Below are 57,671 nucleotides of genomic sequence, written 5' to 3' on the forward strand. Positions count from 1 at the left end.
ACCCGATCGGCGACCTGCTGCTCAAAGACATCGCCGTACGCCTCAAGGAGCAATTGCGCGACATCGACACCGTCGCGCGCCTGGGCGGCGATGAGTTCATCATCCTGCTACCCGGCCTGCAACACGCCAGCGATGCCGAGCAACTGGCCAACAAGCTGCTGGCCTGCTTCACCCCACCGTTCCAGGCCGGCGAACACGAATTCTTCATCAGCGCCAGCATCGGCACCAGCCTGTACCCCCAGGACGGCACCGACGTCGCTACGCTGGTCAAGAACGCCGACGCCGCGATGTACCGTTCCAAGGCCAAGGGCCGTAACCGGGTCGAAAGCTACACCCGCGACCTGACAGCCCAGGCTAATGAGCGCGTGGCCCTGGAGCACGAACTGCGGCGTGCGATCGAACGTGATGAGTTGAGCCTGTATTACCAACCAAAACTGAGCCTGGTGACGCAAGAATTGATCGGCGCCGAAGCCTTGATCCGCTGGCACCACCCCACCTTTGGCGATGTCCCGCCCGAACACTTTATCGCCCTGGCCGAAGAGAACGGCACGATCCTGCAGATTGGCGACTGGGTCCTGGAGCAGGCCTGCCTGCAAGTGCACGCCTGGCAGACCCGCTTTGATGACTTCGGCCCGCTATCGGTCAACCTCGCCGGCGCGCAATTGCGCCACCCTGGTTTACTGGATCGCATCGAACAGCTATTGCGCGACTACAGTCTCGAACCGGGCTGCCTGCAACTGGAGATCACTGAGAACTTCATCATGAGCCAGGCCGAAGAAGCGCTGGCAGTCCTGCACCAACTCAAGCGCCTGGGCGTACAACTGGCGATCGACGATTTCGGCACCGGCTATTCGTCCCTCAGCTATCTCAAGCGCCTGCCGCTGGATTTCCTGAAGATCGACCAATCCTTCGTCCGCGGCCTACCCGACGACCCCCACGACGCCGCCATCGTGCGCGCCATCATCGCCCTGGGCCACAGCATGCAATTCACCATCATCGCAGAAGGCGTGGAGACCCCCGCGCAGCAAGCCTTCCTGGCCGCTGAAGGCTGCGAACAGATGCAGGGCTACATCGTCAGCCTGCCGCTACCGCCCGAGCTTTTTGCCGCTACCTTCCTTCGCAGGAGCATTGAGGATTTTTCGGATAGCACAGTGGAGAAACCATCGTTATAATCCGCGACCTGTTACAGGGCCTATAGCTCAGTTGGTCAGAGCAGAGGACTCATAATCCTTTGGTCCACGGTTCAAGTCCGTGTGGGCCCACCATATAAACCAAGGGCTGCAGCAATGCTGCAGTTTCGAGAGGGTGTTTTGGAATGCCTCCGAGGTACAGTTTCGGTACAGTCCGTGCCGATGTCTTCGGAGAACAGCATGGCAACTCTCGCAAAAACCCCATCAGGAACCTGGAAAGCGGTCATCCGAAAAGTCGGATGGCCGACAGCGTCCAAAACGTTTCGCACCAAACGCGATGCAGAGGATTGGTCACGTCGAACCGAAGACGAGATGGTCAGAGGTGTCTACATCCAGCGCAGCGGATCAGAGCGGATGACCCTAGAAGCGGCGCTGAAGCGTTATCTGTCTGAGGTCACTCCTACCAAAAAGCCTTCTACTCAGAATGGCGAAGCAAGCAAGGCAAAAAAGCTCACTACCGAGCTGGGCAAATACTCCCTTGCAGCCCTCTCCAGCGAAATCATCGCAGCCTACCGTGACAAGCGACTGTCTCAGCCCGCAGCCCGCAAGCGCACATTGACCAGCAACAACACCGTTCGGCTTGAGTTGGCGCTCTTGGGACATCTTTACTCAACGGCAATCAAAGAATGGGGGCTCGGCCTCACATTCAATCCAGTTGCGAGCATTCGGAAGCCCAAGCCTGGAAAGGGTCGAGAGCGGCGTTTTGTAGGGGACGAAGGGGACCGGCTTCTAGGTGCTGCTGATGCGCATAGCAACCCTATGCTCGGATGGATGGCGCGAATCGCCGTGGAAACGACCATGCGCTCATCTGAGATTGCCACGCTTACGCTCTCCCAAGTGGATCTCAAAAAACGGGTCGTCCACCTTCCGGATACCAAAAATAATACCCATCGAACCGTGCCACTCAATAAGCGTGCGACAGATGCAATGCATGCGGCGGTAGACAATCCTCTCAGGCCAAAGGACTGCCAACTTATCTTCTTCGGTGAACCTGGCAGAGATGGTAAGCGTAGGCCTTATGCGTTCAACAAAGTCTGGGCAACGCTGAGGAAGCCGCTCGGGATGACGGATTTTCGCTTTCATGATTTGAGGCACGAGGCCGTCAGCCGACTTGTCGAATCTGGCCTATCCGACCAAGAAGTTTCAGCAATCAGCGGCCACAAATCCATGCAAATGCTTAAGCGCTACACTCACTTACGCGCGGAGGATCTGGTCGAGCGGCTGGATAGCATAGCCAAAGACTAGATTTAAATAGGGTAGAAAAGATTCTGCATGCGAAAACTTTTCTATCCTTTCCTCCCCTGCACTGATACGGAAATCTCTATCCACAGCGCGATGTTTTTTTGAGCGCCCCCCCCATTTGCCAACTTTCTGCGATTAATTCCCCAAGGCAGTTTTCAAAGTCAGAAAATGGGGCAGTCCCTTTCCACTATTTAGTCATCAACCTAAAGCGTGGATACCTAGATGACTGCTAGTAACGCCCGTTTTGAGCAACAGCTCATTGACCGATACGGCCCCTTATTAACAAAGAAGCAGCTGGCAGAGCTGCTACACAGAAGTGAAAAGGGACTGGACTACACCATTGCGCATCCGGGCGAAAGCGAGTTCGCTGCCTCTCTACATGCCATGAAGCTTCGGCTTGGCCGCCTGATCTACTTCCGAGCGGCTGATGTTGCAAATTTGCTGGCTGGAGGTGAGTGATGCCAATCGACATTAGGTCAGCGTTCCTCACCCAACCTCCGGCATTGGACTATGTGTTCGGCAGCTTCGTAGCTGGGACCGTCGGCGCCCTCGTGGCACCAGGTGGAACAGGCAAAAGCTTCTGGGCTCTGCAGGCAGCAATCGCGGTGGCCTGTCATGTACCCCAAGGAAACCTTCTTGGAATCGATCTTCCCTCGAATGGTCCAGTGGTATATCTCGCCCTGGAAGATATGGAGCAGGTACTTGCTCACCGGATCCACGCCATCGGTCAATGCATACGGAAGCAATCGAAACATTCGGAAGATGCCGCTGAGGCCATAGATTCCATAGCAGGGAACCTGACGATCGAACCGATGATGGGCAAACGGCTGGATGTCATGACCAATGAAGGCCTGGAAGCGGTCTTGAAGCTCCAAGAGGCCCCCCGATTAATCGTCCTCGACACCGTAAGTCGCATTCATTGCCTAGATGAGAACAGCAACAGTGACATGTCTCTTTTGATCTCGCGACTGGAAGAACTAGCCATAAAAAGCGGCGCAGCAGTACTCTTCATTCATCATGTGAGTAAAGCCAGCAGACGGGATGGTCAACTCGATCAGTACTCATCTCGCGGAGCTTCAGCATTGATTGATAATGGTCGATGGTGTGGATATCTAACGCAAATGACGGAGGACGAAGCCAAGCGCCTGACTGAAGACTCCCACCTTTCACCCCCCCTGACTGGACTGCAGAGCCAGTATGTTCGCCTAGGCGAAAACAAGCTTAATTATGGGTCTGCCGTACTTGAGCAGCATTGGTATAAACGTTCGGACGGCGGCGTGCTGATACCGGCCCAGATCAGGCGAACGACAATTATGAGGCCTCGAAAAGGACGGGAGGCGGCAAATGCGCTCTGATATTCGTGGCAAGGACGCCATATACACAATTTTAGACCCGGCACTGGCTGCTGCTTCGCTATTCCGGGCTTATAAATACGGTGAGCGACCGGTCGGGCTCGCAGTAGAACACAGGCACGACAACACACATTTCTTGTTCACCTGCTATGAGTGGCTGGATGTTCGAGATCAATCAATCCTTCTGGCAATCGTGGGCTTAGCCGGACTTGGCCGCGATCTACTAGGAGCAGAAAGTGACTCTTTAATAACCCGGCGGCTTTGGTCAGAACTGCATCCCTTACGGGATGCACTAGGGGGTAGTGCTTTATTGCTCACTACTACGTGCTACCAACTGTTGACGGCAGCCAATCTCCCCACTCGTGCCGGCGATTACGGTCGCCTTAAAGACTCGCTTTATAGGCTTTCTCAGGTTGGCTGCAGAGCTAGAAGGGATGGATATGATTGGTCTATGCGCTTACTCAGCGTCGATACGGCACCGAATGGAGAAGTCCTCATTGCGCTCAATTCTCGATTCGTACAAGCGTTATTTGACGGACAGTATGTGAAAGTATGCCTAAAGGAGCGCAGGATGTTGGACGGTGATCCCGCTAAGCTTCTGCATGCGTGGTTATCGGCCACTGTCCATGAAAACAGTGAGTGCTACTGGACGGGCTTAGATACTGTGTCTCAAAGAATCTGGGGCCCTATGAGCGACAATTCAGCAACAAAGAGATGGCGTCGCGCACAGAGTCGCAAAGCACTAGTCGAAATTAGCGAAATTGGCTGGCGCGTCAAATTTCGCGGCGAGGGCATACGATCCCATTTTCGAATTTATCGACCTCGAATCAAATCCGACTGACGCGTTTTCACCAACAATATATCGCGCTTTCACCAACAGTCTATCGCGCTTTCACCAACGTAAAAAAATAGGTACGTCGCTGGAGAGCCTTTAAAATCAAGGCCTCCAGACCAACCAATATTTTGCTTACTAGGAGATCTCTAAGAGATCCCTATACGCCGGCCCCTCGTTAGACGAGGCCCGGCCTTGCGAGCTCATTAATCACTACATAAAGCACCGGTTCCGAAGCCCCGTCGCCCTGCTGTTTTTTCTAATCAGAGGCTTTTGATTCTTCTGTTGATGCGGTATTGACTTGAAAGCCTGGGGCGCCATGACGCTGCGACTTGGAAACAAGGAGGCCTGGACGTCGACGACGTCGACATTACGCTCAACGCAGGTAGGTGTCGGTGATCTCTGGACGGAAATGCCCTAACTCCTGGGAGACAATAGCTTTTGCGCGCTGTACCTCACCTAGTGCAGCTTGAACCTCGCGGTTTCTATCCTGAGCATATGAATGTCTTAAACCATGCGCTCCGTTGCTAAAGCCCAGTGCAGAGTTACTCGCGCGCGAGAAAGATTGAGACCACGATTGCCCACCCGCTATATCGTAGAAGCTTTTGTAATGAATTCGACGATCTATGACAATGACAGGCGCATCTAGGCCGGCGAGCTTCGAGTTGTACAACCAAGTTCTTTGGCAAGCTTACTTCGCGAATAAGCCCCCCTTTTCCTACCACGGTATACCTGACACCTTCTCGAAACTTTCCTGGGTCCGCAGGGCGATCGTCCATAGCCCTTTCGGATGCCGGGAGTAGTGTCAGTAGTTCGTGAGCTCTCAGGCCCGCTGTAGCAGCTAACTCGGTGCTAAGGGCATTACGCGCGGTCTGATGAGAAAGAATTCTTTGCACTTGTTCTGCAGTATAATTTCGACTACTTAGGTTCTGTGGCTTCTCTGCCTGAATTACACTCAAACGCTGCTTATCACTTAGCCTTCCAAGTTGGCGTAATACAGCCTGAAGAGCCTGCCGGTCTCTGTCTAAAGTTTTTTGACCTACTTCTCTGGAGCGCTCATACAGATAAGCTTTAGCTGCCTTCGGAGTAAGCTCGTGTAATGCTCCTCGTCCTGCCCCACGAAGCCATTGTGCGGCCAATTTAAGGCTAGCCTCGTAACTGTGCGAAGTGCCAAGCCCCGAGACAAGCCCGGAGTTGTACATTGCCTTACTAAGGATCTTTGCTTGAGTGGAGGGCTTGGCAAATGTTCTCTTTTCTCTAGAGCGAGGACTTTTGATTTTTTTGCTCACTAATCACCCGCAACATTCTGACGATAGAGCTCAAAGACGTTTCCACTCCTTGGGCCCGCAGTTCTATAAGAATTTGCTCAGCACCAAAGCCCCTGACATATCGATAATTCTCGATTAGACCAATATATTTACTCAAGTGTCGACGATAGGTTCGTCGCTGTAAGCTCGCGTCTACGTCGTTTCTGTAGCGTTTGAAATCGGAGTCTGAAAGGGAAAGTGACTGCTGCCTCTGAGTACTTAGTGATCTATGGATTGATCTGGAAATTGCTGAAAGACAGACCTTTACCCTACGCTGCTCAAGCAGCCAACGTTGAATCATCACCAATGTATAGCGCTGTATCCGCAGAGATAAAATTTCTTCGTGATGCCCGTTGAGCTTACTATTCATAAATCTTTAGATCTCGCTGTAAGTTACAGCAACCACTTTAAAGACTTAAATTTCAGCTGCAACCCAAATGGGGCGCTTGAAATTCAAGTATGTGGTTCCGACATCCAGCGGATGCCTAGCCCCTTTTTTTTGCAGTGTCGGACTTATCAGATGCAGATACCGAAGTACCGCAACGATGCGCTTTCGCACTCTCACTGTTTGCTTCGCTGTCTAATCGACAGAGTCGAAGGGTTGACCCCTTGCCAGGTTTTCGCGCCTGATACAACTCAATTTATTGTCAGAGTTAGACAGTGATGAATCTGATGCACGGCCGAAGCAAAACACCGCATCAAGCCTAATACAACGCCTTGAGGTGATGGCTAATCAACTCAGGATGACCAAGCGAGCAGATTGAATTAGCAAACTGATGCTTGGGAAGCGAGGTAACGGGCAGCAATAGCTGCCGCATAACCCCGCACCTCTCACACAGACTGAATTAGCAGTCTAGAAAGAACGCACGAAATAGCGTGACATCCCGTGAGGAGAACTCGCATAGCTAGTTCGGGTGCAATTTGATCTTGCTATCGACGCTAGTTAAGGTCAATAGCAAATACTGAATGTCACATCGATTTTGCTTTTGATCGCGGGACGCGGCTCTGTTCATGGTGTTGAGCGTAGCGAAGCACCCTGACAGAGCCGCGTGCTTCGCACGCAGCAGCGCATAGAGCGCTGCACGTTCAGCCTAAGCTGAACGAACTGAGATTTTGATGACACCGTATTTCACGAACCATTCTGATTAATCGCTGACTAGCAGCGGGACTGAATTCGGATGGCCTGTTTTGACTTTGAGGTTTTCGAATTTTACTTCAGAGTGAAACTCCTTAAGGACAGGTGAGGAGTTATCGTGAAGGTGCTTAATACTGAGATGAGTCCATCCAGGCTGGCGACGTTAGTAATTTTGGTTGTGGGATTCACGGTGCTGGAAAATTATGTGTATACAGCCGCTGGCCTCATATGGGCAGCACTTGTTTTCGTGACTGGAACCGTAGCGATTTTTATTACCGTACCTAAAAAGATTTTCTCAAGTATCGAGGCTTGACGCATGGGCGAGTTTGGTAATTTTGGGTGGTTATTTCAGAGCGGTCTTGACGCAATGATTTCATCGTTAATTTCGATGGGAACAAAGAATGCTGAGCTTGCTGAAATAGTTCGCCAGCTCGCCAGGGCTGTGCCTTATATTTCATTATCTTGGATTATTTGGAATCTGGTGCGAGGCAGGCCCACCAGTATGCCTTTCGGGATTTTTATCACATCGCTGTTCGTATTTATCGCTTTGCAGCCTGAAACCGTGACCTTCCCTGGTCGTGCCAGCATGGAAATGACAAAAGGACAATCATTTACACTTAAAGTAGTTCTCCCTACATATGAAAAGCTCGTACAGGTGTATCGAACTAAAGATAACGACCAATCAGCACTAATGATTGCCGATCTCACCGAGCGGGAAATTACCCCTTTCATGGGAAGTGATTTGGCTAAGCTCATAAAGGATTACAAAGTATATTGCGAGCCAAGTCCTAACGATGACAGTAGCGTTCCAGAAACTACTTGGCAAGCTATAGGGCTTCGAGGTGGTGGTGCGCTCGGAGTACCGGACTCTCAAGTTTCTATACTTAGTAGTGCCACTGCCGATAAGGTGTCAGGCCTGACTTTTTCGTGGTTTCCACAAATTCGACAAGCTCTAACTTTAATTGATACTTATAAGGCAAGCGAACGGAGGTCCGCAGGAAAAGCTGCGCTAGAAAAGTTAAGTAGTGATAAGTGGCCAACTGGAAAAAGATACTTGCTACCTAATGAATCAGGATGGAAGTCTAGACTATCAGGCGGCGTTGACGAGCCGGCAGGCTACCTGAACCCGTGGGAAATTGCCGATGGTTCGCTTTCTGATCCGGCGTTGTTAGCAGAGCCATCAGGTGTAAATAACAGATATTTAGTTCCGGAAAACTGCTATGAGGCTTATCAGGCTGCGCAAGCAGGTGCTGAAGAGGGATATAGGGCAGTGGGAGACCGTATTCGACCTTCTAATTTAGCACCTGATACAGAGCCATCTGTTATCGCAGGGGTTAGAGCTTGGTCAGATGTTGTCAATAAAAGCCTAGGATCTCTTTATTCCGGTTCTGATGGCTCGTCTTTTGGTTCAAAGGTTCGCGAAAATGCATCTGAGGCGATTGGGGCACTCAATGAAGCAAACGGTGCACTTGCAACATTAGATCTAGCGGCAAAGCTTCCATGGTTTGTCTATTTAACAGCAATGGGACAAGCTGCTCTTATTCATATATTCCCGCTGGTAGCGCTTTTGGCATGTGTCTTTGGTATTGAAATATTGCTCTATTGGATACGGCTGCTTGCATTTACATATCTATCATTGTTTTTTGCTGAAGGTATTCTTTATTTAGTTGCTAGCCAATTAGCCAGCATTAGTTTTATACAAGCTGCAACCGCTATTAATAGCTCTGGTACGCCAATGGAAATTAATGGTATGCGCGGAGTTTTAGCCGGTGGCGCCGGATTCGTTATTCTGGTCGCGACATGGGCTGCTGCAGCGCTTTTGAGAGTTCAATCGCTACCAAAAACAGACAGTGCTGCCAGCTTCACCCAATTAGGAAGTATCGCTGCATCTGTCGCGGGCTCAGTAGTCGGCGGACTTTCTAAGATGTCGGCAATCAAGAGCGCCGGTCTAAAGCAAGAGCTACTCCGCGCAAAGATCCAACAAGCACAAAAAACCTTGGGCTCGCCTGGGTCACCAGGTGGCTCCCCTAGCAGGGCTGATATGCCGCCGCCTTCACGGCAAAGCCGCGAGTCTGCCGGTCAACGTCTTTCTCGGCCAAGCTCTGCCGATCGATCAGAAGGTCAGCAGAAAAATCGGACCACTCGTGGCGAGCGTGCCGAAAAGCGTCGGTCACCGCTCAACCCTCCGGACAATCAGTAGTGCGAAGCACACGCAGCGTCGTTGTGGACGTGGTTCTGGCACGCGAGTCCTCATGCTTCGATGCAGACTCGCCCCTGCTTGAGTGCACCCAAATGAGCCTTACATTCGATTATTACCTAACGGCCACGTACTGCGAAAACTGGGACAACCCGGTCGACCTCAGGTACCTGTTTGATGGCCTCGCCCCTTGGCCGGGATTGGTATGGGTCATGCGTGGGGATCAGTATTTTCTGTCGCCCCAACTGAGCGGAATAGGCGCTTATGAGTGGGATGAAACGACCCCCATCGAGATTCGGCTTTTTGAGACGCCATCACTGGACGCTTTGACCTGGTATCTGGTGACTGCGGAGCTAAATCGACGAAACGGCTTTGATGACCGAATGGCGGAAATCCATGAGGTACAGCTGCAACACTTGATCAATGAGCTGCCAGTTGCGACGGTGCCTTACGTAGGGAGAGCTTGAAAAATGGCCTATCACAGGGTTGTCGTTGCGTGGGTGATCTCCGCGATCGCGTTACTTCCGATGACTGTTGCGTTGCTCCCTCAGGCGTCCTATAGCACTGCCCACAAAGCTTATCTGGCACTTCTGATCATCGCGACCATATCAGCAATATACGCAACGCACCGTACCCATCAGTGCACGCTTAGAAAGCGTTTCTGCTGGGTGTTGTGGGGGATCGTGGTCGCATTTCTCTGGACTTGGTATTGATGAAAAAGGAGCACCCTTTGAAGCAACGGTGGAAGGTACTTTGTGTGGCCGCTTGTTGTGGCTTGGGGTTGACCCCTTGGGAAAAAATCCCAGAACTGATTTCGTCAGAGGTGAGTGGGTACTACATCAGCGACGGCGGATTGAGTACCGGTTATAAAGTGCTCAAGATCGACGGATCAGGAGACGGGAAAATGTACTCGTACGATGCGATGCACCACGGGATCCTGAACGCCTACCCCTTCAAGTATTCATCCACTTTTCTGACTATCACTCTCGACTTTGCGGGTGGGGGCCAGGCAGTCCTTTCTGAAGGATGGTTGGGACTGGAAGGCCGTCTCCATTGCTCGAGAGGAAGCTGTGGTGGGCTAGGAACGGTTAGCCGCGTGGGTGAAAGCGAGACGGATCTTCCTGAAGCATTTCAGCGCGCCCTATCAAAAATCAATTATTGATATATCAGTATTTATTTATTGATATTTTTTAGCTGATTGATATCATCGAGTCCGCAGCGCTTCAGGGTAGTAGAAGGGTAAAATCCAATAAACTCTGCTGCTGGTGATAGGGGGGAAGACCTACGGGCTGCCCCCCTGCTCCATTTCTGATGCGTGGTCTATGTCCTTAATTTTCGAAGCAGATCTACGGCGATACCTTGCTGCCGGCCTAGTGCATGACATCTCGGTCTTGCACACCCGCGACGGATGGTCGCTGCGTATTCAATTAGGGTCTGAGTTTGTGTCACTGCGCCGCCAGCGCGGCGGCGAGCGGACTTTTAAGAGTCTCGACAAGCTGGCGGTCTTTCTGACTGAGCTGGGGCTTGAGCAATTAATTGTCCAGCTGAGGAATCCAAGCGATCAGCCTTTGAAGGCTTCTGTCACGCAGTGAGACCGTAGAGGATGACCGCTAAGGTCAATTTTCAGGAGATAGTCAGATGTGGAAAAAATGTGGTTGTCTCATCGGGCTGTGTGTCGCCCTGAGTGGTTGTGGCAATCCGTTTGAGGGTAGCTATCGAGCCATGCAAGGCGTGATAGGACCACTGGTAGCCATCGATATTAAAGGCAGTAAGGCCACAGTAGTGAAGGTCGATCCTTTTCAGAAAAAGATCCTGAGTGAACAAACCTGGGAGGCAAAAAACAAAGGCGAAAAACTGCTTTTGACTGATCTTAAAGGCAAGACATTTGCTTTCAATCGATCAGTTGATGAGAAAGGGCTGGATTGCCTGAATTGTGGTTTCGGCACAGGAATGCCTGACTCTTGGCAGCAATTTGATCCAGACAAGTAAATGTGACTCACGTAGCGGTTCCAAGATGCCGAGAATAGGCTAAAACGCCTGAAGCTCTGCGCATGCGTGTCGGTTGCTCTAGACCTGCTTGGCGATAGTGCTGGTGACTTTTCAGATGCTTCTATTGAAGCCAAGCCCGCTAGGACGAGGCTTACAGGGCAATTATAGTCAGCAAGATAATTTAGGATATTTGGGAATGGCTAAACGTCCACTTATGGCCGACTTCTGCCAGTCAGGGCGCACCAAGTGTGCTGATCAAGCCCTATGCAAAAGACTTTTCAAGTCGAGTGCAATTACCCAACGAGATTTCTTCCTATAGCATCATTACGAGTTAGCCCAGTCATCGGCTGCGGAAGACTTTATTTTAGCGACAGAGGGATGCCCTTCCTCCAAAGGTTGATGACAGTGTTTGCACAGGATGGCTTGCAACTGCACTTTCTCCGCGCAATGCGGACAAGTCTTCAAGGTTCGCTCGTCTTGTCGAGACTCGCGTGACATCACTGCGGAGCAAAGCAGGGCCAGGGGCCCGAAAATGCATCCGAGAATGAACCAACCAAACCCGCTACGTCCCTTCCCAATAGCTATGACCGCACACACAACACCTATGATCAGCCAACAGAAAACCAGAAATCCCATGCTTGTTCTTCCTTTAAATTTTGTGCCTCAGTGGCATTGCAGCACGTGACAGGCTGCGTGACTTTTCAACGTTTCATGGATGGCATTTTGCCGCCTTTACTCGCCAGATTCCATAGCTAACATCGTCATGCCGAATAGATCTGGCTAATACCTTATCTTGAATGTCGGCGAATCCTCCGGCCTTAGCTGCCGGCGATCATAGATCCGGGTTGTGCTGATATTGGCATGCCCCAGCCATGCCTGGACCTTAGCAATATCGGCTTCGTGCTCCAGCGCATTGGTCGCAGCCGTGGCACGCAGGCCATGCACTCCCAACCCAGCGACATTGATACCTGCCGCCTTAGCATAGCTTCCGACCATTGCGTAGATTCCGTTGGCGGTTATGCCTGTGCCAGTAGAACGTCCGCGTAGCGGCACAAACAGCGGTGCCTGAGTGTCGTCCTGGTGATGCCCGGAACGCTCCAGGTAAGCGTAAATACGATCGGCTGCGGTCGGGTGCAACGGCAAATAGCGCAGCTTGCCGCCTTTACCATGGATCTGCAGATGCTTGATACCCCTGCGCTCCTGGATATCGCTGACTCTCAACTGCGCGGCTTCCTCGCGGCGTAGGCCGTGATACAGCAGCACGGCCAGTAGTGCTCGATCACGGAGCCCCTTCAACGTGGTCACATCTGGTGAGTCGAGCAGCGCCTTGGCCTGGTGATCGCCCAGTGCCGGAGTTTTCCCTTCATTGGTTTCAATCCTGGGCCTTTTCACACCGTGCACCGGGTTGCCGCCGGCAACCGCATTACTCTCTAACAGATGATCGAACAGGCTGGCCAGCGCCGCGAGTTTACGCCGGATCGTGGCGCCGGCTAGGCCGCGCCCTTCGAGCTGGGTACGCCACGCGAGCACATGGGCCCGCGTCACGGCTCGAAACTCCTCCGCTGCAGACATTCCGACAAAGCTGCAGAAGTCCTCTAGGTCGCCCTGATAAGCACGCCGAGTGCGCGGGTTGTCGATATTGGCGAACCATTCGACCGCCGCCGGAACCTCAGCCAGGATCTGAAATTCAGCGGCGGTCAGGCGGCTCCAACTCCTCACGGCTGGCAGCATGTTATGGCGTCCCATGATATTTACGATGCTTGGCTCGACAATCACCGATGAGGTTGCTGAGCAGAGAAGACCGTGAAGTGTTCGAACCCATATTTTTTTTGTTAAACCCAGGCAAAGGCCCGGTGTTTCCGATTAGCGCTTCGAGCTCTAAAGAAACCAGCACAAGGGTGGGAAACGAAGCTTGCACGTAGGATGCAAACTTTGTGGAATCGGCCTCTATCTCTTTGAGCGACTTTTCCACTTCCATCATCGATTGCTCAGTCCAGCCTGAGGGAGACTCGGGGTCCGGCTGGTACCCAGGGAAAGGCTTTGACTTGTAATGTACGAGCTGATTTCGCGCTTTTATCAAGGTGCTCAGGTTGTTTAGTGCCGGGCCAGTCTTAACAAGCCCTCGGCCACAGACCAACTGGGGGATCACACTCCACTTGGAATTGAGATCAAGCTTATCCAGATCATCCGTTGCCGTCGCATCTCCCAGATTGATCGCTGCCAACTCAAAGATCCCAGCCTCCAACGCCATTGCTGTGAAGACAATGCTGTTGATACCAAGCTTGGTCATCAGCTCATCCTGTTCAACTCTTTCCACGGAGTAACCATCGCAAGGCTCTGGTATACGGTTCTTCATTTCGCGCAGATAGGCGCCGTAAGCCTCCTCTGCCATCTCTGCAAACACACGTGTCAGGGTGCCGGCGCGAGCCCAGGTTTTCTGCACATGAAAGGTTTTTTCAAAGACTGCGGTGAAATCGTCCATCCGAAAGCGAATCCATTAAGTGGTGATAACGTATTTTATCACCACTTTCCATACACTAATCGTGTGATCCACTTAGCATCATCAATGATGCCGAGATCCGCGTTCTCAAGGTAAATTCCATTCCATGGCCATGGACGCAATCACCACTGCAAATTCAATACTGGAAAACCGGCCCACAACGGCAATATGATCCGCCAGCATTAAGGGACGTGGATCAATAAGAAGGGACCAGACGTGGTGGGGATGCTGCAGGTGGCCCTCAAGCTTTCACCGGTCACAGCTCTACACTGATTCCTGTGACCCCCACTGTTTCGGAAACCGGCCAACGGCCGTAAGACTATGCCAGGTGCGCAAGAACTCTCGCCGTGAGCGCACGGGTATCAAGCGCACCGTGGCCCCACCCAATCGTACGAATAGTGTCACCCGCGATGCAACCCACGACAGCCTCCCGAATGACGTGCTGGCTTATTTGGATCAAGGGCGGCATTCACAGGGTCGGCTCCTTATCGAACCAGCGGCAGTAGGTACGCAAGACCACTAAAGATGGGTCTGGTGAGCAACCTATGGGGTGTGCCGACAAAAAAGGCCCCCACATCTGGCTTGACTGTAGGGACCTTTTGGACATAAGCGGTGTTATTTGTAACGTCGATTATTTTTTCATTTTAACGCGCGACGGTGCAAGCAAGCCAAGCGGCGCCGCTGCGGGCTCAATCTCCGAGTCAGGCAACCCCAGCACATACACCGGCCCTATTTCTTCCTTGCCATTGTAAATGCGAGTACCACTGACCACTGCGACGATCATCCAGCCATCAGCCAAATACCTATTTACATCATCCTCGACAAAGGCTTCGTAGATCTGTGTGATTTTACCGTTCGACATCACGACTTCCTTGGACTGCGATGGCCGTGCCCCCATGGCGCGGCCGGGGTTCAGAACTAATTCGGCACAAAAAAGGGCTGACCCTATCAAGGCCAACCCCTTAGCTTGCTTGACACGCCGCAGAAACCTACGCGGCTTCTTTACGATTTACACGAATTTCAATTTGCAGGTCGGCACTGGCCAACAGATTGACGAGAGCATCGAGAGAATATTTATCAATTTTCCCTTTCAGCAAATCATTCAGCCGTGGCTGAGTGATATGCAGCCTCCGGGCTGCTTCAGTTTGCGATACATCCCAGGACTTTACTACTCGGGTGATCGCCCGCATCAATTTGGAACGAATGCGTAGGTTTTCGGCTTCTTCTGGCGTGTCAACCAACGCATCCCAGACACTGGTAGCGCGTTCGTTTGCCATAGGTTTTCCCTCACTAGGATTAGGTACTACTTTGAGTGTTTGTCTTGCATTATGTTTCATTAATTATGATTGAGTAGGGTCACAATTAGCAGCCTACCCCTTCACCTAAACGGTGAAGAGGTGCCTGCCACGCTCCGCCCTGCGATTATCCCAGCGAATTGAATCTGTCCTTGTATCTTTGCTCGGCCAGATCAATATCGCGCTTTTCCGTCTTTTGAGTGGTTTTTCGGAACGCATGCAATACGTAGATCGCATCCGGCCGATTCGCCACATAAAACACGCGAAAAGCCCCATCCTCGCATTTAATCCGAATCTCTTGGACACCCGGACCAACTGATTTCATCGGTTTCCAGTCGTCAGGCTCATCGCCTTCTTGCAGACCTTCCAACTGGTAGCCTGCTTGCTGCATTGCTGATTTTGGGAAGTTCCGAAGATCTTCCAAACTACTACCTAGCCAAACAATTTCCTTCGGTTCTGCTCGTTTCATGGAACCTCCACGGTCGCCTTTGATGAGTTGGGACGTATCTACTAGACATGGTGCTGCTCCTCAGATGTGGTATGTACTGGGTGCGCCGCTTCCGAAAATATGGATTCACGCGACTGGTTCACTCCAGCACGAACACTCTATATCGAGTTCGATATAGAGTCAACAGTGGGCTCACATTGGATGTGACTATTTCTGGAGGGGATTTTTTGCGGACAGATATCGGAAGTGGATGATGCTCAAAGCGCGGAGCTCTTCCCCGGTACGCACCAAGTTAGGTCACCAGTCCCATACCCACCTGCGTCGATAATCGTCTTATTCTCTGCGCTCTTCGATCGACTTTATCGCGTGCAAGGCAGCAATAGCGGATTGCGAATCGTCCATTAACAGCCGGAGTCCTGTTAGGTCACCTACAGAGCCGTACCTACCTATGACACTGATGGCAAAGTTCAGTGTCTCGGAGTGATTCGTAAAGAATGCTCCATCGAAGTAGCCAGGCTGGATGCTAGGACTCTGGAGCGCCGCACGACATATCTCTAGTGCTTGATCGGGGAATGCACGAACCAATTCAACCGAGCGCCCCCCGCAAACGGAAATAGACCTGGAGATGGTGTAGAGAACCCCTACTGCTACGTCAGGGCTTGACTGAAGTACTTCGAGTGCTGATGCCGCCTGATTTTCCTCAAGCACAGAGCTAGCGTCCCGCCGCTGAAGCCAATGGTAAAGAACGCCACATGCGAGAAGCACATCCTCACGAGGCTCCCCTCCGAATCGAAGTGCTTCGACGGGTAGGTCATTCTTAAGGGCGCCAAGCGCCACGAAAGCAGCGACGAACGTTTCAATAGCTTGTTGAGGTAGCTTCGACTGCTGCGATGGTAGCTGAGTCCAGCGCATGATGTAGGGGATAGCAAGGCGATCTCCCTGCCGTGCAAGCTCATCAATAAGGGAGCTAAGAAAGAAATCGTCACCTTCAGCTCCTTCACATGCGAGACGCAGCAATGATAGCTGTTCTTGGGATGGCAATTCCTCAAGTACCTGTATGTAGGCGCTGCTGAAGGGATGGTCGAATTGAGCGTTGTAGAACCCCCACGCTGCGCCGGGAGCCTCTGCGGACTCCGAAGACAGAATTTCGCATACTTGTAGACGAACACTCTCTACGTGCTGATCTTCCTCTTCTTGCAAAGCGTCCAGCCCGCTGAGTGCCTCAATGGCTGTTTGGACTAACCATGGATGCAGATCAGGCAGGAGATCTTGGAGTGCATCGACGTAACCTTTCCGGATAGGGTCCGGGACTTCACGAAGGGCATGAGCGTAATCGAGAAGATCGAGGCGGACATGATAGGGAAGAAATTTCCAACGCTCTTGTTGGAGATGCGGCAATACGTACTGGGCGAAGCTATTCCGAATCTCATATGCTTGGCGTGATAGCGCTAGAGCGAAGTAAAGTTGCCCAGGTAACTCGACCTCGCGCCATGCAAGTTCCAGTGGTGAAGCCAAAGCTGAAGTGCCAGCTCTGCGTAAAGAGAGAAAGCCGCTATGGAGGGCCGAGGCTACGCGGGTGAGGCCTACTCTCTCTGAGCCGAACAGGTACGTGACCGCGAACAGGCCACTGCGAATGTTGACCTGCTTCTCCACTGCTTCCGGATGCAGCCTCCGGAATTCGGCGGCGAGAGTGGCATCCATACTCTTCACCGCGCCGAGTACCTCCTTGATCCAGCGTCCTTCTGCCATCCCCGCCGTGAGTACTGAAAGAAGTGAAAAGTCTCGATCTGACCAAGCTGTGAGGCTGCTAGGGTCGACCGCCACATTCCACCAACGGTCCGCAGTGACCTCAAACCTCAGCCGCGTTGCCTCCTCGGTGAGTCGCGCCGGGAGAGCAGTTATCGCATCTGTGATGAGAAAACGCGCCGCATTGCCACATTCACCAATTAAACATGCTTCCAATAATTTACTGTCAGATACCCTACTGAGGATTGTCGCTAGCAGCGTCTCGTCTTCGATAGCACCAATGATAAATGGACGTAGGGCACCGTATTTCGGTACTGCAAGGGCGGCTAGGATCGCGCAATCGTCGTGGCCTATCTTGCGGACTAGAGCCTCGGTTGCAAAGACATTGAGGTACATCTCGTGGCAAAGGCTCACACGATCACCCCGCAAGTTTAGGACGCCTGAGCCTTGAGCCTGCCGCAGCGTCGAGGCCGGTAGGACGAGCTCAGCTAGGAGCCGATCCACCTCCCTGATCGACAAGCTGAATGTCATACGGTCCAACAGTCGCCCGGCTATTGCGGAAAGCAGGCGTATGCCATCGGTGGCGGAGTCACCTAGCTTACATCGCACGAAATAGTCAAAAAGCGCGAACCTGCTCGAAGATTGCGAAATCTCACGCCCAATTTGGCCAACGAGGTCCGCCTCGATACCAGTGGTGGCCGCCTCAAGGAGGGGAATTAGGGATGCATCTGAGGACAGGTTGATATTCGCAATTTTCGCCTTCAGCTCATTCCCAGGCCGTCCGACGCTAACATGCCGAAGCTGCAGCAGGTCGGGCCGCTCAATATCAATCTGTGATGTGATTACAATCAGCGCGTCGTATCTGACCGACGCAGCGCGAAGAGCCCTTGTGAGTTGAACCCTGCTAGCTTCCTGACACTCGTTGTAGCCATCGACAAAAACTGCAATCGATCGGGACATATGCCGAGCAGCAGCAATCAGGGCCGCAGCGGATCGTAGGTCAAGTAGTGCGGCTTCGCGATCTAGCGATCTAACCAACTGGCCGTCGAAGGACTTGCAATCAATTAAGACAGGGATAATACCTCTAGCAACAACGCGGTTGGCAAGGCAGAGGGAAAGCAATGTCTTTCCACAACCTGAAGGACCGCGAATCAGTAGGTCCGAGCGATCGCGCAAGAGCGCGACCTCGATGTCACCGAACTCGTAAGCCTGTCCCTCATGATCGTAGATGTCCGACACGTATCGTGCGGCTATCGGCCCATAGGTGGCCTCAAATGCGCTCGTATAACGATGCAGGGATTGTTCCGCGTCGAGCAGACGCGTGTCGAACGCGCTCTCTATATTGGTTATCCGCTGAAGGCCGTGCACTTCAGCAAAATGATGCCAACGGTCAGTACTCCACCGGAGCGTGGAGCACTGGCCGATCAGTGCTGAGAGCTCGTCAAGATTACTGAGGCTAACTTTGGGGTCGCTTGTAGGAAGATCAGAGCCGGTAGGCAGTAGGGGGGTGAATATCACGCAAGCATTGGGGTATCCAGACAACGAGGCATCGCTTGATCGCATGACATCACGTAATAGGTTCTTAGCCTGAAGAACCTGAAGATAAGCGTTTCGATAGGGCTTCCACCGCCCTGTCCGCGTCAATGCAGCCCAGTCACCGTTATAATTTCCACGCAGTGGGTATGAAGCCCCTTTCGCCTCGATGACTAAGGTGAGCTGATCGGTACCTATAAGGAAGTCGAGTTGACGACCACCTATATGCAGGTTTGCAAACACCGTTGCAGGAACGGCACGCTCCTCCAGTATTGCTAGGAGAGTCCGAAGCACTACTCGTTCAGATTCTTCCTCTATGGGGGCGCCGATGTAGAGGGCGATAGTGCTTAAAAGCATGCGTGCCTCTGGTCAATATTTGTTTCGGCCCCAGAGCTGCGAAAATTGGTTAGCGTTAATATTTCAACAAACATCGCCATACAACGGGGCCTCCCTACATATAGCATCCAAAATCGACTAGGACCTTTCAGCACACCATCGGCACTCATGGCCAAACGATACTATGCGTACTCCTCCTTGTCCCTAATCCTTCGAGGCTCAATGTCGGCCTTGGTTGTGGCTTCAACCGGTCGCGATAGGCTGAAATCGGCCAAAAGTGGTTGCTCACTATCTGAGGAAACCGCGGCGACTCAGTGTGCCCGCCTCTACCCCGCGGCCTCCCGCCAACATTCCAACAGGCTCTTCAAGCGTGCTCCGGGCTGCAATATTTAAAAAGCGTCCGCCTGTCACAGATCGGGTGGCAAGGATTGCCCTCGCCTCCTTGATGACCTGTTCCATAATCTGCCACTTGTTCGTTCTGACCTTCCGACGCCCTTTCATTTCGACCTCATCCGCCCGAATCACCAAAGTAATCATTTCTCGCTACGAGCCCTAGATCCTCCGATAAATCAGCGCCGTCGTCCGCACTGAATACATTCTGAATTCGCCGCTCTTGACGAAGATATGCCAGTGCTTGAAAAAAGCAGCCCTCACAGAGATGTACTTCGTAACGCTCACCGTCGTGGGAAGAGCCGAAGCCCCATTTCGCCTGAAGAGAGCCAAACTGGAACCCACCCATATCTACGCGAGTGGATGCGTCGCACACATCGCATCTGACATCAATGACTGTCTCGACTTCGACTCGTCCGATAGTTTTCATTGCCGACACCTCAATTCGCCCCATGCCCAGCTTTCATAGTCACGACGACATCGCCAAAAAGCGCCAGATACCGACGTGACTAAATAAAATCTAGCCTAGGGCGGGTCCTACGATTTTGTCACGAACGGCCATTGAGTCAGCCTATCTCGAGCTTCATCAAGAGTCTGCGAGTCGCATCGCGGTTGATGACGCCGCGCTCCATGCCTCACAGCGTATAGAAATACTAACGCGCATCCTTTGAACCTGGTTTATTGCTGCAATTGAGCCGTTTTTTGTGCAAAAAAACGTAGTTTTAGCTAGGCCATTTATTAGTGGTGCGGTTGAGGTGTGCTAAAGGGAAAAAGCCGGACCCTTGGGGGAAGTGAGCGGTGGTTGGTGGGCATCACGGCGTGGATGAGTGCTTTTTTGGACAGCTGTCCTAGGGTGCGCAATGGGGTACTGGATGGGTGTCTTCGGGGCATTCAAGGGAATCCATAAGGCATTAGCGGTGCTTTGGTGGTGCTAAGCGGGAATTAGAAGGGGCCTCGTCACCCCCGCTTTGGTCCAAAACAGCGAAAAAGCGCTTTAAGCGCTAAGGTCCGCACAAAAAAAGGCTCCATTGCCCTTCGGGTCCGTCGTTTGATACAGGCCCCTAGTTTAATCAGCAGAGGAACCAGCACCTGGGAACCAGGCTTAGGCATCCGCAGCAGCGGAGGAGTCCTATAAGTACATTGGCGGTACAGTCCCCAGTCGTAACCACTTTTACAAAACTGGCAAAAACTCAGCGTTAACAGAAGGTTAGCCCTGTTGTACCTTTGCCTACCCTCGCCTAGACTTACATGGCCTCGGAGTGTCATTCGGTGACTCATAATCCTTTGGTCCACGGTTCAAGTCCGTGTGGGCCCACCAAACAAGAAAGCCGCGCATTGCGCGGCTTTTGCGTATCTGGAAGATTGTAATATGGCTCCCCTCACCGCCCATACTGGAGCCACCCTTGGCCGTCCTCGATGAAATCGATCGTCAATTGATCGCCGCCCTGCAGATCAACGCACGCGAAAGCGTGGCCATGCTTGCCCGGCAGTTAGGCATCGCGCGCACTACGGTGACGTCGCGCCTTGCGCGCCTGCAAAAAACCCAGGTGATCACCGGCTATGGTGTGCGCCTGGGCCAACGCATGGCAGATGGCGGCTTGCAGGCCTATGTGGGGATCACCGTGCAACCGCGTTCGGGCAAAGAAGTGCTGCGCAGGCTGAGCGCCATGGCTCAGGTTCAACAACTGTGCGCGGTCAGCGGCGAGTTCGATTACGTGGCCTGGTTGCGCACCGACTCGCCGGAACAGCTCGATCAACTGCTGGACCAGATTGGCAGCGTCGATGGCGTGGAGAAAACCACCACATCGATCATCCTCAGTAACAAATTGGACCGCGGACAACCAATCTGACCACTAAATTCGTCACTATGACTAAAAACAATTCATTCCGACGACACTTTGCGTCTTATTAACGAACGCAACGCTCCCTAAACTGGCTGCCATCTTTTCCTATACTCAGCGGGTCACTTCCCGCCGAGTCGTCAGCAAGGGCCCGCCATGAGCATTCCGTCCAGCACCATCAGCAAGACCAATCGCCACCCAGCAGACGGTAAAAAACCCATCACCATCTTTGGCCCGGATTTCCCGTTCGCCTTCGATGACTGGATCGAACATCCGGCTGGACTCGGCAGTATCCCCGCCGCCAACCATGGCGCTGAAGTGGCCATCGTCGGCGCCGGTATCGCCGGGCTGGTCGCCGCCTACGAATTGATGAAGCTGGGCCTCAAACCTGTGGTGTATGAAGCATCGAAGATGGGCGGCCGTTTGCGTTCCCAGGCCTTCGAAGGCGCCGAAGGCATCATCGCCGAGTTGGGCGGGATGCGTTTTCCGGTGTCATCTACCGCGTTCTATCACTACGTCGACAAGCTGGGCCTGGAAACCAAACCCTTCCCCAACCCGCTGACGCCAGCCTCCGGCAGTACGGTGATTGATCTGGAAGGCCAGACCCACTACGCACAAAAGCTGTCCGATCTGCCTGCGCTGTTCCAGGAAGTGGCTGACGCCTGGGCCGACGCCCTGGAGGCCGGCTCGCAGTTCGGCGATATCCAGCAAGCCATCCGCGACCGTGATGTACCGCGCCTCAAAGCGCTGTGGAACAAGCTGGTGCCCTTGTGGGACGACCGCACCTTCTACGACTTCGTGGCGACCTCCAAGGCTTTCGCAAAGTTATCGTTCCACCACCGCGAGGTGTTTGGCCAGGTAGGTTTCGGCACCGGCGGCTGGGACTCGGATTTCCCCAACTCGATGCTGGAAATCTTCCGCGTGGTCATGACCAACTGCGACGATCACCAACATCTCATCGTCGGCGGCGTTGCCCAGGTGCCGATGGGCATCTGGCGTCATGTGCCGGAGCGTTGCGCCCATTGGCCGGCCGGTACCAGCCTCAGTTCCTTGCACCGCGGCGCACCACGGGCCGGGGTAAAGCGTATTGCCCATGCAGCCGATGGCCGCTTTGCCGTGACCGACAACTACGGCGATACCCGCGAATACGCGGCCGTGCTCACCACCTGCCAAAGCTGGCTGCTGACCACCCAGATCGAGTGCGATGAAACTCTGTTCTCGCAAAAGATGTGGATGGCCCTGGACCGTACGCGCTACATGCAATCGTCAAAGACCTTCGTGATGGTCGACCGCCCGTTTTGGAAAGACAAAGACCCGGAGACCGGCCGCGACCTGATGAGCATGACCCTCACCGATCGCCTCACTCGCGGCACTTACCTTTTCGACAACGGCGACGACAAACCAGGGGTGATCTGCCTGTCGTACTCGTGGATGAGCGACGCGCTGAAAATGCTCCCGCAGCCCATCGACAAGCGGGTGAAACTGGCGCTGGACGCCTTGAACAAGATCTACCCGAAAGTCGACATCAAGGCGCGCATCATCGGCGACCCGATTACCGTGTCCTGGGAGGCCGACCCGCATTTCCTCGGTGCCTTCAAAGGCGCGTTGCCGGGTCACTACCGCTACAACCAGCGCATGTATGCGCACTTCATGCAGAAGGACATGCCCGCCGAACAGCGTGGGATATTTATCGCCGGTGACGACGTTTCCTGGACCCCAGCGTGGGTGGAGGGTGCGGTACAAACCTCGCTGAACGCGGTATGGGGCGTCATGACCCACTTTGGCGGCAGCACTCACCCCGAGAACCCGGGGCCGGGTGATGTGTTCGATGAGATCGGGCCGATTGCCCTGGCTGACTAAGGAGTTGAACATGCGCGTCGCCCTGTACCAATGCCCACCGCTGCCGTTGGATGTCGCAGGTAATCTCAAGCGTCTGCACCAACTGGCGCATGAAGCGTCGGACGCCGATGTACTGGTGCTGCCGGAGATGTTCCTCACCGGTTACAACATCGGTGCTGAAGCCGTGGGTGCCTTGGCCGAAGCGCAGGATGGGGAGTCTGCGCAAGCCATTGCCGAAATCGCACAAAACGCCGGGCGGGCCATTCTGTACGGCTACCCGGAGCGGGCCGATGATGGGCAGATCTACAACGCCGTGCAGTTGATCGACGCCCACGGCCAGCGCCGGTGCAACTACCGTAAGACCCATCTGTTCGGCGATCTGGACCACTCGATGTTCAGTGCCGGCGACGATGATTTCCCGATGGTGGAACTCAACGGATGGAAGCTGGGGTTCCTGATCTGCTATGACCTCGAGTTCCCGGAGAACACTCGACGCCTGGCCCTGGCCGGTGCCGAGCTGATCCTGGTGCCCACCGCCAATATGGTGCCGTTCGACTTTGTCGCCGACGTCACCGTGCGGGCACGGGCCTTCGAGAACCAGTGCTACGTGGCCTACGCCAATTACTGCGGGCACGAAGGCGAGATTCAGTACTGCGGGCAAAGCAGCATTGCCGCACCGGATGGCCGGCGAATCGCCCAGGCGGGCCTGGATGAAGCCTTGATCGTCGGGACAGTGGATCGGCAATCGATCCTCGACGCCCGCGCCGCCAACCATTACCTGCAAGACCGGCGTCCCGAGCTTTACGGCCCGCTGCACAAGCCCTGATTGAACGGGTTTGTTAGCATAGGCACTTGCCCCGTTCTGGAAGTGCCCATGCCCGCCCCGGCCCACCTTTATCCCGTTCATCTGACCCTGGCCAATGGCCTGCGGGTTTCCCTGCGCCATGCACCGCGCTTAAAGCGTTGCGCCGCGGCGCTGCGGGTGGCTGCCGGTAGCCACGACGTGCCGTTGGCCTGGCCGGGGCTGGCACATTTTCTTGAGCATTTGTTGTTTCTGGGAACCGAGCGCTTTCCTGCAGGCGAAGGGCTGATGGCCTACGTGCAGTGTCACGGTGGACAGGTCAACGCCAGCACTCGCGAACGCACCACAGACTTCTTCTTCGAACTACCGGTGTCGACCTTTGCCAATGGATTGGAGCGACTGGCTGACATGCTGGCGCGTCCGCGCCTGGATCTGGAAGATCAACTGCGCGAGCGCGAAGTGCTGCACGCCGAGTACGTCGCCTGGTCCCAGGATGCCAAGGCACAGCAGCAGGTGGCGCTGCTCGAAGGTTTGGCAGCGGATCATCCGCTACGCGGCTTTCACGCGGGCAACCGTGACAGCCTGCCGGTGGAGCACGAGGAATTTCAAAAAGCACTCAGGGAATTCCACGGACATTTCTATCAAAGCGGGCAGATGAACTTGAGCCTCGCCGGCCCACAGACGCTGGATGAGCTGGAAGCCCTGGCGCAACGCTTCAGCGCGCAACTGATCACTGGCCCCCTGCATCCGCAGGCCTCACCACCGGCCTTGATGCAAGGCCAGGCTCGGCGTTATCAACACATCGACAGCGGCCATCTGCACCACGTCATCACCTGTGACGCGCCCCGTGAAGCCCTGGATTTCCTCTGCACCTGGCTCAATACCTCCGCGCCGGGCGGGCTGCTCGCCGAGTTGAAAAACCGCCACTTGACCAGCGCACTGCAGGCGTCAGTGCTGTATCACTTCGCCGGACAAGCCGTGCTGGACATCGACTTTACGCTCGATAGCGAAGACGAACCGACCACACACATTGAGGCGCTGCTGTACGACTGGCTGAGCTTTTTCGCACACAGCGATTGGACGCCACTGCGCGAAGAGTTCGCCCTGCTGAACGCTCGCCAACAACAGACCCAGGGCGCCCTGGCATTGGCCCGCAACGATAGCGAAGACCTCAGTGAACAGGGCGTCGCTGCGCTCAAGGCCCTGCTTGACTCACTGCATTTGCCGCCCGCCGAACACCGTTGGCAGTTGCCCCCGAACAACCCGTTCCTGCGCCCACCGGTCAAAGAAGAACGCGCCGGCCTGATTCGCGGCCAAACCAGCGCTCACCGAGGCTTGCGCACGTTTGCCCAAGATCGTTCACGGGGGCGAAGGGACGTATCGGCGCTGACCTTCAGCCAGGCCTTGGCGGATGACAGCGATGAGGGCGCGCTGTACCTGCAGTGGCGCTTCGACGCGCCAGCGCCTGCGGGGCTGGAAAACACCTTGCAGCCATTGCGTGAGAACGCGCGCCAGGCGGGCGTCGAATTATCTTTCGAAACCACCGGCCATGATTGGCTGGTGAAGATGACCGGGCTGCACGACCCCATGCCGGCCGTCCTGGAGGCGTTGGCGCAGAGCCTGCATCTGCCGCAAGATGCCGCCCCGCCAGCAACACCCATGATCGCAATCCGAGAACTGCTCAAGGCGCTCCCCACGTGCTGCGCCACCGGCACTGCCGACTCCAGCGAACAACCCGCATCCTGGGCCACTGCACGCTGGCACGGCCTGGGGCTGAATATGCCCGCCGCGTGTGAAACGTTGATAAAGGCCGCCGCCGCTCGTCTGCCTGGGCAACCTGCACACCTCGAACCGGCTCTTCAACACCTCGGCGGTCAACGTGTGTGGCATACGGTTAAAACTGACTCAACCGAAGCCGCCGTGCTGCTGTTTTGCCCGATACCCAGCCAATCCCTGGCCGATGAAGCCTCATGGCGACTGCTTGGGCACCTGCTCCAAGGGCCGTTCTACCAACGCCTGAGGGTCGAGTTGCAGTTGGGCTACGCCGTATTCAGCGGTGTCCGACAGATCAACGGGCAAACCGGCCTGCTGTTGGGTGTGCAGTCACCCAGCGTTTCGTTGGAAGGTATCGTCGATCACGTGCACACCTTCCTGGAACACCTACCGTTGTTGATCGACGGCAGCGATGACTTGGGCAATCACACCTTGGCACAGCAGTTCTGCGCCGAAACGCTACCGATCACCCAAAGTGCCGAACTGCTTTGGCACGCGTGCCTGGCGGGCCATCCGTCGGATTATCTGTGCCAGCTTCAAGCGTTGATCCAGACCCGAACGCAGGAGGACCTGCAACGAGCAGCCCAACAGCTAAAGGACGCGACTGGCGGCTGGCGCTGCATCGCCAACGGCCCACGTGTCGACGAGACCTGGCAACCCGCGAGCTGATCATTGCCAACCCTGCAACAGGCTTTTTCCACCAAGACAGCGCTAACTTGCAAAGAATTGCGTAACATTCCTACGCACACATCTGAACATCTCCGACTGGAGGTGGACTATATGTATTACTTGGTAGTAAACGTCCCATCCCTTCGTAGGAGTAAGAATATGACCTGGTCCAAACCTGCTTACACTGATCTGCGCATCGGCTTCGAAGTCACCATGTACTTCGCCAGCCGCTAAGCCGCTGGGTAATACAACGCCTCGGTTCGCCCGGGGCGTTTTTGTTTTGAGCTTTGCTTGATGGAGCGGCCATGTTTGTCCAGATTCTAGGTTCCGCCGCTGGCGGCGGCTTCCCGCAGTGGAACTGCAACTGCGTGAATTGCGCAGGTTTTCGTGACGGCAGCCTGCGGGCGCAGGCGCGGACCCAGTCATCCATCGCCATTTCCGACGATGGCGTGAACTGGGTACTGTGCAATGCCTCGCCGGATATCCGCGCGCAACTCCAGGGTTTTGCGCCGATGCAGCCTGGCCGCGCACTGCGCGACACCGGCATCAGTGCGATCATCCTGATGGACAGCCAGATCGACCACACCACCGGTTTATTGAGCCTGCGCGAAGGCTGCCCACACCAGGTGTGGTGCACCGATATGGTCCATGAAGACCTGAGCACCGGCTTCCCGCTATTCACCATGCTCACCCACTGGAACGGCGGCCTGGCCTGGAACCGTATCGAGCTGGATGCCAGCTTCACCATCCCGGCCTGCCCCAACCTGCGCTTCACCCCACTGCCACTGCGCAGTGCCGCCCCGCCCTACTCGCCGCACCGCTTCGACCCGCACCCAGGCGATAACATCGGCCTGATCGTCGAAGACCTGCGCACCGGCGGCAAACTGTTCTACGCCCCGGGCCTGGGCAAGGTCGACGCACCGCTGCTGGAGATCATGGCCGGCAGCGATTGCCTGCTGGTGGACGGCACGATGTGGGACGACGACGAAATGCAGCGCCGTGGCGTCGGTACCCGTACCGGCCGCGAGATGGGCCACCTGGCGCAGAACGGCCCCGGCGGCATGCTCGAAGTACTGGAGCAGTTGCCCGAGCAGCGCAAGGTGCTTATCCACATCAACAACACCAACCCGATCCTCGATGAAGACTCCCCCGAGCGCGCGGAACTGGTGCGGCGCAATGTTGAAGTCGCTTACGACGGCATGAGCATCGAACTGTAGGAGCGGGCTTGCCCGCGAAAAACCCAAGGGCACCGTGCTCATTCAGAACGCCCACGTCATCGTTAACGACCTTCGCGAGCAAGCTCGCTCCTACAGGAGACCTCTTATGACTGATAGACCCATGAACACCGACGAATTTGAAAAAGCCCTGCGGGCCAAAGGCGCCTTCTACCATATTCATCACCCGTACCATGTGGCGATGTATGAAGGCCGTGCCACCCGCGAGCAGATCCAGGGCTGGGTCGCCAACCGTTTCTATTACCAAGTGAATATCCCGCTGAAAGACGCCGCAATCCTGGCCAACTGCCCGGACCGCGAGATCCGTCGCGAGTGGATCCAGCGCCTGCTCGACCACGATGGCGCACCCGGTGAAGACGGCGGTATCGAAGCCTGGTTGCGTTTGGGCCAAGCGGTCGGCCTCGACCCCGACCAGCTGCGCTCCCAGGAACTGGTGCTGCCCGGCGTGCGCTTTGCGGTAGACGCCTACGTGAACTTTGCGCGCCGCGCCAGCTGGCAGGAAGCCGCCAGCAGCTCGCTCACCGAGCTGTTTGCGCCGCAGATCCACCAGTCGCGCCTGGACAGCTGGCCGCAGCACTACCCGTGGATAGATCCCACCGGTTACGAGTATTTCCGCACCCGCCTGGGCCAGGCTCGGCGCGATGTGGAGCATGGGCTGGCAATCACCTTGCAGCACTACACCACCCGTGAAGGCCAGGAGCGCATGCTGGAAATTCTCCAGTTCAAACTCGACATCCTGTGGAGCATGCTGGATGCCATGAGCATGGCCTACGAACTGAAACGCCCGCCGTATCACAGCGTGACCGAGCAGCGGGTCTGGCACAAAGGGATCACCCTATGAGTTTTGATCGCAGCAGAAAACCGACCTGGCGCCAGGGCTACCGCTACCAGTACGAACCCGCGCAAAAAGGCCACGTATTGCTCTACCCCGAAGGCATGATCAAGCTCAACGACAGCGCCGCGCTGATTGGTGGCTTGATTGACGGTGAGCGCGACGTGGCGGCGATCATTGCCGCGCTCGAAGAACAGTTCCCCGGCGTGCCTGAGTTGGGTGACGACATCGAGCAATTCATGGAGGTCGCCCGTGCTGAGCACTGGATCACCCTTGCCTGAAAAACCAGCCATCGGCCTGCCGCTATGGTTACTCGCCGAGCTGACCTACCGCTGCCCGTTGCAATGCCCGTATTGCTCCAACCCGCTGGACTTTGCCGAGCAGGGCAAGGAGCTGAGCACCGAACAGTGGATCAAGGTGTTTCGCGAGGCCCGTGAGATGGGCGCCGCGCAATTGGGGTTTTCCGGCGGTGAGCCACTGGTACGCCAGGACCTTGCCGAACTGATCGCCGAGGCGCGCAAGCTGGGGTTCTACACCAACCTGATCACCTCGGGCATCGGCCTCACCGAGCAGAAAATCAGCGACTTCAAGAAAGCCGGCCTGGACCACATCCAGATCAGCTTTCAGGCCAGCGACGAACAGGTGAACAACCTGCTGGCCGGCTCGAAAAAAGCCTTCGCGCAAAAGCTGGAAATGGCCCGCGCAGTGAAGGCGCACGGCTACCCGATGGTGCTGAACTTCGTCACCCACCGGCACAATATCGATAAGATCGACCGCATCATCGAGCTGTGCATCGCGCTGGAGGCGGACTTTGTCGAGCTCGCCACCTGCCAGTTCTATGGCTGGGCGCAACTCAATCGCGTGGGTTTATTGCCGACGAAGGAACAGCTGGTGCGCGCCGAACGCATCACCAACGAATACCGCGCCAAGCTCGAAGCCGAAGGCCACCCGTGCAAGCTGATATTCGTCACGCCGGATTACTACGAGGAGCGCCCGAAGGCCTGTATGAACGGCTGGGGCAGTATCTTTCTGACCGTGACGCCAGACGGCACCGCCCTGCCCTGCCACGGCGCCCGACAGATGCCGGTGCAGTTTCCCAATGTGCGCGACCACAGCATGCAGCACATCTGGTACGACTCTTTCGGCTTCAACCGCTTTCGCGGCTACGACTGGATGCCCGAGCCATGCCGTTCATGCGATGAAAAGGAAAAGGACTTCGGCGGCTGCCGTTGCCAGGCCTTCATGCTCACGGGGGATGCGAGCAATGCCGACCCGGTGTGCAGCAAGTCCGAGCAGCACGGCATCATCCTCAAGGCGCGGGAAGAGGCCGAACATGCTACCCAGACCATCGAGCAACTGGCCTTTCGCAATGAGCGCAATTCACGGCTCATCGCAAAAGGCTGAGGCCATCAGCGTTTGGCGATGATGTACACGGCGTGAATGATGCCCGGGAAGTAACCGCACAAGGTCAGCAGAATATTCAGCCAGAACGCGCCGGCGAAACCCACTTGCAGGAACACACCCAGTGGCGGCAGCAGAATGGCGATGATGATACGAATGATGTCCATGGGTCAGCTCCAGAAAATCGGCTCGTGTGAGCCGTGTAGCTAATCGACCTTGGGCGTTCGTGAGGGTTCAGTGGGATCTGGCACCAGGCCATCCTTTAATGGCCAGACAAAAAAACGCCCCCAGCCGAAAAAATCAGGCTGGAGGCGCCGCGTATACCGCGAGACGGTTCAGGAATGTGGGTTAAACGGCGATGCCCTTGCGGCACTGCAACTGGGCGGTGCGCACCCGGGAAAAAGCGCGAGCCAGGCGCAGGAGCATTTCGTCGATGTTGCTTTTGCTCACCGTAAGCGCCGGGGTGAAGCGCAGGCAGTCAGGTTGCGGGGCGTTGAGGATCAGGCCTTCGTGCAGAGCGGCTTTTACCACTGCATCTGCAGAATCATCCGACAACGTCAGGCCCCACATCAGGCCGTGGCCGCGCAATGGGCCCTGATCGTAGCGGTAGCCCAGCCGGGCAAGGCCTTCGCTCAGGTAAAGGCCGGATTCACGTACGTGTTCCAGGAAGCCATGCTCCAGCACCGTATCGAGCACCGCCAGCCCGGCCGACGCCATCAGCGCGTTGCCATGATGGGTGCCTTCCAACTCACCCACTTCGAAGCAACAGGCGTTGCCGCGCGCCAGCAGGGCTGCCAACGGCACGCCTCCGCCCAGGCCTTTGCCGAGGGTGATGATGTCGGCCCGCACGCCGTACTGCTGTTCGGCAAGCAAGGTGCCGCAACGACCGAGGCCGGTTTGTACCTCATCGAGGATCAGCAGGATCCCCAGTTCGCGGCACAGCCGTTCAACCCCCTTGAGGTAATGTTCCGTCGCGGGGATCACGCCGGCTTCGCTCTGGACCGGCTCCAGCAGGATGGCGACTGTCTGTGCATCGACCGCCGCATGCAGGGCCGGCAGATCGTTGAACGGCACATGGCTGAAGCCGGGCAATTGCGGTTCAAAGCGGTTTTCCAGATTGCCGGCCGACGCCGCCAGTGCGGCGAAACTGCGCCCATGGCAACCATTGCTCGCGCTGATAATGCGGTGGGCCCCGCCGCGATGCAGTTGGCCCCACTTGCGCGCCAGCTTGATCGCCGCTTCGCAGGCCTCGGCGCCACTGTTGAGCAGGTAGGCCTGGTCGCTGCCGGTACGATGGCACAGGCGGTCGACAAGATTGAGTTGAGCGCGGTTATGCAGACCCATGCCCGGATTGATCAGGGCCTGGGTCTGCTCGGCGAGGGCTTTGATCAAGACCTGCGGGCTGTGGCCGAGGCTGTTGGCGGCGTTGCCCTGGCTGAAATCCAGGTAGGCACGGTCGTCGCTGTCCCACAGCCAGGAGCCCTGGCCACGTATGAAGACCTGAGCTGGCCTCGCCACCGTGGGCATCAGCGCCTCGCTGGACAGCGTATCGGGTGAAGCCTCCAGAACCAGGTCGTCCAGGCTGGGCACGGGACGACGTATATTGAAGAGATTCACAGCTTCCCCCCGATGGCAACCGGGCCTTGGTCGGTTTCTCCTGCAATCATTGTCTGCGGGTGTGTTGCCTTGCCTATGTAAACGTCATCAACATAAACACTGTTCATTGCCCGATCCGGCCCTGTAAGCCCTGCGAATAGGCGCTAGACTAGGCGCCTCGGGGGCCATCGGCCATTTCGATTTTCCAGCTTTTTCGATAAGTAAGTCTTATGGATTTCAAGCAACTGCGTTATTTCGTCGCGGTGTATGAAGAAGGCCATGTGGGCCGTGCCGCTGAACGCCTGTCGATCTCTCAGCCGGCGCTCTCACAACAGATCCGCCAGTTGGAGCGCAACCTCGATGTGAGCCTGTTCGAACGCAGCAGCAAACGCCTGCTGCCCACCCTGGCCGCCCATACGCTGTACAACCATGCCTTGCCGCTGATCGATGGCATGCAGCAAGCCATCGAAGCCTTGCGTAACTTCAAGGGTCAGGCCATGCGCACCCTGGCCATCGGCGTGCTGCAAACCGTGCACACCAGCCTGGTCCCGCAAATGCTCGAGCGCGTGCGCAAGGCCCAGCCGCACCTGGTGGTGCAGATCTACGAATTGACCGGGCTTGAGATTGAACGGCGATTGCTTAACGGCTCGCTGGACATCGGCATCAGCTACCTGCCGCCACGCCAGCCGGGGCTGCACGGCGTGTTGCTGTATGAGGATGAGCTGAAGGTGGTCATCCCGGAAGATCATCCGCTGCGCGAATTCAAGAAAGTCTCGCTGAAGCAGGCGGCCGAGTTGCCGATGTTGCTGTTGGGGGAGGAGTTTCAAGTCAGGCAGATCTGGCAAGGCCAGCTCGCAAACCTTGGGCGACGGCCTCAGGTTCAGGCGGAGCTCAATACCATGGTGGGGATTCTCGACAGCTTGCCTAACACCCAATTGGCAACGGTGCTGCCGGGGCGCTCTCAGGACGAGCACAACAGCCAAATGCTGCTGTGGAAACCCTTGAGCGAACCGAGGGTGCCGCTGAAAGTCGGGCTGGTCTGCCGCGATGTACAACGCCAACAGGCGACGGTGGCACTGTTACGCACGTTGCTGGAAGACGTGATGAATGCGCCGCCGGCCCTGGCTTGAAATTCGGCGCCTGACTTTTTCGCAGGCAAAAGAAAACCCCGCCGAAGCGGGGCTTTGCAGACTGTTTCCCTGACATCCATTTCACTCCGCCATCCTGGCAGAATCCTACGTGTCCGTGTTGTTGCTTTGCGCTTCCTGCGCGACGTCCATGTGAAGTAGATTATCTGTGGATCCAATTTGGCGATAGAGGACGATTAGCAGTACGTCATGTAAGAGAATGCTTACACGCCCTCCAAGCCCTTAGAACAGTGCCTCATCCAGCAAAAACAGGGATTCGCTACCGGCTTTTACCGACGCACTCAGCGAGTGAATACGTGGCAACAGACGCGCAAAGTAGAAGCGCGCGGTGCCCAGCTTGCTGGCGTAGAAGTCTTCCTCCGTCTCCTTGCCCCACGCGGCCTTGGCCATACGCGCCCACATATAGGCGTAGGCCATGTAACCAAATGCATGCAAATACTCCACCGAGGCTGCGCCGATCTCGTTCGGGTTGGTCTTGGCGCGATCCAGCACCCAGGCGGTCAACTCGTCCAGGTTATCCACCGCCGCGCTCAGCGGTTGGCTGAACTCAGCCAGTTCGGGCCCCGCCGAGGCGATGAACTGGCGAATCTCGTCGGCGAACAAGGTGTAGAACGCACCGCCGCTGCCGACGATCTTGCGCCCCATCAAGTCCAGTGCCTGAATGCCGTTGGTGCCTTCGTAGATCTGGGTGATGCGTACATCACGCACCAGTTGCTCCTGGCCCCACTCACGAATGTAACCGTGGCCGCCAAACACTTGCTGGCCGAGCACGGTGGTTTCCAGGCCCAGGTCGCTGAGGAACGCCTTGGCCACCGGCGTCAACAAAGCCACCAGGTTATCGGCCCGCTCGCGGGCAGCGGCATCTTCACTGAACTTGGCGATGTCCAGCTGCGTCGCCACGTAGGTGGAGAACGCGCGACCGCCTTCGTTCGCGGCTTTCATGGTCAACAGCATACGGCGCACATCGGGGTGGACGATGATCGGGTCGGCCACCTTGTCTTTGGCCTGGGCACCGGTCGGCGAGCGGCTTTGCAGGCGGTCGCGGGCATATTCAATCGCGTTCTGGTAGGAGCGCTCGCCGGACGCCAGGCCCTGGATACCCACGCCAAGACGCTCGTAGTTCATCATGGTGAACATCGCCGCCAACCCACGGTTAGGCTCGCCCACCAGATAGCCCACGGCTTCGTCGAAGTTCATCACGCAGGTGGCGGACGCCTGGATACCCATCTTGTGTTCGATGGAGCCGCAGCTCACCGGGTTACGCGCGCCCAGGCTGCCGTCGGCGTTGACCATGAACTTCGGCACCAGGAACAGCGAAATCCCCTTGGGACCGGCCGGTGCGTCCGGCAGTTTAGCCAGCACCAGGTGAATGATGTTCTCGGTGAGGTCGTGTTCACCGCCAGTGATAAAGATCTTGGTCCCGCTGATCGTGTAGGAACCGTCTGCCTGCGGCTCGGCCTTGGTGCGGATAATCCCCAGGTCGGTACCGGCGTGTGCTTCCGTCAGGCACATGGAGCCGGCCCACTCACCGGAATACATCTTCGGCAGGTAGGTGGCCTTGAGCTCTTCACTGGCGTGAGTGTTGATCGACACACAGGCGCCGGAGGTCAGCATCGGGTACAGGCCAAACGCAAGACTCGACGAGTTGATCATCTCTTCAACCTGGGCCGATACAGCCTTGGGCATGCCCATGCCGCCAAACACGGGGTCACCGCCTACGCCGACCCAGCCACCTTCAGCGTAGGTTTTGTAGGCCTGTGGATAACCATCCGGAGTAAATACCGCCGTATTATCCCAGCGGCAGCCCTGCTCATCGCCACCGCGGCTGAGCGGGGCGATGGATTTGGCGGTGACCTTGCCGGCTTCTTCGAGGATGGCCTCTACGGTTTCGGCGTCAACGCTGTCTGCCAATGCCGGCAATTGGGCCCAAGTGGTGGCGACCTCAAAGACTTCGTTGAGGACGAAGCGCATATCACGCAGCGGCGCTTTGTAATCAGCCATGGCAAACCTCGTGAGAACGTGAAAAGTGATTCGATAGGATCGGTTTTACAGGCTCCGAGTGTACCCGAACAACTTTTCAGACACATAGGGTCCACTTGTGACTGGCTGGTATTTTTAAGTCATCACAGCGCAAACGACTCCGCAGGCAGACTCATCAGGCATTCGCTGCCCGCTTCCACGGCGGCGCGATGGGTTGCGGTACGTGGCAGCAGGCGCTTGAAGTAGAAGTCGCAGGTGGCCAGCTTGGCCTTGGCGAAGTCTGTGTCATCGTGCGCCAGCGCTGCAATGGCCATCCGCAGCCACAAATAGGCGAGGATGATGTAACCGCTGTACATCAAGTAATCCACAGCCGCCGCGCCCACTTCATCAGGGTTTTTCATGGCCGCCATACCGACCTGGGTGGTCAGCTCGCCCCATTCCTGATTCAGTTGATTGAGCTGCACCACATAACCCTTGAGCTGCGCATGGTCGGCATTCGCCGCGCAAAACTTATGCACAATCCTGGTAAAGCCGCGCAGCAACTTGCCCTGGCTGCCCAACACCTTGCGCCCCAGCAGGTCGAGGGCCTGGATGCCGTTGGTGCCTTCGTAGATCGGCGCAATCCGCGCATCGCGCGCCAGTTGTTCCATTCCCCACTCACGAATGTAGCCATGGCCGCCGAATATCTGCATGCCGTGGTTGGTCACCTCCAGCCCGGTGTCGGTCATAAAGGCTTTGCAGATTGGGGTAAGGAAGGCCAACAGGTCTTCGGCCTCCTGGCGCTGGTCGGCGTCGCTGCTCAGGTGCGCAGTGTCGAGCAACTGTGCAGTGAAATAGGTCAGTGCGCGGTTGCCTTCGTTGAAGGCTTTCATGGTCAGCAGCATACGGCGCACATCGGGGTGCACGATGATCGGGTCGGCGGCTTTCTCCGGGGCCTTGGCGCCGGTCAGCGCGCGCATCTGCAGGCGATCGTTGGCGTACTTGATCGCGCCCTGGAAGCTCGCTTCGCCATTGCACAGGCCCTGCATGCCGGTCCCCAGGCGGGCGTGGTTCATCATGGTGAACATGCAGTTGAGGCCTTTGTTCGCCTCGCCAATCAAAAAGCCCTTGGCGCCGTCGAAGTTGAGCACACAGGTAGCCGAGGCCTTGATGCCCATCTTGTGCTCGATGGAGCCACAGTGCACTGCGTTGCGCTCTGCCGAATCCGTATGGAACTTGGGCACGATAAACAGCGAGATACCTTTGGTGCCCGCCGGCGCATCCGGCAGCTTGGCCAGCACCAGGTGGATGATATTGGCGCTCATGTCGTGCTCACCGGCCGAGATGAAGATCTTGCTGCCGGTGATCGCATAGCTGCCATCCGCCTGGGGCACGGCGCGGGTCTTGATCAGGCCAAGGTCGGTGCCGCAATGGGCTTCGGTCAGGCACATGGTGCCGGTCCATTCGCCTGCGGTGAGTTTGCTCAGGAACGTGGCCTTCTGCTCTTCGGTGCCGTGGGCGTGGATCGCCGACATGGCGCCGTGGGTCAGGCCCGGATACATGCCCCACGAGGTGTTGCTGGAGCCGATCATCTCGCTGAGCACCAGGCCTAACGATTGCGGCAGGCCCTGGCCACCGTAGGCCGGGTCTGCCGCCACACCGTGCCAGCCGCCCTCGACGTACTGGGCGAAGGCTTCCTTGAAGCCCTTGGGGGTGGTCACCACGCCATTGTCGAAATGGCAGCCCTCTTCATCACCACTGCGGTTGAGTGGCGAAAGCACGTTCTCGCAGAATTTCGCGCCTTCTTCCAGGATTGCACTGACCATGTCCGGGCTGGCGTCCGTGGCGCCCAGGGCAGCGTAGTGGCCGTGGAAATCAAACACGTTGTCGATCAGAAAGCGCATGTCGCGCAGGGGAGCTTTGTACTCAGGCATGGCGATGTCTCCGGCAGCAGATCCTTTCAACCTACTGCCGGCCGGCGCCCCGGACAATCATTGTAGAACCGCTGAATACACCGCCATCACTCAACCGGCAGCGCTCTGCATGCGCACCGCGCCACGGCGGGTCTGCCCGGCCGCAACCACACAGTTACGCCCCGCGCCCTTGGCGGCGTACAGCGCCTGGTCGGCGGACTTGAGCACTTCTTCCGCCGTACGCTGGTCGATCTGGCGCTCAGCCACGCCGATGCTGACCGTCACCGACACACTCGACGCGCCGCTGCCCGCCCGGCGTTGACGGCCTTGTTGATCGTCCTGGGGCCGGTCCGAGTTGCGCAGCTTGATGTCGTAGTTGGCGACGATCTCGCGGATTTCCTCCAGGTGCGGCATGCACTCATCCAGGGTCTTGCCGGCAAACACCACGGCGAATTCTTCACCGCCGTAGCGGTAGGCACGCCCACCACCATTGACCTTGGACAGCTTGCTCGCCACCAGGCGCAGCACCTGGTCGCCCACATCGTGACCATGGGTGTCATTGAAGCGCTTGAAGTGATCGACGTCGGTCATCGCCAGCACATAGTTGCGCCCCAGCCGCTGCATGCGTTCATTCAAGGCACGGCGCCCCGGCAGGCCCGTCAGCTCATCGCGGAACGCCATTTGATAAGCCTCGTGGGCCACACCGGCGGCGATCATCAGCATGACCTGGCTGCACATGATATTCAGCGTGAACGGCAGGATGAAGGTCTGCGGCAACATCCAAAACATCCCCAGCAAACCCACCAGTTGCGCTGCATGCAGCGGGCGCGGCTGGTACCAGTATTGCGCCGCCAGGGTGAGGAAGCCGATCAGGAACATCGGGTATGACAGCTGGATCAGGCTCATCCAAGTCCCATGCAGGGCGGGCCAGCGGATCTCCGCCAGCCAGTTCAGCAGTGCCTGGGGATAACTTTGCTCCAGAGCCAGCGCCACGCTGCCAATTGCCAGCAGCACCGCACAACGGGCGACGAAGTCGCGGAACAGATGGGTCTTCTCCTGCCACAGCGCGTAGATGCTGAACAGCAGCGGCAATAACAGGCAACACAGGTGAAACACCACGGCCGCGTCTTCGCGCACGCGGCCATTGTCGCGGTAGTAGTCAGTCTGGGTATCGAGCAGGAAATAGGCGATGTACACCGTGATCATCAGGAACAATTCACGCTGACGGCGATACACCGCGCAGTACGAACCGCCCAGCAACAGCACCAGGGTCGGCAACACATTGAACAGTGAAGTGAAGAAGACGCTGAGGTCCTTGACGTACGCAGCCGAGAGCCCGGCCAACAGCAGCAGTAACGAAGGGAGAAAGTGACTGAAACGTAAAGCAGACACGCGTGACAAGGGTAAAACTCCGACCCGCAAAAAGTAGTGGCACTGTGCCTTGATGCGGACAGTTAAGCACAACCCGCCCGTTGTGTATCACATTGCCATCACTGTAACGGCAGCCGGAAGCAATCCCTGAGCGCTGTACTGTGTTTTTTATCCCCCAATGAAAAAACCGCCGCTCCCAAGGGAAGCGACGGTTTCAGATGAACCCGGTAAGGCTTAGTAAGCCAGGCCGAAGTCTTCTTCTTTCATGTCCATCAGGTTATTGGCGCCCGACAGCATGGTGGCCACGTGGGTACGGGTACGCGGCAGGATGCGCTGGAAGTAGAAGCGCGCGGTTTGCAGCTTGGCGGTGTAGAACGCTTCTTCGCTGGTACCGGCAGCCAGTTTTTCGGCCGCCAGGCGTGCCATGTCGGCCCAGAAGTAAGCCAGGCACGCGTAACCGGAGTACATCAGGTAGTCCACCGAGGCAGCACCCACTTCTTCACGGTCCTTCATCGCGGCCATACCGACCTTCATGGTCAACTCGCCCCACTCTTTGTTCAGTGCAGCCAGCGGCGTCACGAATTCCTTGACCGCTTCGTTGCCTTCGTTGGCCTGGCAGAACTTGTGCACGATCTTGGTGAAGCCCTTGAGCGCTTCGCCCTGGGTCATCAGCACTTTGCGGCCGAGCAGGTCCAGCGCCTGGATACCGGTGGTGCCTTCGTACAACATGGAGATGCGGCTGTCGCGAACGTTCTGCTCCATGCCCCACTCGGCGATAAAGCCGTGGCCGCCATAGATCTGCACGCCGTGGTTGGCCGATTCAAAACCGACTTCGGTCATGAACGCCTTGGCAATCGGGGTCATGAATGCCAGCAGGCCGTCGGCCTGTTTCTTGGCCTCGTCGTCGGTGCCGTACTTGACGATGTCCACTTGCTTGGCGGTGAAGTACACCATCGCACGGTTACCTTCGGCGAAGGCTTTCATGGTCAGCAGCATGCGGCGCACGTCGGGGTGCACGATGATCGGGTCAGCGGCCTTTTCCGGCGCTTTCGGGCCAGTCAGGGAGCGCATTTGCAGGCGATCGCGGGCGTATTTCAGGCCGCCCTGGAAGCCGATCTCGGCGTGGGCCAGGCCTTGCAGCGCAGTGCCCAGACGAGCGGTGTTCATAAAGGTGAACATGCAGTTCAGGCCTTTGTTCGCCGGGCCGATCAGGAAACCGGTGGCCGCGTCGAAGTTCATCACGCACGTGGCGTTACCGTGGATACCCATCTTGTGTTCCAGGGAACCACAGCTCACTGCGTTGCGCGCACCGATCGAACCATCGGCTTCAGGCAGGAATTTCGGCACGATAAACAGCGAGATGCCTTTGGTACCGGCCGGTGCGTCCGGCAGGCGGGCCAGCACGATGTGGACGATGTTGTCGGCCATGTCGTGTTCACCGGCCGAGATGAAGATCTTGGTGCCGGAGACTTTGTAGGAACCGTCGGCCTGAGGCTCGGCCTTGGTGCGCAGCATGCCCAGGTCGGTACCGCAGTGTGGCTCGGTCAGGCACATGGTGCCGGTCCATTCGCCCGACACCAGCTTGGTCAGGTAAGCCTCTTGCTGCTCGGGGGTGCCGTGCTCGGAGATGGTGTTCATCGCACCATGGGACAGGCCCGGGTACATGCCCCACGACCAGTTGGCTTCGCCGACCATTTCGCTCACGGCCAGGCCCAGGGATTCCGGCAGGCCTTGGCCGCCGTGCTCCACGTCGTGGGCCAGGCTTGGCCAGCCGCCTTCGACGAATTGTTTGTAGGCTTCTTTGAAACCAGCAGGGGTTTTAACGCCAGACTCACTCCAGGTGCACCCTTCGATGTCACCCACGCGGTTCAACGGTGCCAGCACTTGCTCACAAAACTTGGCGCCTTCTTCGAGAATGGCGTCAACCATGTCCGGGGTAGCGTCCTGGCAAGCCGGCAGGCTCTGATAGTGCGCTTCATAGCCGAGCAGTTCGTCACGAACGAAGCGAATATCACGCAAGGGGGCCTTGTAGTCAGGCATAGCGATAAACCTCTGCTGATGTATCTGGAATGAACAACCGCGTGGATGTGTTGTGGCGGTCAAACAGGTGTTTGAAACATACGTTTACGACCTGGGGATGTCAAGCGTCGTCCAGACACCGTTTGTCATGACGCGGGTCAATGCCAGGCACGGCGAGACCTGCGGCGGGATGCCACAAGGTGTTCAGAAGAAAATGGAGGATTGCGCAAGAGTGACCAGCCCCAGAAAGAAGCCGGTCGTACGCAAGAGGGGTTAAGCGAAAGTGTCGATCAAGGTGCCAAGCATTTCGTCCGAAGCCTTGGCGACCTTGGCGCCCAACTCCACTTGAAACTTGCCTTGGGCCATTTCGACCATATTGCTCGCCGAATTCGTCGGCTGGGCGCGGTCATTGGCTTGCAGCCGGTCGCTCTGTGCGTCCGACGGCTGAGTGGTCGCGGTGCTGGCAATTCTGCCGGCGGCCTGGTCGACACGGCTCTGCCCGGCCTGAATAGTGCTCAGCCCCGAGTAAAACGCGCTGCTGCCAGAGATTTCCATGGCTTTAACCTGCCTTTAGAGAATCGTGAAGTTGAATTGAAGCAGACATCCTGGCAAAAAGCCCGTCAAAAACACTAATGGCATAATGCCTTGTCGATAGCCAGAATCAGTCAAGCAGGTCCAGTTGCAGGTGCTCAGCCACCGCTTCGGCGCTGGCGTGCTTGAGCTTGGGCACTCGGCCCAGGCACGGCGCGGGCAAGCGTTCGGCCAGGGTCGCGAGGTTTTCTTCCAGACGAGAGGTCTTGGGGTCGATGATATTCGCCACCCAACCGACCAAGGGCAAACCGTCCCGTGCGATGGCTTCGGCAGTGAGCAAGGCATGGCTGATGCAACCCAGGCGCACGCCCACCACCAGGATCACCGGCAGTTGCAGCGCTATGGCCAGGTCCGACAGGTTGTCCTGGTCGGCCAGCGGTACGCGCCAGCCGCCTGCGCCTTCGATAAGGGTGAAATCCGCTTGTCGCGCCAGGATCTGCTGCATGGGTTTCAACAACGACTGCACAGTCAGCGCGACGCCGGCCTCTCGCGCAGCCAGGTGCGGGGCGATGGCGGGTTCGAACGCCACCGGGTTGACCTCGGCATAACTCAACGGCAATGAACACTCGGCAAGCAACGCCAGGGCATCGGCGTTGCGCAAGCCCTTGGGCGTAACTGCGCAACCGGAAGCCACGGGTTTTCCAGCCGCGGTGCTTTTGCCGGCAAGCCGCGCGGCGTGCAACAGGCCTGCGGCGATGGTGGTCTTGCCGACATCCGTGTCGGTGCCGGTGATGAAATAAGCGGCGCTCATAGGGGCTTCTCCAGGACGGCGTACACCACTTGATAAGTGGCCGGCAGTCCCTCGGCCTGACGGAACTGCTCGTAGGCGTCTACCAGTGCAGCAATCCGCGCACGGCCCGTCAACCCTCCCGGGCGGCCCGGATTGAGATTGTGCGCCCCCAGCGCCTTGAGCTCATGGGTCAGGCTGCGCACATCCGGGTAATGCAGCACATGGGGACGCCGCTCCAGGCTGAGCACGCGCAAACCACTGGCCGCGCACAATTGCTGGTACGCCTCGAAGGTGCGAAATCGGTTGACGTGCACCAGGCCATCCGCCGCCCGCCAACTTTCGCGCAGCTCATCCAGCGTCCCGACGCACAAACTGGCGAACGCCAGCACGCCACCCGGTTGCAGCACGCGATAGGCCTCGCTGAGCACCGCCTCGAAGTTCGCACACCATTGCACCGCCAGGCTGGAGAAGATCAGCCCGCAGCTGCCATCCTTCAAAGGCAGACGCTCGGCATCGCCCGCGATGAAATACTCAGCACCGCCCAAAGGCCGTGCGTGATCGAGCATGCCTTCGGCAATATCCAGCGCCACACCTTGGCTCGCTGGCAACAACTCACCCAGCACGCGGCTGAAATAACCCGTACCGCAGCCCATATCCAGCCAACGCCGTGGCGCACACGCTGAGGGCAGACGGGCCAGCAGTTCATGCCCCACCGCCCGCTGCAACTCGGCGACGCTGTCATAACTGGCCGCCGCACGGGAAAACGACGCCGCCACCTGGCGCTTGTCCGGCAAGGCGCCCGGCAGTGGGGGAAGGGATAAATCAGTCATCAACGCACTCATGCAAAAAAGCCTGGATGGCCCCCGCCACACCGTGAGGGTCTTCCAGAAGAAAAGCGTGACCAGCCTGTTCAATCAGGCCGACCTCTACATCAGGCAGCAACGTCAGCAGGTCGCTGGCGGCTTCGGCAGGTACCAATCCGTCCATGCCAGCGAACAGATGCAACTGCGGGCCGCGATAGGCCAGCAAGGCGTCGCGGGTATCCAGTTGGGCCAACAATTCCAGGCTGTGCATCAACACGCTGGACGCTGAATTCGGCGCGCCACTGACCAGCAGGCGCGACAGCCCACGCGGGTCTTCGGCGCCTTTGGCGCACAACAGGCCGAAGCGCTTGAGGGTGACTTGGGAATCGGCATGACAACCGGCCAGGAACGCATCGAAGGTCTCGGCGGGCATCGCATTCGGCCAGCCTTCGTGGGCGACAAAACACGGGTTGCTCGCCAGGGTCAGCAAACCGCAGCAACGCTCGCCGCGCCGCGCCGCCAGTTCGGCAGCGAGCATGCCGCCCAAGGACCAGCCGCCGAGCCAGGCGTTGTCAGGCAGGGTGGCGTCGAGTTCGTCGAGCCATTCATCGAGGTCGCTGGAATCGAGCGCCGGCAACGGCTCGATCTGCACCTGCAGGTGTTCGTCCAGGCCACGCAAGGCGGCGGCCAATGGCTCCAGCGGCGATACGCCGAGGCCCCAGCCGGGCAGCAAGATCAGTCGATCACGCATGGTCGGGCTCCGTGGCACCAGACAAGCGGAAACACTCTTCCAATGCGTTTAACAATAGCTGTACCTGCGCTTCGCTGTGGGCGGCCGTCAGTGTCACGCGCAAACGCGCGCTGCCGGCAGGTACGGTGGGCGGGCGGATCGCGGTGACCATCAGGCCGCGCTCACGCAGCAGCTGCGACAGGCGCATGGCTTTGGCACTGTCGCCGATCAGAATCGGCTGGATCGGTGTAAAGCTGTCCATCAAGTCCAGGCCAAGCTGCTCGGCGCCCTGGCGGAACTGACGAATCAAGCGGTCGAGGTGCTCGCGCCGCCAATGCTCGGTGCGTAGCAGCTCCAGGCTTTTCAGGGTGGCGCAGGCCAGCGCCGGCGGTTGGCTGGTGGTGTAGATATACGGCCGGGCAAACTGGATCAGGCTTTCGATCAAATCCTCACTGCCCGCGACAAACGCCCCGGCCGTGCCGAACGCTTTGCCCAGGGTGCCCACGAGTACCGGCACGTCGTCCTGACTCAAGCCGAAATGCTCGACGATCCCGCCGCCATTAGCGCCGAGCGGGCCAAAGCCGTGGGCGTCATCCACCATCAACCAGGCGCCTTTGGCCTTGGCTGCACGGGCCAATGCCGGCAGGTCGGCCAAGTCGCCGTCCATGCTGAACACACCATCGGTGACCACCAGCGTGTTGCCGATGGCTTTCTCCAGGCGCTTGGCCAGGCTGGTCGCATCGTTGTGCAGGTAGCGATTGAAGCGCGCACCGGAGAGCAAACCGGCATCAAGCAGCGAGGCATGGTTGAGACGATCTTCCAGCACCGTATCGCCCTGCCCCACCAACGCCGTGACCGCACCGAGGTTGGCCATATAGCCGGTGGTAAACAACAGCGCCCGCGGGCGGCCGGTGAGGTCGGCCAGCGCCTCTTCCAGTTCATGGTGCGGCGTGGCGTGGCCAACCACCAAGTGCGAGGCACCGCCGCCCACGCCCCAGCGGGACGCCCCGGCGCGCCAGGCCTCGATCACTTGCGGGTGATTGGCCAGGCCCAGGTAATCGTTATTACAGAATGCCAGGAGGGGTTGACCGTCAACCACCACCTCCGGACCTTGAGGACTCTGGAGCAGCGGGCGTTGACGGTAAAGGTGTTCGGCACGGCGGGCAGCGAGGCGCGCGGAAAGATCAAAAGACATGCAGGCCTCGGGGTGGCAGGTGCAACTCGGTCAAAACAGGTGGGAATCAAACAACGGCGTTATAGAACTGCTCGCTGCTCTTCTGCTCCACCAACGCCTGTTCAATCGCCGCCTGGTGCACTTCATCCGCATGCTCTTCACGGGCTTCCGGCAGGATGCCCAGGCGCGAGAACAGTTGCATGTCCTTGTCGGCCTGCGGGTTGGCGGTGGTCAGCAGTTTGTCGCCGTAGAAGATCGAGTTGGCACCGGCAAAGAACGCCAGGGCCTGCATCTGCTCGTTCATCGCTTCACGGCCGGCGGACAGGCGCACATGGGATTGCGGCATCAGGATGCGCGCCACGGCCAGCATGCGGATGAAGTCGAACGGGTCGATGTCCTCGGCGTTTTCCAGCGGCGTTCCGGCAACTTTCACCAGCATGTTGATCGGCACCGACTCCGGATGCTCCGGCAGGTTGGCCAACTGGATCAGCAGGTTGGCGCGGTCGTCGAGGGACTCGCCCATGCCGAGGATACCGCCCGAGCAGATCTTCATTCCCGACTCACGCACGTAGGCCAGGGTTTGCAGGCGCTCGCTGTAGGTGCGGGTGGTGATGATGCTGCCGTAGAACTCCGGCGACGTGTCGAGGTTGTGGTTGTAGTAATCGAGGCCCGCCTGGGCCAGGGCTTCGGTCTGGTCCTGGTCGAGACGGCCGAGGGTCATGCAGGTTTCCAGGCCCATGGCCTTTACGCCTTTGACCATCTGCAGCACGTAGGGCATGTCTTTGGCCGACGGGTGCTTCCAGGCGGCACCCATGCAGAAACGGGTCGAACCGATGGCCTTGGCGCGGGCAGCCTCTTCAAGGACCTTCTGCACCTCCATCAGCTTTTCTTTTTCCAGGCCAGTGTTGTAGTGGCCCGACTGCGGACAATATTTGCAATCTTCCGGGCAGGCGCCGGTCTTGATCGACAGCAGCGTCGACACCTGTACACGGTTGGCATCGAAGTGCGCGCGGTGCACGGTCTGCGCCTGGAACAGCAGGTCATTGAACGGTTGCACGAACAACGCTTTGACTTCGGCTAAAGACCAATCGTGACGCAAGGTGGCGGTGGTGCTGGCGCTCATGGGCGATTCCTTGATTATGCTTTGGCAAGCGCTGCGGGAAGGGCAATACCCACAGGCACGACACGGATGCTCGGCATATTTAAGGAAGACTCATGCACTGTCAACCAATACGAAAACGCGAAGTTTACATCTGGTTAAAAAACACACAGAAATGCTTAATCTGCGACGAGGCGACTGAAACAGCCGACTGTGTCTGCAACGCCTGCGAAACCGAGCTGCCCTGGCTGATGGAGCATTGTGAAGTCTGCGCCTTGCCTTTGGCGATGGACGGCCTGGTCTGCGGCCAATGCCTGAGACAACCGCCCGCCTTTAAACAGGTGATCGCCCCCTGGACCTACAGCTTTCCCGTGGACACCCTGATCAGTCGCTTCAAGCACCAGGCACGCTGGCCCCTCGGGCATATGCTAGGGCGCTTGTTGGGGCACTACTTGCAACATCGCTTCGACAACCACCCACTCACCCGCCCGGACATTCTGTTGCCGGTGCCCATGGCCCGCAGGCGCCTGCGTGAACGGGGCTATAACCAGGCGCTGATGCTGGCGCGCTGGCTCAGTGCCGACCTGAACCTTCCCCACGATGAACATCTGTTGCTACGCCCTTATGAAACCGTCGCGCAGCAAGCCCTCGACGCCAAGACGCGCAAACGCAACCTGCTCAACGCCTTCGCCCTGGCCCCTGGCGCCGACGTGCGCGGCCGCCACCTCGCGCTGGTGGACGACGTGCTCACCACCGGTGCCACTGCCCACAGCCTGGCGCGGTTATTGATCAACGCCGGAGCGCGACAGGTGGACGTGTACTGCCTGGCCCGCACGCCAAAGCCTGGTACTTGACTCTCATGCCTCGCGGCCGCAACGTCCGCTCATCCCAACACAGCGTGCGCCCATGTCTCTACCGACTCTGCTTAGCCAACATATTGTCCGCCGTCCCCAGCGTATCGCCCTGCTGGGGCATATCGCCGAACAGGGCTCCATCACACGCGCAGCCAAAAGTGCGGGTTTGAGCTACAAGGCCGCCTGGGACGCCATTGATGAGCTGAACAACCTGGCGCAAAAACCCTTGGTCGAACGCAGTGTCGGCGGCAAGGGCGGCGGCGGGGCCCGACTCACGGCCGAAGGTGAACGGGTGTTGCGCCTCTATCAACGCCTGCAAGTGTTACAGGCCGAAGTACTCGGCTCGGACGAAGCCGCCAGCGACTTCAACCTGCTCGGCCGCTTGATGCTGCGCACCAGCGCCCGTAACCAGTTGCATGGCCAGGTCATTGCGATTGAACAGCATGGCCGTAACGACCTGATTCACTTGCAGCTCGCCGGTGGGCTGACCCTGGCGGCGCAAATCACCCACGACAGTACGCAACGGCTGGAGCTGGAGGTCGGCGTGGAAGTCGTTGCGTTGATCAAGGCCGGCTGGCTGGAATTGCTGGCGCTCGATAAGCCTGCAACACCTGGACACAATTGCGTGAGTGGAACCGTCGACGCGATTCTCGACGCCGAGGACGGCCCCAGCGAAGTGCGCATCGCCCTGCCCAATGGCCAGGTTTTATGCGCCTTGGCGCAGCCCGCCGAGCTCAAGACACTGGACGCCGCCGCAGGCCGGACACTCCAAGTGCAATTTGCCCCCAGCAATGTGCTGCTCGGCACGCCGGTCTGAACCGAGCGGTTCTTCAAGCTGCAACAATTTCGTCACGCCCGCTCCTTATGGTGTCTGCAAAAACCGCAGGGAGCCTGAGATGAGCCTATTAGAAGAAAACCAAGCCACCGACCTCGAACAGATGGTCGGCCTCACCCGCCGCCGCTTCATCGGTGCCGGTGCCCTGTGCGGTGCCGCGATGTTCCTCGGTGGCAACCTGCTGAGCCGCAGCGCCCTGGCCGTCAACGCCGCCTCCGCCAGCCCGCTGCTGGGCTTTACCAGCATCGCCGCAGCCACCAGCGACGCCATCACCCTGCCGCCGGGCTACAGCGCTTCGGTGCTGATCAGCTGGGGCCAGCCGCTGCACAAGAACGCCCCGGCCTTTGACCCATCCGGCAATGGCACCGCCAAAGCCCAGGAACAACAGTTCGGCGACAACAACGACGGCATGAGCCTGTTCGCCTTCCCCGGCGACGACAACCGCGCGCTGATGGCGATCAACAACGAATACACCAACTACCGCTACCTCTACGCCCACGGCGGCGCACCGCAATCGGCCGAAGACGTACACAAGGCCCAGGCCAGCGAAGGCGTGTCGGTGATCGAAGTGCGGCGCAAGGGCGATACCTGGCAGTTCGTCCAGGACTCGCGCTACAACCGCCGCATCCACGGCAACTCGCCGATCCGCCTGAGCGGCCCCGCCGCCGGCCACGAATGGTTGAAAACCAGCGCCGACACGTCCGGCAAAAAAGTCCTCGGCACCTTCCAGAACTGCGCCAACGGCAAGACCCCATGGGGCACTTACCTGACCTGCGAAGAGAACTTCACCGACTGCTTCGGCAGCAGTAACCCGCAGCAAGTCTTCGACGCCGGGCAGAAACGCTACGGTGTGGTGGCCGCCAGCAAAGAGATCAACTGGCACCTGCATGACCCGCGCTTCGACATGGCCAAGAACCCCAACGAACTCAACCGCCACGGCTGGGTAGTGGAAATCGACCCGTTCGACCCGCAATCCACCCCGGCCAAACGCACCGCCCTGGGCCGTTTCAAGCACGAGAACGCCGCCCTCGCGGAAACTCGTGACGGCCGCGCCGTGGTGTACATGGGCGACGACGAACGCGGCGAGTTCATCTACAAGTTCGTCAGCCGCGACAAGATCAACCACAAGAACCCCAAGGCCAACAAAGACCTGCTCGACCACGGCACCTTGTACGTGGCCATCTTCGATGCGGGCGATGGCAACGCCGATCATCCGAAAGGCAAAGGTCAATGGGTCGAGCTGACCCATGGCAAAAACGGCATTGACGCCAATACAGGCTTCGCCAGCCAGGCCGAAGTGCTGATCCACGCACGGCTGGCCGCCAGTGTGGTGAAAGCCACACGCATGGACCGCCCGGAATGGATCGTGGTCAGCCCTACCGACGGCCAGGTCTATTGCACCCTGACCAACAACGCCAAGCGCGGCGAAGACGGCCAGCCGGTGGGTGGGCCCAACCCACGCGAGAAAAACGTCTACGGCCAGATCCTGCGCTGGAAGGCCAACGCCGATGACCATGGCGCAGCGGACTTCAGCTGGGACTTGTTTGTGGTGGCCGGCAACCCGGGCGTGCATGCCGGCACGCCAAAAGGCGGCTCGTCGAACATCAACCCGCAGAACATGTTCAACAGCCCCGACGGCCTGGGATTCGACAAGGCTGGGCGCCTGTGGATTCTTACCGATGGCGACTACAGCAACGCCGGCGACTTCGCTGGCATGGGCAATAACCAGATGCTCTGCGCCGACCCGAGCACCGGGGAAATCCGCCGTTTCATGGTCGGGCCGGTAGCGTGTGAGGTGACGGGCATCAGCTTCTCGCCGGATCAGAAAACGCTGTTTGTGGGGATTCAGCACCCAGGCGAAACCGGTGGCTCTACGTGGCCGGAGCACCTGCCGAATGGCAAGCCGCGTTCGTCGGTGATGGCGATTTGGCGCGATGATGGCGGGATTGTCGGCGCCTGATAGACCGCTATCGGGGGCAAGCCCCCTCCCACACTGGACCGCATTCCTAAAGGATAAACGCGGTCACCTGCGGGAGGGTGCTTGCCCCCGATGACAATGGCACAGGCGCCCCCTATCTCCAGCCTGGTGCGTTACCATACCCGGCCGGACGCGGCGCCCTGCTGCGCGCAGGAGTTCGCATGGCCCATCCGTTTGAAACCCTCACACCCGATCTGGTACTCGACGCTGTCGAAAGCATCGGTTTCCTCAGCGATGCTCGCGTTCTGGCGCTCAACAGCTACGAAAACCGCGTATATCAGGTGGGCATCGAAGACTCCGAACCGTTGATCGCCAAGTTCTACCGCCCCCAGCGCTGGACCAACGAAGCGATCCTCGAAGAACACCGTTTCACCTTCGAGTTGGCCGAGTGCGACGTGCCGGTGGTCGCGCCGATGATTCATAACGGCGAAAGCCTGTTCGAACACGCGGGTTTCCGCTTCACCCTGTTCCCACGCCGTGGCGGCCGAGCACCGGAGCCGGGCAACCTTGACCAGCTTTATCGCCTTGGGCAGCTACTCGGCCGCTTGCACGCCGTGGGTTCCACCCGCCCGTTCGAACACCGCGAAGCCTTGGGTGTGAAGAACTTCGGTCATGACTCTCTCAATACGTTGCTCGAAGGCAATTTCATTCCCAAGAGCCTGCTGCCGGCCTACGAGTCCGTGGCCCGCGACCTGCTCAAGCGCGTGGAAGAGGTGTACAAAGCCACGCCCCACAAGAACATCCGCATGCACGGCGATTGCCACCCCGGCAACATGATGTGCCGCGATGAAATGTTCCACATCGTCGACCTCGACGACTGCCGCATGGGCCCGGCGGTGCAGGACTTGTGGATGATGCTTGCCGGTGATCGCCAGGAATGCCTGGGCCAGCTGTCGGAACTGATGGACGGCTACCAGGAGTTCCACGACTTCGACCCGCGCGAACTGGCGCTGATCGAACCGCTGCGCGCGTTGCGCCTGATGCACTACAGCGCCTGGCTGGCACGGCGCTGGGATGACCCGGCGTTCCCCCACAGCTTCCCGTGGTTCGGCAGCGAGCGGTATTGGGGCGACCAAGTGCTGGCGCTGCGTGAACAACTCTCAGCGCTCAACGAAGAACCCCTGAAACTCTTCTGATTGCTTTGTGTGGGAAGGGGGCTTGCCCCCGATAGCAGTGTGTCAGCTGCAAATAAGCTAGCTGATACACCGCCATCGGGGGCAAGCCCCCTCCCACACAAAGCAGACCGCATTACCAATGCCAATCCCATTGGTTGACAAATATCCTTACAATCGCGCTTTGTTAGCTGCCTAAGCAAGGATTACGCATGCAAGCCGCCAACCCCCGCAAGGGGTACATCCTGGGCCTGAGTGCCTATGTCATCTGGGGTCTGTTCCCGCTCTACTTCAAAGCCATCGCCAGTGTGCCCGCCGCTGAAATCATCGTGCACCGGGTGCTCTGGTCGGCGCTGTTCGGTGGTTTGCTGTTGACGGTGTGGAAGCACCCGGGCTGGTTCCGCGAACTGCGCGACAACCCCAAGCGCCTGGCAATCCTGGCACTCAGCGGTTCGTTGATTGCCGGTAACTGGCTGACCTATGTGTGGTCGGTGAACAGCGGGCGCATGCTCGAAGCGAGCCTGGGTTACTACATCAACCCGCTGGTGAATGTGCTGCTGGGCATGCTGCTGCTTGGCGAGCGCCTGCGTCGCCTGCAATGGGTGGCCGTGGGGCTGGCCGCAGTGGGTGTGGCGCAACAGGTGTGGCAGGTGGGCAGCTTGCCGTGGGTGTCTTTGGTGCTGGCGCTGACCTTCGGTTTCTACGGCCTGATCCGCAAGCAGGCGCCGGTCAAGGCGCTGCCGGGGCTGGTGGTGGAGACCTGGATGCTGGTGCCGATTGCGGTGGCCTGGTTGTTGTTCAACCCGTCGGCCCACAGTGCGCAACTGGCGTTCTGGAGCACATCCGAAGCCTGGTGGCTGGTGGCGGCCGGCCCCGTAACGTTGATCCCGCTGGTGTGCTTCAACGCCGCCGCACGGCATTTGCCTTACACCGCCTTGGGCTTTTTGCAGTATGTGGCACCGACGCTGGTGTTGCTGGAAGCGGTGCTGCTGTTCGGCGAGCACCTGGCGTCGAGCACGCTGATCGCGTTTGCCTTTATCTGGGCCGGGCTGGTGGTCTACAGCGTCGATGCCTGGTTGACCGTGCGCAAACGCTGATCAAATAACGCACAAACCTCTGCAAGCCCCAGCCGGCTTGGCTTGCAGAGATCCACCCCAAGGTTATCCACAACCTGATCCCCGCCATTTGTGCACAATCCCTTGAAACTGCTCGTTTTTTGCTCAGCCCGCGCAGAAGCCCGGTCGGCGTGGCCTGGCGCCGGGTCTCTACAGGTTATCCACAGGCCCATGCAAGATTTCCATGCATAACCTTGTGGGTTATTCCTCGCTACGCAACTCCACCATCAGGTCATCGGCCAAGGTTTCCAGCGACTCCTGCAACTTATCCAGGGACAACGTCGACGGCACCTGCAACAACGCCTCCGCGCTGAACAGCGGGTCACCGCTCATCGGGGCCGGCCGTACATCGGTGCTCAGGCGTTCCAGGTTCACACCCTGCTTGCTCAACAGCGCGGTAATCTCACGCACGATGCCCGAGCGATCATTGCCGACCAAGGTCATCACGATGGGTTTGGACGCCGATGCCTGCCCGGTACTGCCCTCTCCTACCAGCACGCGAATGCCGTGGGTGGATAAGTCTTCCAGCGCCCCTACCAGCGCCTGACGGCTTTCCGCAGGAACGCTGACCCGCAGGATCCCGGCAAACTGCCCGGCCATATGCGCCATTCGGCTTTCCAGCCAATTGCCGCCGTGGGCCGCAATGTTCTGCGCGATGCGTTCTACCAGGCCGGGTTTGTCGGCGGCAATAATAGTGAGTACAAGATGGTCCATGGCGAAGCCCTCTGAATTCAATCTACAAGGTGGACTCGGAAGCCCGCGAAAACAAATCGTGTACCATTTTTATATTTATCTGGAACAATCTAATAGTTTTTTGAGAACATCCGATTCTCCGCTGTGACCGTACGACCAAAGTGGGTCGCTAAACGACGTATTTAGTCTAATTTTCACAACCGCAAGTCATCATGTAGTATGCCCTCCCGAGCACTACATAATGAAAATCTGAATCAGCGCATAAGCTCCGCAGAGTGAGGCAAGCAATGACTGAACACGTTCAAGTCGGTGGCCTGCAGGTCGCCAAAGTCCTGTTCGACTTCGTGAACAACGAAGCCATTCCCGGTACCGGCATCACTGCCGATCAGTTCTGGGCCGGTGCCGACAAGGTCATCCACGACCTGGCGCCGAAGAACAAAGCCCTACTCGCCAAACGCGACGATTTCCAGGCGCGGATCGATACCTGGCACCAGACTCACGCCAGCCAGGCCCACGACCCGGTGGCCTACAAAGCCTTCCTGCAAGACATCGGATACCTGCTGCCAGAAGCCGCAGACTTCCAGGCCTCGACCCAAAACGTCGATGACGAGATCGCCCGCATGGCCGGCCCGCAACTGGTGGTGCCGGTGATGAACGCCCGCTTCGCCCTCAACGCTTCCAATGCGCGTTGGGGCTCGCTGTACGACGCCCTGTATGGTACCGATGCCATCAGCGAAGCCGACGGCGCCGAAAAGGGCAAGGGCTACAACAAAGTGCGTGGCGACAAGGTGATTGCCTTCGCCCGTGCCTTCCTCGACGAAGCCGCGCCACTGAGCGCCGGCAGCCACGTCGATTCCACCGGCTACAAGGTTGTCGACGGCATGTTGATCGTCAGCCTCAAGGGTGGCAGCAACAGCGGCCTGCGTGACGATGCGCAGTTGATTGGTTTCCAGGGCCCTGCGGCCGAGCCGATCGCGATCCTGCTGAAACACAACGGCCTGCACTTCGAAATCCAGATCGACGCCAGCACCCCGGTCGGCCAGACCGATGCCGCCGGCGTCAAAGACGTACTGATGGAAGCCGCACTCACCACCATCATGGACTGCGAAGACTCCGTCGCCGCCGTCGATGCCGATGACAAGGTGGTGATTTACCGCAACTGGCTCGGCCTGATGAAGGGCGACCTGGCCGAAGAAGTGGCCAAGGGCGGCAAGACCTTCACCCGCACCATGAATGCCGACCGCGTCTACACCGGCGTCGACGGCAAGGACGTGACGCTGCACGGCCGTTCCCTGCTGTTCGTGCGCAACGTTGGCCACTTGATGACCATCGACGCGATCCTCGACAAAGACGGCAACGAAGTACCCGAAGGCATCCTCGACGGCCTGCTCACCAGCCTGGCAGCGGTCCACAGCCTCAACGGCAACAACACGCGCAAGAACAGCCGCACCGGTTCGGTCTACATTGTGAAGCCGAAGATGCACGGCCCGGAAGAAGCCGCGTTCACCAACGAGCTGTTCGGCCGCATCGAAGACGTGCTGAACCTGCCGCGCAACACCCTCAAGGTCGGGATCATGGACGAGGAGCGCCGCACCACGGTCAACCTCAAGGCCTGCATCAAGGCGGCCAGCGAGCGCGTGGTGTTTATCAACACCGGCTTCCTCGACCGCACCGGCGACGAAATCCACACCTCCATGGAAGCCGGCGCGATGGTGCGCAAGGCGGCGATGAAGGCGGAAAAATGGATCGGTGCCTACGAGAACTGGAACGTCGATATCGGCTTGAGTACCGGCCTGCAAGGCCGTGCGCAGATAGGTAAAGGCATGTGGGCGATGCCCGACCTGATGGCGGCGATGCTCGAACAGAAAATCGCCCACCCACTGGCCGGCGCCAACACCGCCTGGGTGCCATCGCCGACGGCAGCCGCACTGCACGCGCTGCATTACCACAAGGTCGACGTGTTCGCACGCCAGGCCGAACTGGCCAAGCGCGAGCGTGCGTCGGTGGACGACATCCTCACCATTCCCCTGGCCAGCAACACCGATTGGTCCGACGAAGAAATCCGCAACGAGCTGGACAACAACGCCCAGGGCATCCTCGGCTATGTCGTGCGCTGGATCGACCAAGGCGTGGGTTGCTCGAAAGTGCCGGACATCAACGATGTCGGCCTGATGGAAGACCGCGCCACCCTGCGCATCTCCAGCCAGCACATTGCCAACTGGCTGCGCCACGGCATCGTCAACGAAGCCCAGGTGATGGAAAGCCTCAAGCGCATGGCGCCGGTGGTGGACCGTCAGAATGCCGGAGATGCGTTGTACCGCCCACTGGCGCCGGATTTCGACAGCAACATCGCGTTCCAGGCAGCGGTGGAGTTGGTGATTGAAGGGACCAAACAGCCGAATGGCTATACCGAGCCGGTGTTGCACCGTCGGCGTCGGGAGTTCAAGGCTAAAAACGGCCTGTAAATGAAAAAGCCCTGATCGTGAGATCAGGGCTTTTTCTTTGGGGCTGTGGTGTGGATGTACGCGGTCAACTGTGGGAGGGGGCTAGCTCCCGATGAGGCCCGTACAGACACCGCAAAAATCAGGAAGCCAACCCCAACTCGCGCTTGACCAGCTTCGCCAACTTCACGCTGTCGATCGGCTTCAACAGAAAATCCACCACACTCAAATGCATCGCATCGATCACATCCGGCGCTTCGGCGTCCCCCGACATGATGATGATGGGCAACGCAGCGCGAGTGGATTCGCGCACTTGCTTGATCAACTCCAGACCGTTGCTGGGTTTCATGCGCAGATCGGTGATCAGCAAACCGATGGAGCTGCTGGACTTCAACAAGTTCCACGCCGCCTCGCCACTGTCGGCAGTCATGCAGCGAATACCATCCAAGCCCAGGATCTCCGCCAGCAGTTCACGCGCATCCTTGTCGTCGTCAACAATCAACACGCGTTGTGGCGGTAAATCAGGCTCCAGCATCACGGCGCTCAGCGCCTCGCGCTCGGCATCACTCAAAATATCGTGGTCGGACATACGGTTCTCAGCAATTCTCATCAATCTCCCTGCACACTCGTCAGACATCTGCGGAAGGGCGATCAATGTGCACTTCGTCGGAAAGTTTGCCTAGTGGGTGTTCTACGGGGTTTGGACGATAGTCGTGTAAGGTTTTTCCTTAGTTATGCGGCGTTTTCATCGACCTAGACTTACGTCCAATGGGCACCCGCCGCTCAGGAGTCGACCATGCAGGACGATAACGACAAAAAAATTGCGGTCATGGTTATGAGTAAAGCTGATGCTTTCGCCCAGGCGGGAAAAACTGCTGTATTGCAGAACATCCACGGCACCCTGCAGTTCCTGCAACGCTTCCCGCCGTTCAACCAGATGGAAAACGCGCACCTGGCGTTCCTGGTGGAACAGTGTCAACTGCGCTTCTTCGGCCCCGGCGAGAGCATTCTCAAGCCGTCGGGCGGACCGGTGGAACACTTCTACATCGTCAAGCAGGGCCGCGTCGTGGGTGAACGGCCGGACTCCACCCAAGCCACCTTCGAAATCACCACTGGCGAGTGTTTCCCCCTCGCGGCGCTGTTAGGTGAACGCGCCACCCGCACCGAACACAAGGCCGCTGAAGACACCTTCTGCCTGCAACTGAACAAACCGGCCTTTATCAAGCTGTTCGCGCTGTCCAGCCCGTTCCGCGACTTCGCTTTGCGTGGCGTCAGCAGCCTGCTCGACCAGGTCAACCAGCAAGTGCAGCAAAAAGCCGTGGAAACCCTCGGCACCCAATATTCCCTGAACACCCGCCTGGGCGAATTGGCCATGCGCCATCCGGTCACCTGCAGCCCGCAGACGCCGCTGCGCGAAGCGGTAACGCTGATGCATGAGCAGCAGGTGGGCAGCATTGTGATCGTCGACGAACACAAGGCGCCCCTGGGTATTTTCACCCTGCGCGACCTGCGCCAGGTGGTGGCCGACGGCACCGGTGACTTCAGCCAGGGCATTGAAGGCCATATGACCCAGGCGCCGTTCTTTTTGACCCCGGACCACAGCGCCTTCGACGCGGCCATCGCCATGACCGAGCGGCATATCGCCCACGTCTGCCTGGTCAAGGACCAGCGCCTGTGCGGCGTGGTGTCCGAGCGCGATCTGTTTTCCCTGCAACGGGTCGACCTGGTGCACCTGGCCCGCACCATCCGCAACGCGCCACGGGTGGAGAACCTGGTGGCGCTGCGCGGCGAGATCGGCCAACTGGTGGAGCGCATGCTCGCCCATGGCGCGTCGTCTACCCAGATCACCCACATCATTACCCTGCTCAACGATCACACCGTGTGCCGGGTGATCGAGTTGACCCTGGCCGAAAAAGGCGACCCCGGCGTGCCCTTCAGTTGGCTGTGTTTCGGCAGCGAAGGCCGGCGCGAGCAGACGCTGTACACCGACCAGGACAACGGCATCCTGTTCGAAGCCAAGGACGCGGTGGAAGCCGCCGAGATTCGCGGGCGGCTGCTGCCCCTGGCACAACAGATCAACCAAAGCCTGGCGCTGTGCGGGTTCAGCCTGTGCACGGGCAATATCATGGCCGGCAACCCGGAGCTGTGCCTGTCGCGGGCGGAATGGGCGCGGCGGTTTGCGGCGTTCATTCGCGAGGCGACGCCGGAGAACCTGCTGGGGTCGAGTATCTATTTTGACCTGCGCGTGGTGTGGGGCGATGAACGAGGCTGCGAGCAACTGCGCCAGGGCATTCTCGACCAGGTCGGGGATAACCGGCTGTTCCAACGCATGCTGGCCGAGAATGCCTTGCGCCAGCGCCCGCCCGTAGGGCGTTTCCGCGATTTTGTGCTGACGCGCAAAGGCGGGGAAAAAGCCACCCTCGACCTCAAGGTGCAGGGGCTCACCCCCTTTGTCGACGGCGCACGCCTGCTGGCCCTGGCCAATGGCATCCACGCCAATAACACCCTGGAGCGCCTGCGCCAGTTGGTGGTCAAGGAAGTGATCGAGCCCCTGGACGGCGCCGCCTATGAAGAGGCGTATCACTTTATCCAGCAAACCCGCATGCAGCAGCATCAGTTGCAGACCCGCGAGAACCAGCCGCATTCCAACCGCGTCGACCCCGACAGCCTCAACCACCTGGACCGCCGTATCCTGCGCGAATCCCTGCGCCAGGCCCAGCGCCTGCAAAGCAGCCTGACCTTGCGGTATCAGTTGTGAGCTTGTTTGGTTGGCTGCGCGCGGCCAAGCCCAGACTGGATGCCGCGCAACAACGGCGCCTGGAGCAACTCCCCACGCCTCTTGTATTGGGCGACAACGCGTTGCGCAGCCAGCGCTGGGTGGTGGTGGATCTGGAGACCAGCGGCCTGAATCTCAACCGCGATCAGGTGCTGTCCATCGGCGCGGTGGTGATCGAGGACGGCGCGGTGGATTTTTCCCAACTGTTCGAGCGCACCTTGCACCGCGCCGAAGCCAAACTCAGCCCCAGCGTGCTGATCCACGGCCTCGGCCCCAGCGCCATCGCGGCGGGCAGTGACCCGGTCGATGCACTGCTGGACTTCATGGAGTTTGTCGGCGACAGCCCGCTACTCGCCTTCCACGCGCCATTCGATCAACACATGCTCGGCCGCGCCCTCAAGGACAGCCTCGGGTATCGCTTGGCCCATACGTTCCTGGATGTGGCCGACATCGCCCCGCTGCTGTGCCCCGAGGCGCATATACGCGAGGCCGGGCTGGACGACTGGATCAACCACTTCGACCTGCAGGTAGGCGAACGCCATCATGCCAGCGCCGATGCCCTGGCCACGGCGGAGCTGATGCTGATCCTGTTCAGCCGCGCGCGTCAGCAGCAGATCGACACGCCTCAGGCGCTGCAAGAGCGCTTGAGCCAATGGAAACGGCGTAAACACGCGCCATCGTTTTAATGTCATCTCCCGACAGACGCTAATTGCGCCCGCCCCACGCCTCTGACACAATCGCGAATAATTCTCGTTAGTTTAAACCTTTTGTTTATTCGGTGATGCCTTGTCGTCGGCCCAGAACCCACACAGTGAGCTTGTTGGCGCGTTGTATCGCGACCATCGTGGCT

At 58.1% G+C, this 57,671-nt stretch carries 51 protein-coding genes and 1 tRNA gene (2 of these 52 cut by a window edge); 31 read left to right on the top strand and 21 right to left on the bottom strand.

Translation table 11 applies throughout. The features are described from left to right. From HDC32_RS17790 to HDC32_RS17845, 12 genes are all read left to right on the top strand, one after another. Nucleotides 1-1,172 carry the 3' portion of a bifunctional diguanylate cyclase/phosphodiesterase gene (locus HDC32_RS17790; protein ID WP_184744979.1) on the top strand. It extends 2,572 nt beyond the left edge of the window, so only the last 1,172 of its 3,744 coding nucleotides appear in the window; its start codon lies beyond the left edge, outside the window; the stop codon is at nucleotides 1,170-1,172. 16 nt (nucleotides 1,173-1,188) lie between these two features. After that, a tRNA-Ile gene (locus HDC32_RS17795) sits at nucleotides 1,189-1,265 on the top strand. A 105-nt stretch (nucleotides 1,266-1,370) separates the two neighbouring features. Next, nucleotides 1,371-2,435 carry a site-specific integrase gene (locus HDC32_RS17800; RefSeq protein ID WP_184744981.1) on the top strand — a complete coding sequence of 355 codons (1,065 nt, stop codon included), beginning with the start codon at nucleotides 1,371-1,373 and terminating at the stop codon, nucleotides 2,433-2,435. A 219-nt stretch (nucleotides 2,436-2,654) separates the two neighbouring features. Continuing rightward, on the top strand, nucleotides 2,655-2,891 hold the full coding sequence (locus tag HDC32_RS17805; protein ID WP_184744984.1) for a hypothetical protein: 237 nt from the start codon (nucleotides 2,655-2,657) through the stop codon (nucleotides 2,889-2,891). Then, complete coding sequence (locus tag HDC32_RS17810) at nucleotides 2,891-3,787, top strand: helicase RepA family protein (protein ID WP_184744986.1); 897 nt, start codon at nucleotides 2,891-2,893, stop codon at nucleotides 3,785-3,787. The genes HDC32_RS17805 and HDC32_RS17810 overlap by 1 nt, the downstream gene beginning before the upstream one ends. Further along, nucleotides 3,777-4,625 carry a replication protein C, IncQ-type gene (gene repC / locus HDC32_RS32490; RefSeq protein WP_184744988.1) on the top strand — a complete coding sequence of 283 codons (849 nt, stop codon included), beginning with the start codon at nucleotides 3,777-3,779 and terminating at the stop codon, nucleotides 4,623-4,625. Before HDC32_RS17810 ends, repC begins: the two co-directional genes overlap by 11 nt. Before the next feature lie 2,551 nt (nucleotides 4,626-7,176). Further along, nucleotides 7,177-7,371 carry a hypothetical protein gene (locus tag HDC32_RS17820; RefSeq protein ID WP_184744990.1) on the top strand — a complete coding sequence of 65 codons (195 nt, stop codon included), beginning with the start codon at nucleotides 7,177-7,179 and terminating at the stop codon, nucleotides 7,369-7,371. A gap of 3 nt (nucleotides 7,372-7,374) precedes the next feature. Beyond that, nucleotides 7,375-9,258, top strand: a complete 1,884-nt coding sequence (locus HDC32_RS17825) for a hypothetical protein (protein WP_184744992.1) — start codon at nucleotides 7,375-7,377, stop codon at nucleotides 9,256-9,258. Nucleotides 9,259-9,350: 92 nt separating this feature from the next. Continuing rightward, the gene (locus HDC32_RS17830; protein ID WP_068588503.1) at nucleotides 9,351-9,722 is read left to right on the top strand and encodes a hypothetical protein; all 372 of its coding nucleotides are present in this window, start codon (nucleotides 9,351-9,353) and stop codon (nucleotides 9,720-9,722) included. A 245-nt stretch (nucleotides 9,723-9,967) separates the two neighbouring features. After that, entirely contained in the window at nucleotides 9,968-10,417 is a 450-nt protein-coding gene (locus HDC32_RS17835; RefSeq protein WP_184744994.1) for a hypothetical protein, read from the top strand. 160 nt (nucleotides 10,418-10,577) lie between these two features. After that, complete coding sequence (locus HDC32_RS17840; protein WP_184744996.1) at nucleotides 10,578-10,847, top strand: hypothetical protein; 270 nt, start codon at nucleotides 10,578-10,580, stop codon at nucleotides 10,845-10,847. Between the two features lie 46 nt (nucleotides 10,848-10,893). Beyond that, nucleotides 10,894-11,244: a hypothetical protein gene (locus tag HDC32_RS17845; protein ID WP_184744998.1), complete on the top strand. Its 351-nt coding sequence runs from the start codon at nucleotides 10,894-10,896 to the stop codon at nucleotides 11,242-11,244. 780 nt (nucleotides 11,245-12,024) lie between these two features. Here the strand turns inward: HDC32_RS17845 and HDC32_RS17850 are convergent. The 7 genes from HDC32_RS17850 to HDC32_RS17880 all read right to left on the bottom strand — a co-directional run bounded on the left by HDC32_RS17850 (nucleotide 12,025) and on the right by HDC32_RS17880 (nucleotide 19,922). Next, nucleotides 12,025-12,975 carry a tyrosine-type recombinase/integrase gene (locus tag HDC32_RS17850; protein WP_184745000.1) on the bottom strand — a complete coding sequence of 317 codons (951 nt, stop codon included), beginning with the start codon at nucleotides 12,973-12,975 and terminating at the stop codon, nucleotides 12,025-12,027. A gap of 1 nt (nucleotide 12,976) precedes the next feature. Further along, nucleotides 12,977-13,726, bottom strand: coding sequence for a hypothetical protein (locus tag HDC32_RS17855; RefSeq protein ID WP_184745002.1), 750 nt, complete (start codon nucleotides 13,724-13,726; stop codon nucleotides 12,977-12,979). A gap of 649 nt (nucleotides 13,727-14,375) precedes the next feature. Further along, complete coding sequence (locus tag HDC32_RS17860) at nucleotides 14,376-14,606, bottom strand: hypothetical protein (RefSeq protein WP_184745004.1); 231 nt, start codon at nucleotides 14,604-14,606, stop codon at nucleotides 14,376-14,378. A 127-nt stretch (nucleotides 14,607-14,733) separates the two neighbouring features. Beyond that, nucleotides 14,734-15,021, bottom strand: a complete 288-nt coding sequence (locus HDC32_RS17865) for a helix-turn-helix domain-containing protein (RefSeq protein ID WP_184745006.1) — start codon at nucleotides 15,019-15,021, stop codon at nucleotides 14,734-14,736. A 145-nt stretch (nucleotides 15,022-15,166) separates the two neighbouring features. Next, nucleotides 15,167-15,508: a type II toxin-antitoxin system RelE/ParE family toxin gene (locus HDC32_RS17870; protein WP_184745008.1), complete on the bottom strand. Its 342-nt coding sequence runs from the start codon at nucleotides 15,506-15,508 to the stop codon at nucleotides 15,167-15,169. A gap of 312 nt (nucleotides 15,509-15,820) precedes the next feature. After that, the gene (locus HDC32_RS17875; protein WP_184745010.1) at nucleotides 15,821-19,123 is read right to left on the bottom strand and encodes an NERD domain-containing protein; all 3,303 of its coding nucleotides are present in this window, start codon (nucleotides 19,121-19,123) and stop codon (nucleotides 15,821-15,823) included. Between the two features lie 487 nt (nucleotides 19,124-19,610). After that, nucleotides 19,611-19,922, bottom strand: coding sequence for a hypothetical protein (locus HDC32_RS17880; RefSeq protein WP_184745012.1), 312 nt, complete (start codon nucleotides 19,920-19,922; stop codon nucleotides 19,611-19,613). A gap of 973 nt (nucleotides 19,923-20,895) precedes the next feature. Here HDC32_RS17880 and HDC32_RS17885 point away from each other — a divergent pair. The 9 genes from HDC32_RS17885 to pqqE all read left to right on the top strand — a co-directional run bounded on the left by HDC32_RS17885 (nucleotide 20,896) and on the right by pqqE (nucleotide 29,887). Further along, entirely contained in the window at nucleotides 20,896-21,342 is a 447-nt protein-coding gene (locus HDC32_RS17885) for an Lrp/AsnC family transcriptional regulator (RefSeq protein ID WP_184745014.1), read from the top strand. Nucleotides 21,343-21,510: 168 nt separating this feature from the next. Further along, nucleotides 21,511-23,193, top strand: coding sequence for an NAD(P)/FAD-dependent oxidoreductase (locus HDC32_RS17890; RefSeq protein ID WP_145336948.1), 1,683 nt, complete (start codon nucleotides 21,511-21,513; stop codon nucleotides 23,191-23,193). Between the two features lie 10 nt (nucleotides 23,194-23,203). Next, entirely contained in the window at nucleotides 23,204-23,998 is a 795-nt protein-coding gene (locus tag HDC32_RS17895; RefSeq protein ID WP_131699114.1) for a carbon-nitrogen hydrolase family protein, read from the top strand. A gap of 48 nt (nucleotides 23,999-24,046) precedes the next feature. Continuing rightward, nucleotides 24,047-26,416 (top strand): pyrroloquinoline quinone biosynthesis protein PqqF, encoded by a 2,370-nt coding sequence (pqqF, locus tag HDC32_RS17900; protein ID WP_184745016.1) that lies wholly within the window; start codon nucleotides 24,047-24,049, stop codon nucleotides 26,414-26,416. Between the two features lie 159 nt (nucleotides 26,417-26,575). After that, nucleotides 26,576-26,650 carry a pyrroloquinoline quinone precursor peptide PqqA gene (pqqA, locus tag HDC32_RS17905; protein WP_003194766.1) on the top strand — a complete coding sequence of 25 codons (75 nt, stop codon included), beginning with the start codon at nucleotides 26,576-26,578 and terminating at the stop codon, nucleotides 26,648-26,650. 71 nt (nucleotides 26,651-26,721) lie between these two features. Further along, a complete protein-coding gene (gene pqqB / locus HDC32_RS17910) occupies nucleotides 26,722-27,633 on the top strand; it encodes a pyrroloquinoline quinone biosynthesis protein PqqB (protein ID WP_032883902.1) in 912 nt (303 codons plus the stop codon). A gap of 106 nt (nucleotides 27,634-27,739) precedes the next feature. Continuing rightward, the gene (gene pqqC, locus HDC32_RS17915) at nucleotides 27,740-28,492 is read left to right on the top strand and encodes a pyrroloquinoline-quinone synthase PqqC (RefSeq protein WP_131699111.1); all 753 of its coding nucleotides are present in this window, start codon (nucleotides 27,740-27,742) and stop codon (nucleotides 28,490-28,492) included. Further along, nucleotides 28,489-28,764, top strand: a complete 276-nt coding sequence (gene pqqD / locus HDC32_RS17920; protein ID WP_027605935.1) for a pyrroloquinoline quinone biosynthesis peptide chaperone PqqD — start codon at nucleotides 28,489-28,491, stop codon at nucleotides 28,762-28,764. The genes pqqC and pqqD overlap by 4 nt, the downstream gene beginning before the upstream one ends. Further along, on the top strand, nucleotides 28,757-29,887 hold the full coding sequence (gene pqqE, locus HDC32_RS17925) for a pyrroloquinoline quinone biosynthesis protein PqqE (protein ID WP_065938222.1): 1,131 nt from the start codon (nucleotides 28,757-28,759) through the stop codon (nucleotides 29,885-29,887). Before pqqD ends, pqqE begins: the two co-directional genes overlap by 8 nt. A gap of 5 nt (nucleotides 29,888-29,892) precedes the next feature. On the opposite strand, the gene HDC32_RS17930 is transcribed toward pqqE, so the two are convergent. Together HDC32_RS17930 and HDC32_RS17935 are read right to left on the bottom strand one after the other, a co-directional pair. Then, a complete protein-coding gene (locus HDC32_RS17930) occupies nucleotides 29,893-30,051 on the bottom strand; it encodes a YqaE/Pmp3 family membrane protein (RefSeq protein WP_010207008.1) in 159 nt (52 codons plus the stop codon). 181 nt (nucleotides 30,052-30,232) lie between these two features. Next, nucleotides 30,233-31,501 carry an aminotransferase class III-fold pyridoxal phosphate-dependent enzyme gene (locus tag HDC32_RS17935; protein WP_131699109.1) on the bottom strand — a complete coding sequence of 423 codons (1,269 nt, stop codon included), beginning with the start codon at nucleotides 31,499-31,501 and terminating at the stop codon, nucleotides 30,233-30,235. A gap of 209 nt (nucleotides 31,502-31,710) precedes the next feature. On the opposite strand from HDC32_RS17935, the gene HDC32_RS17940 reads away from it, so the two are divergent. After that, a complete protein-coding gene (locus HDC32_RS17940) occupies nucleotides 31,711-32,610 on the top strand; it encodes a LysR family transcriptional regulator (RefSeq protein WP_131699108.1) in 900 nt (299 codons plus the stop codon). A gap of 240 nt (nucleotides 32,611-32,850) precedes the next feature. Here HDC32_RS17940 and HDC32_RS17945 read toward each other — a convergent pair whose 3' ends face one another. From HDC32_RS17945 to bioB, 10 genes are all read right to left on the bottom strand, one after another. Further along, nucleotides 32,851-34,629, bottom strand: a complete 1,779-nt coding sequence (locus tag HDC32_RS17945) for an acyl-CoA dehydrogenase C-terminal domain-containing protein (RefSeq protein ID WP_131699107.1) — start codon at nucleotides 34,627-34,629, stop codon at nucleotides 32,851-32,853. A 122-nt stretch (nucleotides 34,630-34,751) separates the two neighbouring features. Continuing rightward, nucleotides 34,752-36,521, bottom strand: coding sequence for an acyl-CoA dehydrogenase C-terminal domain-containing protein (locus tag HDC32_RS17950; RefSeq protein ID WP_145336846.1), 1,770 nt, complete (start codon nucleotides 36,519-36,521; stop codon nucleotides 34,752-34,754). Between the two features lie 90 nt (nucleotides 36,522-36,611). After that, nucleotides 36,612-37,901 carry a diguanylate cyclase gene (locus HDC32_RS17955; protein ID WP_131699105.1) on the bottom strand — a complete coding sequence of 430 codons (1,290 nt, stop codon included), beginning with the start codon at nucleotides 37,899-37,901 and terminating at the stop codon, nucleotides 36,612-36,614. 204 nt (nucleotides 37,902-38,105) lie between these two features. Next, nucleotides 38,106-39,911, bottom strand: a complete 1,806-nt coding sequence (locus HDC32_RS17960; protein WP_131699104.1) for a phenylacyl-CoA dehydrogenase — start codon at nucleotides 39,909-39,911, stop codon at nucleotides 38,106-38,108. 252 nt (nucleotides 39,912-40,163) lie between these two features. After that, entirely contained in the window at nucleotides 40,164-40,445 is a 282-nt protein-coding gene (locus HDC32_RS17965) for a hypothetical protein (protein ID WP_053131056.1), read from the bottom strand. A 106-nt stretch (nucleotides 40,446-40,551) separates the two neighbouring features. Beyond that, nucleotides 40,552-41,232 (bottom strand): dethiobiotin synthase, encoded by a 681-nt coding sequence (bioD, locus tag HDC32_RS17970; protein WP_131699103.1) that lies wholly within the window; start codon nucleotides 41,230-41,232, stop codon nucleotides 40,552-40,554. Continuing rightward, nucleotides 41,229-42,041 (bottom strand): malonyl-ACP O-methyltransferase BioC, encoded by an 813-nt coding sequence (gene bioC, locus HDC32_RS17975; RefSeq protein ID WP_184745018.1) that lies wholly within the window; start codon nucleotides 42,039-42,041, stop codon nucleotides 41,229-41,231. The genes bioD and bioC overlap by 4 nt, the downstream gene beginning before the upstream one ends. Next, entirely contained in the window at nucleotides 42,034-42,765 is a 732-nt protein-coding gene (locus HDC32_RS17980) for an alpha/beta fold hydrolase (RefSeq protein ID WP_184745020.1), read from the bottom strand. The genes bioC and HDC32_RS17980 overlap by 8 nt, the downstream gene beginning before the upstream one ends. Then, nucleotides 42,758-43,939 carry an 8-amino-7-oxononanoate synthase gene (gene bioF, locus HDC32_RS17985; protein ID WP_131699100.1) on the bottom strand — a complete coding sequence of 394 codons (1,182 nt, stop codon included), beginning with the start codon at nucleotides 43,937-43,939 and terminating at the stop codon, nucleotides 42,758-42,760. Before bioF ends, HDC32_RS17980 begins: the two co-directional genes overlap by 8 nt. A 46-nt stretch (nucleotides 43,940-43,985) precedes the next feature. Beyond that, nucleotides 43,986-45,041, bottom strand: coding sequence for a biotin synthase BioB (gene bioB / locus HDC32_RS17990; protein ID WP_010207025.1), 1,056 nt, complete (start codon nucleotides 45,039-45,041; stop codon nucleotides 43,986-43,988). 92 nt (nucleotides 45,042-45,133) lie between these two features. On the opposite strand from bioB, the gene HDC32_RS17995 reads away from it, so the two are divergent. The 5 genes from HDC32_RS17995 (at nucleotide 45,134) to rarD (ending at nucleotide 50,893) form a co-directional block, all read left to right on the top strand. Further along, a complete protein-coding gene (locus tag HDC32_RS17995) occupies nucleotides 45,134-45,871 on the top strand; it encodes a ComF family protein (protein WP_184745022.1) in 738 nt (245 codons plus the stop codon). A 52-nt stretch (nucleotides 45,872-45,923) separates the two neighbouring features. Then, a complete protein-coding gene (locus HDC32_RS18000) occupies nucleotides 45,924-46,688 on the top strand; it encodes a TOBE domain-containing protein (RefSeq protein ID WP_131699098.1) in 765 nt (254 codons plus the stop codon). Nucleotides 46,689-46,767: 79 nt separating this feature from the next. Beyond that, nucleotides 46,768-48,666, top strand: a complete 1,899-nt coding sequence (locus HDC32_RS18005) for a PhoX family phosphatase (RefSeq protein WP_184745024.1) — start codon at nucleotides 46,768-46,770, stop codon at nucleotides 48,664-48,666. A gap of 179 nt (nucleotides 48,667-48,845) precedes the next feature. Then, on the top strand, nucleotides 48,846-49,820 hold the full coding sequence (locus HDC32_RS18010; protein ID WP_015886213.1) for a serine/threonine protein kinase: 975 nt from the start codon (nucleotides 48,846-48,848) through the stop codon (nucleotides 49,818-49,820). Nucleotides 49,821-50,008: 188 nt separating this feature from the next. Then, nucleotides 50,009-50,893 carry an EamA family transporter RarD gene (gene rarD / locus HDC32_RS18015; RefSeq protein WP_131699096.1) on the top strand — a complete coding sequence of 295 codons (885 nt, stop codon included), beginning with the start codon at nucleotides 50,009-50,011 and terminating at the stop codon, nucleotides 50,891-50,893. A gap of 219 nt (nucleotides 50,894-51,112) precedes the next feature. Here rarD and HDC32_RS18020 read toward each other — a convergent pair whose 3' ends face one another. Beyond that, a complete protein-coding gene (locus HDC32_RS18020; RefSeq protein WP_145336852.1) occupies nucleotides 51,113-51,625 on the bottom strand; it encodes a glycine cleavage system protein R in 513 nt (170 codons plus the stop codon). Between the two features lie 266 nt (nucleotides 51,626-51,891). Here HDC32_RS18020 and HDC32_RS18025 point away from each other — a divergent pair, with 266 nt between their 5' ends. Further along, entirely contained in the window at nucleotides 51,892-54,069 is a 2,178-nt protein-coding gene (locus tag HDC32_RS18025; RefSeq protein ID WP_184745026.1) for a malate synthase G, read from the top strand. 118 nt (nucleotides 54,070-54,187) lie between these two features. Here the strand turns inward: HDC32_RS18025 and HDC32_RS18030 are convergent, their stop codons facing one another. Continuing rightward, entirely contained in the window at nucleotides 54,188-54,634 is a 447-nt protein-coding gene (locus tag HDC32_RS18030; RefSeq protein ID WP_131699148.1) for a response regulator, read from the bottom strand. A gap of 246 nt (nucleotides 54,635-54,880) precedes the next feature. Between HDC32_RS18030 and HDC32_RS18035 the strand changes: the two genes are divergently transcribed. The 3 genes from HDC32_RS18035 to HDC32_RS18045 all read left to right on the top strand — a co-directional run. Next, nucleotides 54,881-56,803, top strand: a complete 1,923-nt coding sequence (locus HDC32_RS18035) for a putative nucleotidyltransferase substrate binding domain-containing protein (protein ID WP_184745321.1) — start codon at nucleotides 54,881-54,883, stop codon at nucleotides 56,801-56,803. After that, the gene (locus HDC32_RS18040) at nucleotides 56,800-57,507 is read left to right on the top strand and encodes a PolC-type DNA polymerase III (protein ID WP_145336855.1); all 708 of its coding nucleotides are present in this window, start codon (nucleotides 56,800-56,802) and stop codon (nucleotides 57,505-57,507) included. The genes HDC32_RS18035 and HDC32_RS18040 overlap by 4 nt, the downstream gene beginning before the upstream one ends. A gap of 100 nt (nucleotides 57,508-57,607) precedes the next feature. Next, nucleotides 57,608-57,671, top strand: the start of a protein-coding gene (locus HDC32_RS18045) for an RNA polymerase sigma factor (RefSeq protein ID WP_131699091.1). Its footprint extends 455 nt past the window's final position; only the first 64 of its 519 coding nucleotides appear in the window; its start codon is at nucleotides 57,608-57,610; its stop codon lies beyond the right edge, outside the window.

It is taken from the genome of Pseudomonas sp. JAI120 (assembly GCF_014207255.1).
GTDB lineage: Bacteria > Pseudomonadota > Gammaproteobacteria > Pseudomonadales > Pseudomonadaceae > Aquipseudomonas.

Bases quoted from the DNA above. Each gene is read 5' to 3' on its own strand.
- HDC32_RS17980 (WP_184745020.1), bottom strand. From the start codon at position 42,765: ATGCGTGATCGACTGATCTTGCTGCCCGGCTGGGGCCTCGGCGTATCG.
- HDC32_RS17845 (WP_184744998.1), top strand. From the start codon at position 10,894: ATGTGGAAAAAATGTGGTTGTCTCATCGGGCTGTGTGTCGCCCTGAGT.
- HDC32_RS17840 (WP_184744996.1), top strand. From the start codon at position 10,578: ATGTCCTTAATTTTCGAAGCAGATCTACGGCGATACCTTGCTGCCGGC.
- repC (WP_184744988.1), top strand. From the start codon at position 3,777: ATGCGCTCTGATATTCGTGGCAAGGACGCCATATACACAATTTTAGAC.
- bioB (WP_010207025.1), bottom strand. From the start codon at position 45,041: ATGAGCGCCAGCACCACCGCCACCTTGCGTCACGATTGGTCTTTAGCC.
- bioC (WP_184745018.1), bottom strand. From the start codon at position 42,041: ATGACTGATTTATCCCTTCCCCCACTGCCGGGCGCCTTGCCGGACAAG.
- HDC32_RS17995 (WP_184745022.1), top strand. From the start codon at position 45,134: ATGCACTGTCAACCAATACGAAAACGCGAAGTTTACATCTGGTTAAAA.
- HDC32_RS17825 (WP_184744992.1), top strand. From the start codon at position 7,375: ATGGGCGAGTTTGGTAATTTTGGGTGGTTATTTCAGAGCGGTCTTGAC.
- HDC32_RS17810 (WP_184744986.1), top strand. From the start codon at position 2,891: ATGCCAATCGACATTAGGTCAGCGTTCCTCACCCAACCTCCGGCATTG.
- HDC32_RS18005 (WP_184745024.1), top strand. From the start codon at position 46,768: ATGAGCCTATTAGAAGAAAACCAAGCCACCGACCTCGAACAGATGGTC.
- HDC32_RS17865 (WP_184745006.1), bottom strand. From the start codon at position 15,021: ATGGCAAACGAACGCGCTACCAGTGTCTGGGATGCGTTGGTTGACACG.
- pqqF (WP_184745016.1), top strand. From the start codon at position 24,047: ATGCCCGCCCCGGCCCACCTTTATCCCGTTCATCTGACCCTGGCCAAT.
- HDC32_RS18030 (WP_131699148.1), bottom strand. From the start codon at position 54,634: ATGTCCGACCACGATATTTTGAGTGATGCCGAGCGCGAGGCGCTGAGC.
- bioF (WP_131699100.1), bottom strand. From the start codon at position 43,939: ATGTCTTTTGATCTTTCCGCGCGCCTCGCTGCCCGCCGTGCCGAACAC.
- HDC32_RS17855 (WP_184745002.1), bottom strand. From the start codon at position 13,726: ATGGACGATTTCACCGCAGTCTTTGAAAAAACCTTTCATGTGCAGAAA.
- HDC32_RS17940 (WP_131699108.1), top strand. From the start codon at position 31,711: ATGGATTTCAAGCAACTGCGTTATTTCGTCGCGGTGTATGAAGAAGGC.
- HDC32_RS17965 (WP_053131056.1), bottom strand. From the start codon at position 40,445: ATGGAAATCTCTGGCAGCAGCGCGTTTTACTCGGGGCTGAGCACTATT.
- HDC32_RS18020 (WP_145336852.1), bottom strand. From the start codon at position 51,625: ATGGACCATCTTGTACTCACTATTATTGCCGCCGACAAACCCGGCCTG.
- bioD (WP_131699103.1), bottom strand. From the start codon at position 41,232: ATGAGCGCCGCTTATTTCATCACCGGCACCGACACGGATGTCGGCAAG.
- pqqD (WP_027605935.1), top strand. From the start codon at position 28,489: ATGAGTTTTGATCGCAGCAGAAAACCGACCTGGCGCCAGGGCTACCGC.
- HDC32_RS17950 (WP_145336846.1), bottom strand. From the start codon at position 36,521: ATGCCTGAGTACAAAGCTCCCCTGCGCGACATGCGCTTTCTGATCGAC.
- HDC32_RS17930 (WP_010207008.1), bottom strand. From the start codon at position 30,051: ATGGACATCATTCGTATCATCATCGCCATTCTGCTGCCGCCACTGGGT.
- HDC32_RS18010 (WP_015886213.1), top strand. From the start codon at position 48,846: ATGGCCCATCCGTTTGAAACCCTCACACCCGATCTGGTACTCGACGCT.
- HDC32_RS17960 (WP_131699104.1), bottom strand. From the start codon at position 39,911: ATGCCTGACTACAAGGCCCCCTTGCGTGATATTCGCTTCGTTCGTGAC.
- HDC32_RS17895 (WP_131699114.1), top strand. From the start codon at position 23,204: ATGCGCGTCGCCCTGTACCAATGCCCACCGCTGCCGTTGGATGTCGCA.
- HDC32_RS18035 (WP_184745321.1), top strand. From the start codon at position 54,881: ATGAGTAAAGCTGATGCTTTCGCCCAGGCGGGAAAAACTGCTGTATTG.
- pqqC (WP_131699111.1), top strand. From the start codon at position 27,740: ATGACTGATAGACCCATGAACACCGACGAATTTGAAAAAGCCCTGCGG.
- HDC32_RS17800 (WP_184744981.1), top strand. From the start codon at position 1,371: ATGGCAACTCTCGCAAAAACCCCATCAGGAACCTGGAAAGCGGTCATC.
- HDC32_RS17860 (WP_184745004.1), bottom strand. From the start codon at position 14,606: ATGTCGAACGGTAAAATCACACAGATCTACGAAGCCTTTGTCGAGGAT.
- HDC32_RS18025 (WP_184745026.1), top strand. From the start codon at position 51,892: ATGACTGAACACGTTCAAGTCGGTGGCCTGCAGGTCGCCAAAGTCCTG.
- HDC32_RS17880 (WP_184745012.1), bottom strand. From the start codon at position 19,922: ATGAAAACTATCGGACGAGTCGAAGTCGAGACAGTCATTGATGTCAGA.
- HDC32_RS17830 (WP_068588503.1), top strand. From the start codon at position 9,351: ATGAGCCTTACATTCGATTATTACCTAACGGCCACGTACTGCGAAAAC.
- HDC32_RS18000 (WP_131699098.1), top strand. From the start codon at position 45,924: ATGTCTCTACCGACTCTGCTTAGCCAACATATTGTCCGCCGTCCCCAG.
- HDC32_RS17835 (WP_184744994.1), top strand. From the start codon at position 9,968: ATGAAAAAGGAGCACCCTTTGAAGCAACGGTGGAAGGTACTTTGTGTG.
- HDC32_RS17805 (WP_184744984.1), top strand. From the start codon at position 2,655: ATGACTGCTAGTAACGCCCGTTTTGAGCAACAGCTCATTGACCGATAC.
- HDC32_RS17945 (WP_131699107.1), bottom strand. From the start codon at position 34,629: ATGGCTGATTACAAAGCGCCGCTGCGTGATATGCGCTTCGTCCTCAAC.
- pqqB (WP_032883902.1), top strand. From the start codon at position 26,722: ATGTTTGTCCAGATTCTAGGTTCCGCCGCTGGCGGCGGCTTCCCGCAG.
- rarD (WP_131699096.1), top strand. From the start codon at position 50,009: ATGCAAGCCGCCAACCCCCGCAAGGGGTACATCCTGGGCCTGAGTGCC.
- HDC32_RS17850 (WP_184745000.1), bottom strand. From the start codon at position 12,975: ATGCTGCCAGCCGTGAGGAGTTGGAGCCGCCTGACCGCCGCTGAATTT.
- HDC32_RS17870 (WP_184745008.1), bottom strand. From the start codon at position 15,508: ATGAAACGAGCAGAACCGAAGGAAATTGTTTGGCTAGGTAGTAGTTTG.
- HDC32_RS17875 (WP_184745010.1), bottom strand. From the start codon at position 19,123: ATGCTTTTAAGCACTATCGCCCTCTACATCGGCGCCCCCATAGAGGAA.